The following is a 57,671-nucleotide window of genomic DNA, read 5'->3' on the forward strand; positions in this document are numbered from 1 at the left end:
TTTCCTTTTTCCCCGCCGACTCCCCGGCCGGCCCCGACCGCCACCCCCGTGGCGGCATGGCGCCGGCCTCTTCGCGGGGCCCGCCGGTCCGGAAACCGGACACGAGATGGCAACGATCGAACGGTTTGAGCTTCCTCTGAGGTATTCGCCCGTTTTTGGACCATAAGCTGCTGTGCGTTTGTCCGGAATACCGACTCAAAACAGCAAAAACACCGACACCACCCGATGAACCCCGAGCGAAAGGACCGATACGTTGAGTGAGCCCGATTCCTCGACGGCGTCTCACCAGAACTACCGCCGATCGCTCGGCACCATCAGCCTGACCGCGGTCGGGCTGGGGTCGATCATCGGATCCGGGTGGTTGTTCGGTGCCGAGCGGGCCGCCAAGCTCGCCGGGCCGGCCTCGATCCTCGCCTGGGTGATCGGTGCCGCGGTGGCGCTGACCATCGCCCTCACCTACAGCGAGCTGGGCTCGATGTTCCCCAAGGCCGGCGGCATGGTCCGGTACGGCCAGTACTCGCACGGCTCGCTGGCCGGCTACCTGGCGGCCTGGGCCAACTGGATCGCCATCGTCTCGGTCATCCCCGGTGAGGCCACCGCCTCCGTGCAGTACATGAGCTCCTGGCACTTCGGCTGGGCCAAGGGGCTCTTCAACGGTCAGGAGCTCACCCTCAGCGGTGTGGCGCTCGCCAGCGTGCTGCTGCTCGTCTACTTCGCCCTCAACTGGTTCGCGATCACGCTGTTCGCCAAGACCAACACGGCGATCACCGTCTTCAAGGTCGTCGTGCCGACGCTCACCGCCGGTGCGCTGCTGCTCGCGCACTTCGACACCGCGCACTTCACCGACCACGGCGGCTTCGCGCCGAACGGCTGGAGCGCGGTCTTCACCGCCGTCGCGGTCTCCGGCATCGTCTGGGCCTTCAACGGCTTCCAGTCGCCGCTGAACCTGGCCGGCGAGGCCAAGAACCCCGGCAAGTCGCTGCCCAAGGCCGTCATCGGCTCGATCCTGATCGCCCTGGTGATCTACGTCGCGCTGCAGATCGCCTTCCTCGGCGCCATCCCGGCCGCCGACCTCTCGGGCGGCTGGAGCAGCCTCTCCTACACCTCGCCGCTGGCCGACCTGGCCATCGCCTGGGGCATCAACTGGCTGGCGATCCTGCTCTACGCGGACGCCTTCGTCTCGCCCTCCGGCACCGGCATGATCTACGCCGCCACCACCTCGCGCATGATCCACGGCGTGCAGGAGAACGGCCACCTGCCGAAGCTCTTCGGCAAGGTCGACGCCAAGACCGGCATCCCGCGCCCGGCGCTGGTGCTCAACCTGGTCGTCGCCTTCCTGTTCCTCGCGGTCTTCCGCGGCTGGGGCTCGCTGGCCGAGATCGTCTCGGTGGCCACCGTGATCTCGTACATCACCGGCCCGGTCGCCGTGATGGCCCTGCGCCGCCTCGCCCCGGACCTGCCGCGCCCGGTGCGGCTGCGCGCCATGCCGGTCATCGCCCCGGTCGCGATGGTCTTCGGCTCGCTGGTGCTGTACTGGGCCCGCTGGCCGCTCACCGGCAAGGTCATCCTGCTGATGGCCGCCGGCCTGCCGATCTGGGCCTGGTACGAGCTGCGCAAGCCGTTCGCCGAGCTGAAGCCGCACCTCCTGGCCGGCGCCTGGATGGTCGCCTACCTGTTCGTGATGGCCGGAGTCTCCTGGGCCGGCAGCACCGACTTCGGCGGGCAGGGCTACCTGCCCGCGGGCTGGGACCTGCTGATCGTGGCCGCGATCGGGCTGGCGTTCTACTACTGGGGCGTCGCCAGCGCCTGGGCCAACCCCTCGCTGGCCACCGTCCGCCAGGAGATGGCGGACGACCAGGCCGCCCAGGACGCCCAGGCTCCCGTCGAGGCGGGCGAGCCCTCGCGGGTCTGAGCCACCGCAGCGCGTGACGTGCCGAAGGGCCGGTCGGATGTTCCGACCGGCCCTTCGGCGTCTTCGGAGCCGTACGACGGGGGAGCTGTGCGCCTTCCGGGACCGCACGGCTGCCTTCGTCGTCCTCAGCGTCGTCCTCGTGTCGACCTCGTGTCGTCCTCGTGTCGACCTCGGTGTCGTCCTCGGTGTCGTCCGAGGGGGCTCGCGCCCCGGTCAGCCGCGGCGGGCCCGGCGGATCGCGGAGGTGACGACCGGCGGCAGGAGGTCCCGGGCGGCGCGCTTGGCGACGTTGACGGGGCGGCGTGCCTCGGCGGCCCGGGCTCGTCTGGCGGCCAGGTCGACGGCGGCCTCGTCGTGGGCCGACCGGAGCGCCCGGCGGGCCTCGACCGCGGACTGGTCGGCCTCGCGCCGGGCGGCCTCGGCGGCCAGTCGCTCCCGGTGGCGGGAGCCGCGGAAGCGGTCGATGCCCTCCGAGTCACCGGTCATGCGCAGCACCTGGCGGCCGTTGACGGTCTCGGCGCTCAGCTGACAGCCGACCGCGAGGTCGACCCGCTCCAGCAGCTCGCGCTGGAACGGCTCCACGTCCCCCCAGGTGCCGTAGAACTTGCACTCGGTGAGCAGGATCGGCTTCAGCCCGTGGTTGAACACGGCCTCCCAGGTCGCGGCCGCCACGCCCGGGGTGTGCTGGGAACGGTAGTCGTCCAGCACGACGACGCCCTGCTCCTGCAGCGCGACCCGGGCGACCTGGAGGTCCCCCACGACGTGCTCGTACAGGTGGGAGGCGTCGATGTGGATGAAGCGGAACGCGCCGACGGGAATGTGGCCGCGGGACAGGACGGAGGTCGGCGCCTGGATGATCTCCGGCAGCTCGTCGTGGAAGGCGAGGTAGTTGCGCTCGAAGGCCTCGCGGGTCAGCGTCTTCCGGTAGGACAGGTCCATCTCGGCCGCGTTCTCCTCGTCGGGCGCGTCCGAGTCGAAGAGGTCGCAGACGGTGAACGTCTCGCCGGGCTGGAGGTGCTCGCCGATCACGATCGCGCTGCGGCCGAGGTAGGCCCCCATCTCCAGCAGATCGCCGGTGACACCGGCCTTCTCCTGACGCCCCAGGAACCAGTCGAAGGAATGCCGGTCGTGGTCCCAGAACCACCCCGGGACGTCATCCAGGCTCGCCGGCTCGGCGGCCTGCTGCGACTCGCCCGGGAACGCGGCGTCGGTCATGGAAGCTCCTTCGGGGCACGGGTGGACCTGTGGATCTCTAACCGGACCTCAGCGGAAGCAGGAGTTCCGGGCCGGTCGCAGAATGCGCCGACCCGACCGTACGCGCAGGCACGTCGAAGCGTCGTCAGCTTTAAACCCCCGCCGCTGAGTTCACTGCAATGTACCTGCGTGCCGACCACCGTGTGGAGGTCTTGGCGAGGGGAGTTTCCGGAACCGTCACGGAACCGCCGGAGGGTGAACACGGCGCATCCCGAGCGTGGATCCAGTATGTCCCGTTCGGGGCCCGCGGGGCACCGTCCCAGCGGATGATCTTCGTTCCGATTACCGCGCCTAGCGTTGGGGCCGGGCGGCCCTCGACAGGAGGGCCCGTACGGCGAGGAGCGTCGACGGCATGACGGAAGCACGGCGGAGCGAGCAGGACGGGGCGCTCGCCCGGGAGCTGGTCGCGATGATGGCCGAGGACGGGGCGAACGCCCGGTCGGCGAACAGCGCGGACCTGGCCGAGCAGGCGGCCTGGCGGCGGCTCACCGCCCGGCACGGCGACCGGCTCGCGGAGCTCATGGCGGAGCACGCTGGCCGACCGACCGGACCGTCGGCCCCGAGGCGGCGCGGGCGGCCTGGCTCGTCGCCCAGCACGCGGACCGGCAACTCGACGTCCAGCGGCGGGCGGTGGCGCTGATGGGCGAGGCCGTGGCGTGCGGCGAGGCGAGCCCGCGCGACCTCGCCTTCCTCCAGGACCGACTGGCCGTCAACGAGGGCCGTGAGCAGCGTTTCGGCACCCAGATCGGTGCGGTGACGGACGGTCGGCCGGTGCCGTGGCCGTGCGAGGAGCCTGAGCGGCTGGACGAGCGGCGCGCCGAGGTGGGCATCGAGCCGTTCGACGAGTACACCGCACGGTTCGCCCCACGCTGACCGGCAAGTCTGCCGGTCCGGATTGGCTCTTGCGCGCTGCCGCCCGGCCGTTTTGACTGGCCTCCGACGAGCACTGTCGGTCAATCGGCTGATCCCATGAGAGGACAACTCGGTGCAGGAGTACGCGGAGTACGGCGACCAGTACATCGACGGCTCTTGGCGGCCCTCCGGGGACCCCGGTTCGATCGCCGTGCTGAACCCCGCGACCGAGCAGGTGCTCGCCACCGTGCCGGCCGGTGGGACGGCCGACGTCGACGCGGCGGTGGCAGCGGCCCGCCGGGCCGCCCGGAGCTGGGCCGCGACCACCCGCGAGGAGCGGCTGGACCTGCTGACCCGGCTGCGGGACGGGCTCGCCGCCGCACAGAACGAGATCACCGGGACGGTGGTCGCCGAGCTGGGCGCCCCGGTCGGCTTCACCGCCGCCGTGCACGCCGGGCTGCCGCTGACCGTGGCGACCTCCTACCTGACCCTGCTCGCCGAACACCCCTTCGAGGAGCGGATCGGCAACTCGGTGGTGCACGCCGAGCCAGCCGGGGTGGTCGCGGCGATCACGCCGTGGAACTACCCGCTGCACCAGATCGTCGCCAAGGTCGTCCCCGCGCTGGCGGCCGGCTGCCCGGTGGTCCTCAAGCCCGCCGAGCAAACCCCGCTGGTGGCCCGGCTGTTCGCCCGGCTGGTGCACGAGGCGGGCTTCCCGGCCGGCGTGTTCAACCTGGTCACCGGCACCGGGGAGGCGGCGGGCGCGGCGCTCGTCGCCCACCCGGAGGTGGACGTGGTCTCCTTCACCGGCTCCACCGCCGTCGGCCGGCAGGTCGCCGCGACGGCCGGCCGGGACCTCAAGCGGGTCGCCCTGGAGCTGGGGGGCAAGTCGGCCAACGTGGTGCTGCCGGGCTCCAACATCACCCGCGCGGTCAAGGCCAACGTCGCCGGGGTCTTCGCCAACTCGGGCCAGACCTGCAGCGCCTGGACCCGCCTGCTGGTCCACGAGGACCAGTACGAGGAGGCCGTCGCCCGGGCCGCCAAGGCCGCCGCCCAGTACGTGCCCGGCGACCCGACCGACCCGCAGACCCGGATCGGTCCGGTGGTCAGCGCCGAGCAGCTGGCCCGGGTGCGCGGCTACATCGACGGCGCGCTGGCCGAGGGCGCCCGGCTGGTCGTCGGCGGCTCGGAGCCGGTCGCCGAACTGCCCACCGGCTTCTACGTCCGCCCGACCGTGCTCGCCGACGTGAAGCCGGACATGGCGGTCGCCCAGGAGGAGGTCTTCGGCCCGGTCCTGGTGATCCTCGCCTACCGCGACGAGGACCACGCCGTCGAGCTCGCCAACGGCACCCCGTACGGCCTGGCCGGCGGCGTCTGGGCCCGCGACACCGACACCGCCGCCGCCTTCGCCCGCCGCCTCGACACCGGCCAGGTCGACCTCAACGGCGGGCGCTTCAACCCCCTCGCCCCCTTCGGCGGCTACAAGAACTCCGGGCTCGGGCGCGAACTGGGGCGCCACGGGCTGGAGGAGTTCCTGCAGTACAAGTCGCTGCAGTACTAGCCGCCGCACCGGGGCGGACGTGGCCCGGGGCCGTCGGCGGAGGTGCCGGCGGCCCCGGACGTCCGGGTGCTCGGGGTGGTCCGGGTGCTCGGGGTGGTCCGGGTGCTCGGGGCTTTTCTGGCGTTGCCGGTGGTCCCGTTGGTTCAGGTGTTCCCGGCGTTCCCCGGCGTTCCCGGGCGTTCCCGGGCGTTCCCGGGCGTTTCAGGCGTTCCCGGCGAGTGCGGCAGCCCGGGGTGCCGGTCAGACCAGGTCGACGCCCGGGTAGAGCGGGTACGGGGCGAGGAGGTCGGCGGCGCGCTTGGCGGTGGCGTCGCGCAGGGCCGGGTCGAGGCTGTAGCCGGCCTTGGACGGGGTGCCGTTGGCGGCGGTGGTGGGGGTGGTGGCGCGCAGGACGGTGTCGATCAGCTCGGCGATCTCGTCCATCTCGGCGACGCCGAGGCCGCGGGTGGTGAGGGCCGGGGTGCCGATCCGGATGCCGGAGGTGTACCACGCGCCGTTCGGGTCCTGCGGGACGGAGTTGCGGTTGGTGACGATGCCCGAGTCGAGCAGCGCCGCCTCGGCCTGGCGGCCGGTCAGGCCGTAGCCGGAGACGTCGGCGAGCACGAGGTGGTTGTCGGTGCCGCCGGTGACCAGCGTGCCGCCGCGGCGCAGCAGGCCCTCGGCGAGCGCCCGGGCGTTGTCGACGACGGCGTGGGCGTAGGCCTGGAACTCGGGGCGGCGGGCCTCGGCGAAGGCGACGGCCTTGGCGGCCATGACGTGCGAGAGCGGGCCGCCGAGCACCAGCGGGCAGCCGCGGTCGACGTGTTCGGCCAGTTCGGCGGTGCAGAGCACCATGCCGCCGCGCGGGCCGCGCAGGGACTTGTGGGTGGTCGTGGTGACGATGTGGGCGTGCCGGACGGGGTCGTGGTCGCCGGTCAGCACCTTGCCCGCGACCAGGCCGGCGAAGTGCGCCATGTCGACCATCAGGGTGGCACCGACCTCGTCCGCGATCTCGCGCATGGTGCGGAAGTCCACCAGCCGCGGGTACGCGGAGTAGCCCGCCACGATGATCAGCGGGCGGAACTCGCGGGCGGTCTCGCGCAGCGCGTCGTAGTCGATCAGGCCGGTGACCGGGTCGGTGCCGTAGCTGCGCTGCTCGAACATCTTCCCCGAGATGTTGGGGCGGAAGCCGTGGGTGAGGTGGCCGCCGGTGTCCAGGGACATGCCGAGCATGCGCTGGTTGCCGAGCTCGTGGCGCAGCTTCGCCCAGTCCTCCTCGGTGAGGTCGTTGACGTTGCGGACCTCGGACCGCTCCAGGGCCGGGCTCTCGACCCGCTGGGAGAGGACGGCCCAGAAGGCGGTGAGGTTGGCGTCGATGCCGGAGTGCGGCTGGACGTAGGCGTGGTCGGCGCCGAACAGCTCGCGGGCGTGCTCGGCGGCGATGGCCTCGACGGTGTCGACGTTGCGGCAGCCCGCGTAGAAGCGGCGGCCGACGGTGCCCTCGGCGTACTTGTCGCTGAGCCAGTTGCCCATGGCGAGGAGGACGGCCGGGGAGGCGTAGTTCTCGCTGGCGATCAGCTTGAGCGAGGCGCGCTGGTCGGCGAGTTCCCGGCCGATGGCGGCGGCGATCCGCGGTTCGACGCCGGCGACCACGTCGAGGGCGCTGCGGAACGCGGTGTCGGCGGCGGGGGTCGCGGCGGTGTGGGGCTGCTGGGCCAAGGCGGTCTCCTGGTGGGGATTGCGGATGGCCCAGGCGCTCGGCAACTTCACGTGAGGTTTCACGAGGCCGCTTCCCGATGGTTGATTCCATCCCTACGCGCCAGTCGCAGCCCACCGGAATCGTAGCAACATCGGAGGGACTGTGGCGGAGGTCTCAGAATGCGGAACGGCCGGTCCGGTTTCATCGGATATGTCCGTTCCTCTGCAACGCCACTGTTTCGGCGAAATGAAGCCGCCACAATTCCCGAAACAGTCCCGCAGGAATTCCCCGGAGAGCCGTCGGAAGCGATTTGCGGAACGTCGGACGCATCCGATCGAATGGCGCTCGAACGGCCCCGGGAAACCACCGGATGCCGTACCGGAAATGCACACCAGCACACCCCCACCCACGGGGCGGCGGAGAATTCGGGGGTCATGCCTCATGGCAGCGGTCGACACAGTCCCAGTCCGCGCGGCCGGGCCCGCGGCCCCCGCGCCCCCGGGCCTGCTCCGCCGGCTCCTGCGGGACCGGGTCGGTGCCGCCGCGCTGGCCGTCGTCCTGCTGTTCCTGCTGCTCGCCGCGGCGGCCCCGCTGATCGCCGCGCTGTACGGGCGGAATCCGGTCGAGCACTACGGCCAGAACACTCCGGGCCTGCTCAGTGACGGTGGCCTGCCGATGCTGCCGAACGGCGGGATCTCCGGCGACTTCTGGTTCGGCCTGGAGCCCGGACTCGGCCGGGACGTCCTCACCCAGCTGCTGTACGGCATCCGCACCTCGCTGCTGATCGCTCTCGCCGCCGCCACCGTGACCACCGCCCTGGGCGTCCTGGCCGGTGTCGCGGTCGGCTATCTCGGCGGAATCGCGGACCGGCTGTTCGGATTCCTCGCCCATGTGCTGCTGGCCTTTCCGACACTGCTCCTGCTGCTCGCGCTCAGCCCGGTCATCGAGTCCCGACTGGTCGATCCGGGCACCGCGGAACCGGAGTGGATGCAGTTCCTGGTGCTGGTCCTGGTTTTCTCCGCGTTCGGCTGGATTCCGCTCGCGCTTTCCCTGCGGGCCGCCGTGCGCTCGCTCCGGGAAAGGGATTTCGTGCAGTCCGCCCGGGCCCAGGGCGCGAGCCGCTTCCACGTCGTCGTCCGCGAACTGCTGCCGAACGTCCGGTCGCAGCTCCTGGTGCACGCCACCATGGCAGTGCCGACGTACGTCGCCTCCGAGGCCGCGCTGTCCTTCCTCGGCGTCGGCATCACCGAGCCCGTCCCGGACTGGGGGCGGATGATCTCGCGCGGCTCCGAGGTCTTCCGGGCCGACCCGACGTACCTGGCCTTCCCCGGGGTGGCACTGCTGCTCTTCGTGATCGCCTTCAACCTGCTCGGCGACGCCGTCCGGGACGCGCTGGACCCGCGCTCCGGCACCCGCTGAGCGATCCGCGGCCCCTGCTCCGCCTTTCCTTTCCTTTCCGCTCCCTTCCGTTCTGTTCTGTTCCGTTACGCCCTTCCGTCCGTTCCCGTTCGTCACCCGAACCCTCCCGGCGCGATCCGCCGGGGCGAGGAGAGATTCGCCATGCGCTGGACCCGACCGTCCCTCGCCGTCATCGCCACCGCCCTGCTGGCAACCTCCTGCTCGGCCGGCGCGGGCAGCACCGGCTCCGCCGGCACCGGGGCCTCCGCCAAGGAGACCTCCCCGCTGACCGCCGCGCTCGGCACCGAGCAGGAGAGCGCCGGCCCCGCCCCCGCCGTCCCGGGCGCCCGTGCAGGCGGCACGGTCAACGTGTACAACAGCGTCGAGTTCCGCCACCTCGACCCGCAAAAGGTCTACGCCGGGGCCACCTACAACGCCTCGCTGCTCTGGGGACGGCAACTGACGCAGTATCAGGTCGTCGACGGCAAGGCCAAGTTGGTCGGCGACCTGGCCACCGACACCGGCACCCCGACCGACGGCGGGCGCACCTGGACCTACCGGCTCAAGCAGGGCGTGGCCTGGGAGGACGGCAAGCCGATCACCGCCCAGGACGTCAGGTACGGCATCGAGCGCACCTTCGGCAAGGGCTACGAGGTCGGCCCGCCCTACTGGCCGCAGTGGCTCACCGGCGCGGCCGACTACGAGGCGGCGCGGGCCGCGTACAAGGGCCCGCAGGACGGCGACCTGGCCGCGATCGAGACGCCGGACGAGCGCACCGTCGTCTTCCACTTCCCGCAGCCGCAGGCCGACGTGCCGTACATGGCCGCGCAGTCCTCCTCCTCACCGGTGCGCCGGGACAAGGACACCGGGACGGACTACGACCGGCAGCCGTTCGCCACCGGCCCGTACCGGATCGTCGAGCACGTCCAGAACACCCGCATGGTGCTGGAGCGCAATCCGGCCTGGAAGCCCGAGACCGACCCGATCCGCAACCAGTACCCGGAGCGGTTCGTCTTCACGTACGGCAAGGAGGCGCTCAACCTCAACCAGGAGATCCTCTCCGGACGGGACGGCGGCGCCGACGCCACCACGGCCGCCGACACCCTCTCCCCCGAGCTGTACCAGACGACCGACACCGACCCGAAGGCCCGCGAGCTGGTCGTCTCCGGCCGGCAGGGCGCCTTCGTCACCCAGCTGGTGATCAACAACGAGCGGGTGCCGGACGTCGAGGTCCGCAAGGCACTGCACCTGGCCTACCCGCGCCAGCAGGCCCGCCAGGTCCAGGGCGGCGCCCGCACCGGCGAACTCGCCACCACGCTCAGCTCGCCCGCGCTGATCGACTGGCAGAAGTACGACCTGTACCCGGCCAAGCCCGAGGGCGACCCGGAGGCGGCCAGGGCCGAGCTCGCCAAGGCCAAGCAGGCCCCGGGCAGCCTGACCTACGCGTACAGGAACACGCCGAACGGGCAGCGCGTCGCGCAGGTGCTGGTCGACGGCTTCGCCAAGGCGGGGATCACCGTCGTGCCCAAGCCGATCGACCCCAAGGCCTTCCTGGACGAGGTGCACCGCGCCGACTCCCCGTACGACCTGTTCGAGGAGACCTCGTCGGTCGACTGGCCCACGCCGTCCACGCTGGTCCCGTTCTCCTTCGACGGGCGCGCCGGCGGCGACATCAACTCCGCGCGCTACCGCAATCCGACGGTGGACGCGGAGATCGACCGGATCAACCGGATCGGCGAGCCGCGCGCCAAGGCCAAGGAGCTGTACGCGCTGGAGCAGACGGTGATGAAGGACGTGCCGGTGCTGCCGTTCGCCTACCCGACCGTCAGCCAGCTGCACGGCAGCAACGTCGGCGGGGCGTTCATCCACCCGATCTACGGGACGGTGTCGCTGGCCTGGCTGTACCTGAAGTCCTGAAGCTCTAAAGTCCGAAGGCCTCAAGTCCTGAGGTCTTGAGGCCTTCGGGCCTTGAGGTCCCGCCGTCTCCTTCCCCTGCCACCCCTCCCCCGGATCGGCCATGCTCTCCTTCGTCCTGCGGCGGACCGCCCAGGCCCTCGCCGTCCTGGTCGCGGTCTCCGCCGCCGCCTTCGCCCTCTTCTACGCCGCGCCCGCCGACCCGGCCCGCGCCGCCTGCGGTCCGCGCTGCGACAGCGGGCAGGTCGCAGCGGTGCGCCGGAGCATGGGCCTGGACCAGCCGCTCGTCGCCCAGTACACCGACTACCTGGCCGGGATCGTCGCCGGCCGGGACATCGACGACGTGGACGGCTCGACCATCCACTGCGCCGCACCCTGCCTCGGCTACTCCTACCGGCTGCACCAGCCGGTCAGCGAGGCCCTGGCCGACCACCTGCCGGTCACCTTCTCGCTGACCGCCGGGGCCCTGGCCGTCCTGCTGGTGCTCGGCCTCGGCACCGGATTCGTCTCCGCGCTGCGGCACGGACGGCGGACCGACCGGCTGCTCTCCGGCTTCACCCTGGTCGGCGCCAGCGTGCAGATCTACTTCCTCGGGTACATCGCGCAGTGGCTCCTGGTCTACTCCACCGGCCTGCTGCCGCTGCCCTCCTACACCCCGCCGGGCGAGGACCCGGCGGCCTGGGCGGGCGGGATGCTGCTCCCCTGGATCGTCCTCGGCTTCGTCAACTCGGCCGTCTTCGCACGGCTTTCGCGCTCGCAGCTGCTGGAGACGATGAACGAGGAGTACGTCCGCACGGCCCGCGGCAAGGGGCTCGGGCGGCTGCGCGCCCACCTCAAGTACACCTCGCGCGGCGCCGCCGGGCCGCTGGTGCAGCTGCTCGGCCTGGAGGCCGGGGCGCTGCTCGGCGGGGCGGTGATCACCGAGACGGTGTTCGGGCTGAACGGGGTCGGGCGGTTCGCCGCGCAGGCCGTCGCCGGGCAGGACCTGCCCGCCGTCGTCGGCGCGGTGCTGCTGGCCGCCTGCTTCGTGGTGCTGTTCGTCGCGCTGGCCGACCTCGCGGTGGCCTGGCTCGACCCGCGTGTCCGGCTGAGCTGAGGGGAACGGTTCGATGAAGTCCACTGCCACGAGGGCCGCCGGCACGAGGGTCGCCGGCACGAGGTCCGTCGGCACGGCCACTGCCACTGCCGCCGACACGGGTGTCGGCGCCGACGGTGCCGTGCCGGGTCTCGACCGGAGCACGGCCGAGCCGGTGCTGAGCGTCCGCGACCTGACCGTCAGCTTCGCCGACCCACGCGGCGGCCCGCCGGTGACCGCCGTCCAAGGGCTGTCCTTCGACCTCGCCCCGGGTGAAGTCCTGGGCCTGGTCGGCGAATCGGGCTCGGGCAAGTCGACGGTCGGCCTCGCCGTCCTCGGCCTGCACGACCCGCGCACCACCACCGTCTCCGGTTCGATCCGGCTGGGCGGACAGGAGCTGGTCGGTGCCGGGGAGGCGACGCTGCGCGCGGTGCGGGGCGGCCGGGCCGCCCTGGTCTTCCAGGACGCGCTCACCTCGCTCAGCCCCTTCCACGGTGTCGGCGCCCAACTCGCCGAGGCGTACCGCCTGCACCACCCCGGGGCGGGCCGCGCCGAAGCCCGTCGGCGGGCGGTGGAGATGCTCGACCGGGTCGGCATCCCGGCGGCCCGGGTGCGCGACCACCCGCACCGGTTCTCGGGCGGGATGCGGCAACGCGTGATGATCGCGATGGCGCTGATGAACGACCCGCAGCTGCTGATCGCCGACGAGCCGACCACCGCCCTGGACGCCCGCGTCCAGCGGCAGGTCCTCGACCTGCTGGGCGAGTTGCAGCGCGAGCACGGCACCGCGGTGCTGCTGGTCAGCCACGACCTGGGCGTGGTGGCCGGCACGACGGACCGCACGCTGGTGCTGCGCGGCGGCGTCCGGGTCGAGTCCGCGCCGACCGCCGACCTGCTGGCCGCACCGCGCGAGCCGTACACCCGGGCGCTGGTGGGAGCGGCGCTCCGCCTCGACTCCGTACCCGGCACGGCTCTGCCGACAGTCGACGACCCGTCACCTCGGCGGTCGTTCCGGCCGAGGGTCGTCGAGCGGCCCGCGCGGTGGCTGGTCGAGGTGGACGACCTCACCGTGCACTTCCCCGGGCGGCGGCGCCTCCCCGGCCTGCGGGCCGAGCCGGTCCGGGCGGTCGAGGGCGTGGGCCTGCGGATCGCGCCCGGCGAGACGGTCGGCCTGGTCGGCGAGTCGGGCTCCGGCAAGTCCACCACCTCGCGGGTCCTGGCCGGCCTGCAACGACCCACCGGCGGACGGGTCTCGTACGACGGCCGGGACGTCACCCGCCCGGACCGGGAGCTGCGGCGCCGCCTCGGCCGCGAGATCCAGCTGGTCTTCCAGGACCCGTACGCCTCGCTCAATCCGCGCCGCACCGTCGCCCAGACCCTCGACACCCCGCTGCGCCTGCACACCCCGCTGACCGCGCCCGAACGGCGGGAGCGCTCCGCCGAACTGCTGGAGCAGGTCGGACTGGAGGCCGCGCACCTGGACCGCTACCCGCACGAGTTCTCCGGCGGGCAGCGCCAGCGGATCGGCATCGCCCGGGCCCTGGCGCCCCGGCCGCGGCTGATCATCGCGGACGAGCCGGTCTCGGCGCTCGACGTGTCGGTGCAGGCGCAGGTGCTCAACCTGTTGATGGAGCTGCGCGAACGCCTCGGCGTGGCCTTCCTGTTCGTCTCCCACGACCTGGCCGTGGTCCGGCACTTCTGCGACCGGGTGGCGGTGATGCACGGGGGCCGGCTGGTGGAGTCCACCGACCGGGACCGGCTGTTCGCCGCGCCGCACACCGACTACACCCGGGAGCTGCTGGCGTCGGCGCACTGAGGGCGCGGGGGTGGAGGCGGCGGGGACACGGGAGCAGCGGGGACACGGGGGGAGGCGGCGGCAAAAGGGTTGGCACGATCGACGGCGGGTGGATCATGATCCAGCCCTGTCAGGTCCGACCGGAGAGCAAGGTGCGACGAACATGGTGAACACGACGAATGCGGCGGACACGGCGAGCGGCAACGGGGCGCCCGTGGACGAGGAGCTCGTCGCGGCGGCGCTGGAGGTGGCGCGGCGGTACGCGCGGGGTGACAACCACACCGTGGCGGCGGCCGGGCGCAATGCCGACGGGCGGATCGTCACCGCCCTGAACGCCTACCACTTCACCGGCGGGCCGTGCGCCGAGCTGGTGCTCATCGGCGCGGCGGCCGGGCAGGGGGCGTACGAGCTCACCACCGTCGTGGCGGTCGGCGACCGGGAGCGCGGGGTGATCCCGCCGTGCGGGCGCTGCCGCCAGGTGCTGTTGGACTACTTCCCGGAGGTGCGGATCGTCGTCGGGCAGGGGGCCGACCTGCGTACCGTGCCGGTGGCGGACCTGCTGCCGGAGACGTACGTCTGGGCCGACCACCAGGTCGACTGAGGGCTGCGGGGCGCGGGGCGGCACGGCCCTGCGTTCGCCCTTCGTTCGGCTGCGCGAGCGCGACCCGAGGCGTTAGCGTGCAGGCGATGTGACGTAGGAGACCCAGGAACCGCCAGCCGAGGGGACACATTGTCGGACGACCTTCTCATCGCAAAGATCAACCACGGCTTCGACCACCTCGACGCCGACGGCGACGGCCTCATCACCGAACGGGACCACGTCCTGATGGGCCACTCGGTGGCCCGCTCGCTCGGGCACCAGGAGGGCTCGGAGGCGGAAGCCGTCATCGTCCGCGCCTACCTGACGATCTGGCACGACCTGCACCTCGCCCGGCTGCCCGCCGGCACCGAGGCGATCACCCGGCAGCAGTTCGTCGTCTCGACCGGCTCGCTCGTCGACGACCCCGAGGCCGCCCGGGACATCCTCGGGGCACTCGCCGAGGCCTTCCTCGCCGTCGCCGACGCCGACCGCAGCGGAACGGTGGACGCCGGCGAGTTCTTCGTCTTCCAGCGCGGCCACTTCGCCGGCCTGTGCCGCGACGACGCCGACGAGGCCTTCCGCCACCTCGACACCGACGGCGACGGCGTGCTGTCCGCGACCGAGTTCACCAACGCGATCATCGAGTACTGGACCAGCCGCGACCCCGACGCACCCGGCAACTGGTGGACGGGGAAGCCCCCGCACGCCTTCTGAGCCGGGCCTCGGCCCCGCGCCTCCGACCTGCACGAACCCGGGGCCGCCCCCGCGAGCCGGAAGCTCGGGGGCGGCCCCGCGACCGTCACCCCGACGGCGGCTCGTCACCTCACCGACGCCCGGACACGCCCTTCGCCGGAGGCGTCGACGACGGACCGCGCCGCGGCCGCCGGCTGACGCTCACCACCAGGCAGACGCCCACGACCACGATCGCCCCGCCCGCCAGGGTGGGGCCGGTCAGCGGCTCGGCCAGGATCAGCCAGCCCAGCAGCACGGCGACCACCGGGTTCACGTACGCGTAGGTGGCGACCAGTGTCAGCGGCGCCGAGCGCAGCAGCCAGGCGTACGCGGTGAAGGCGAGCAGCGAGCCGAACAGCACCAGGTAGGCGAGGGCCAGCCAGGAGCGGCCGGAGACGGCTGCCGGGTCCAGCCCGTGCTGCTCGCCGCGGACCAGGCCGATCACCAGATCGCAGAGGCCGCCGGCCAGCATCTGGTAGGCGCTCGCGGCCAGCACGTTGCCCGGCATCGGGACCTTCTTGCTCGCGAACGAGCCGGACGCCCAGAGCAGCGTGGCGCAGATGATCAGGATCACGCCGAGCGGCTCGACGGACCCGCCGATCGCCGGGGCCGAGAGCACCCCGAGGCCGACCAGCCCGAGCAGCACACCGACGAGTTCGGCCGGCTTCGGACGCTCGCCGCCGAAGGACGTCAGCACCACCATCCACAGCGGGACGGCGGCCACCAGCAGGGCCGCCAGGCCGGACGGGACGGAGGTCTCGCCCAGGACCACCAGTCCGTTCCCGCCGGTCAGCAGCAGCACGCCGACCAGGGCGGAGGAGGCCAGCTGGCGCCCGCTCACCTTCAGCCCGGCCGGGCCCTGACGCACCAGCAGGTAGCCGGTCAGCAGGAGCCCTGCCACGAGGAAGCGGGCGGCGGCGGAGAGGAAGGAGGGCATCGTCTCCACCGCGATCCGGATCGCCAGGTAGGTCGAGCCCCAGACGACGTAGACCACGGCGAGCGCGAGCCAGACCGCGCCGCCCAGGCGGGCGGCCGGGCGGGCGTCCTTGAGCAGGGAGGGGACGGCGTCGCCCAGCGGGGAGGGGACGGCGTCGTCGACCGGGGTGGCGGCGGCGTCGCCCAGCGGGGAGGGAACGGCGTCGTCGACCGGGGTGGGGATGGCGTCGGACGGCGGGTCGGGGGTGGTGGCCGGTTGTGAGGAAGCGGGCGGTGTCATGTGTGTCCCCCTTGAATGGTGCTGGCCGAACATCCGATATGACAGCGCATCGACGGCCCGGTGCGCCAGTCGGTATCACGAATCGGACCGGAGCACGTACCGTGGGCGCTCCCCAGCCAGGAGGTCGAACCCGTGTCCGCATCCGACGAGGACCTGCCCTTCTTCGTCTACGGAACCCTGCGCAGCGGCGGCCGCAACCACGCGGTGCACCTGGCCGGACGCTGTGCGGACATCCGCCCGGCGGTGCTGGAGGGCGCCGCGCTGCACGCGGGCCCCGGCTTCCCGTACGCGCTGCTCGATGCGAGGCCCGGGCGCCGGATCCTGGGCGAGCTGATCACCGTACGCCCGGGCGCGTACGCCGGAGCGCTGGCGGACCTGGACGTGCTGGAGGAGTGCCGGGCGGACGGAACCGGGCTGTACGTGCGGCGGCGGCTGGCGGTGCGGACGGCGGCGGGCGGGTCGAGGGAGGCCTGGGTCTACCTCGCCGGGCCGGCCGTGGCGGCGCGGCTCCGGGAGCGGCCGGCGCTGATCGCGTCGGGGGACTGGGCGGACAGGTGATACGTGACAGGTGACAGCTTTCAGATTTCAGATTTCAGCGAACAGAGTTTGAAATCTGTCAGCTGTTCTCCGTTGCCCGCCGGCAGTCGGCTGACCCCCCGGACCCGCCCGGATACCGCCAGGTAGGCTGCCCCGACCAGCAGGATCGCTGGACCCCGGACCGAACGACGAGGAGCCACCCGGTGCCCGAGCTGCCACCCCCGATCACCGTCGTCGGGATCGGGGCCGACGGCTGGCCCGGCCTCGCCGCCACCTCCCGGGCCGCGCTGCGGGACGCCGAGGTGGTCGTCGGCGGCCCCCGCCAACTGGACCTCCTCCCCGCAGACGAGGTCACCGCCGAGCGCGTCCCCTGGCCGTCCCCGCTGCGCCCCGCCGTCCCCGCCCTGTTCGCCGCCCACGCCGACCGCCGCGTCGTCGTCCTGGCCAGCGGCGACCCGATGTTCTACGGCATCGGCCGCACCCTCGCCGAGACCCTCGGCGCCGAGCGGCTGCGCGTCCTGCCGCACCCCTCCTCCGTCTCCCACGCCTGCGCCCGGCTCGGCTGGCCGCTGGAGGCGACCGAGGTGGTCAGCCTGGTCGGCCGCCCGCTGGACACCCTCGCGCTCACCCTCCACCCCGGCCGCCGCCTGCTGGTGCTCAGCGCCGACGCCGCCACCCCGGCCGCCGTCGCCGCGCTGCTCACCGCGCGCGGCTACGGAACCGCCCGGCTGCGGGTCCTCGAACAGCTCGGCTCCCCCGCCGAACGGCACCTGGACGGCCCGGCCGACGGCTGGCCGCACCCGCCCGGCGACACACTGAACCTCATCGCCGTCGACCTCGGCGACGGCCCCCGCAGCTCCCTCGTCCCCGGCCTGCCCGACGCCGCGTACGAGAGCGACGGACAGCTCACCAAGCGCCACGTCCGCGCCGCCACCCTCGCCACGCTCGCCCCCTCCCCCGGCGAGCTGCTCTGGGACGTCGGCGGCGGCTCGGGCTCGATCGCCATCGAGTGGCTGCGCGCCCACCGCGACTGCCAGGCCGTCAGCGTCGAGCGCGACCCGGTGCGCGCCGAGCGGATCACCCGCAACGCCGCCGCGCTCGGCGTGCCCCGACTGCGCGTGGTGACCGGCCGCGCCCCCGCCGCGCTCGCCGAACTCCCCACCCCCGACGCCGTGTTCATCGGCGGCGGCCTCACCGCGCCCGGCCTGCTGGACGGTTGCTGGGCCGCACTGCGGCCGGGCGGCCGGCTGGTCGCCAACACCGTGACCCTGGAGTCCGAGGCGCTGCTCACCGAGTGGTACCGGCGGCACGGCGGCGAGCTCGTCAAGCTGGCCGTCGCCCACGCCGTCCCGGTGGGCGGCTTCACCGGCTGGCGCCAGGCCATGCCGGTCACCCAGTGGTCCGCCGTCAAACCCGAAACCGGCACGCCCAACACCCGCCAGGAGGACGCCTCGTGACCGTCTACTTCATCGGAGCCGGCCCGGGTGCCGCCGACCTGATCACCTTGCGCGCCCAGCGGCTCCTGGCCCGCGCCGAGGTCTGCCTGTACGCCGGCAGCCTCGTCCCGGAGGAGCTCCTGGCCGAGTGCCCGCCCGGCGCCCGCCTGGTCGACACCGCCAACCTGACCCTGGACACGATCATCGACGAGATGACCAGCGCGTCCGACCAGGGCAAGGACGTGGCCCGGCTGCACTCCGGCGACCCGTCCGTCTTCTCCGCGGTCGCCGAGCAGATGCGCCGCCTGGACGCGGTGGGCATCCCGTACGAGGTCGTCCCCGGCGTGCCCGCCTTCGCCGCCGCCGCGGCCGCGCTGAAGCGGGAGTTGACCGTGCCGACCGTCGGCCAGACCGTCATCCTCACCCGGATCGCCAAGCGCGCCACGCCCATGCCCGAGGGCGAGGACCTCGCCACCCTCGGCCGCAGCGGCGCCCTGCTGGTGCTGCACCTGGCCGCCGGGTACGTGGACGACGTGGTCGAGCAGCTGCTCCCGCACTACGGCGCCGACTGCCCGGCCGCCGTCGTCGCGATGGCCAGCCGCCCGGACGAGCTGGTGCTGCGCGGCACCGTCGGCGACATCGCCGGGCAGGTCAAGGCGGCGGGCGTGGTCCGCACCGCCGTCATCCTCGTCGGCCGGACGCTGGCCGCCGAACAGTTCCGCGACAGCCACCTCTACTCGGCGGACCGCGAGCGGCCGCACGAGCCCTGCGGGTCGTGATGCGCCACCTGCTCGTCCTCGGCGGGACGACGGAGGGCCGGGAGCTGGCCGCCGCCCTCGACGGCCGACCGGCCCTGCGGGTCACCAGCTCGCTGGCCGGCCGGGTCGCCAACCCCCGACTGCCCGCCGGGGAGGTGCGGATCGGCGGGTTCGGCGGCCCGGAGGGTCTGGCCGACTGGCTGCGCGCCGAGCGGGTGGACGCCGTCGTCGACGCCACCCACCCGTTCGCGGCCGGCATGTCGCAGAACGCGGCCCTCGCGGCGGCCGCCACCGGCGTACCGCTGCTGGTGCTCCGCCGCCCCGGCTTCACCCCCGTGGAGGGGGACCGCTGGCTCCCCGTCCCCTCGCTCGCCGCGGCGGCCGACCTGCTGCCACGGCGCGGTGAGCGGGTCCTGCTGACCACCGGACGGCAGGGCATCGCCGCCTTCGCCCACGTCGACGGGGTGCACTTCATCGCCCGCTCGGTCGACCCGCCCGAGCCGCCGCTGCCGCCCTCCTTCGAAGTCCTGCTGGACCGCGGCCCGTTCACGGTCCAGGGCGAGGAGGCGCTGTTGCGCGCGCACCGCATCGACGTCCTGGTCACCAAGGACAGCGGCGGCGCCGCGACCGCGCCCAAGCTGACCGCCGCCCGCGGGCTCCGGCTGCCCGTCGTCATCGTGGAGCGCCCCCCGGTGCCGGACGGCGTGCCGGTCGTTCCGGACGTGGCGGGCGCGGTGCACTGGCTGGAGCAGCTCGGCTGAGTCCGGTCCGTGGAAAAGCCGGGCGGCGGCGCCGTCCGCCCGGCAGGATGGCCCGATGAGCGACGATCAGCGCACCCGGACCCCGCAGACCGCCGACGAACGCGCCACCCTGGCAGGCTTCCTGGACTACCAGCGGGACACCCTCGCGATGAAGTGCGCCGGTCTGACGACCGAGCAGCTCCGCGCCCGGGTGCTGGAACCCTCCGGACTCTCCCTGCTCGGCCTGGTCCGGCACCTCGCCGAGGTGGAGCGCAGCTGGTTCCGCAACGTCCTCGCCGACGAGGAAGCGCCCGGCTTCTGGAAGCACCCCGACGGCTCCTTCGCCGAGTTCGACGTCGATACCGCCGACCCGGACGAGGCCTTCGCGACCTGGCGCGGCGAATGCGACCACGCCCGGGAACTCGTCGCCGCCGCCGAGTCGTTGGACGTCCTGGGCCATTACGGCGAGGAGGTCTTCTCGCTGCGCTGGATCGTCACCCACATGATCGAGGAGTACGCCCGCCACAACGGCCACGCCGACCTCCTGCGCGAACACCTCGACGGCACCACCGGCGAGTAGCGCCGGACGGGTCGGCCGAGAGGGAGCACCGGTGCGGACCCGCCAGAAAGAACGCGGCACCCCCGGACCGTCGGACCCGTGGAACGAGATCGTCCCCGGGCTCTGGATGGGCGGGCACTACTTCACCCCGCCCGGCGGCGAGCTGGAACCCGCCGTCGTCCGGCACGAGTTCGACCTGGTGGTCAGCCTGTTCACGCTGCCCGGCCACGGCCCGGCGCCGGGGGTGGAGCACGTCGTCCGGGAGGTGCCGGACGATCCGCTCTCCGCCGGCCAGCTGCTGGCGGTGCAGGAGGCGGCGGAGCTCACGACGGCGGCCGTCCGCCAGGGCCGCCGGACGCTGGTGCGCTGCCACTCGGGCTACAACCGCTCGGGCCTGGTGGTGGCGCAGGCACTGGTCGGGCTCGGCCGGGACACCGGTGAGGCGGTCCGGCTGGTGCGGGAGCGGCGTTCGCCCTGGGCACTGAACAACCCGGTGTTCACGGAGTACCTGAACACCGGGTTGGACGTGGCGATCCTGCTGACCGGGCTCAACGCGTGAGGCCGGCCGGCAGGATGGCGGTGATGACGTCGATGACTGTGCGTCAGATGTCGCGGAAGGTCTCGATCCGGGCGCCGATCGAGTTGAGGCGCTCGGCCAGGTCCTCGTAACCGCGGTTGATGACGTACACGTTGCGCAGGACGGAGGTGCCCTGGGCGGCGAGCATCGCGAGGAGGATGACCACGGCCGGGCGCAGCGCGGGCGGGCACATCATCTCGGCGGCGCGCCAGCGGGTGGGGCCCTGGACCAGCACGCGGTGCGGGTCGAGGAGCTTGACGTCCGCGCCGAGGCGGGTCAGCTCGGTGAGGTAGATCGCGCGGTTGTCGTAGACCCAGTCGTGGATCATCGTGGTGCCGTGGGCGGCCGCGGCGATGGCGGCGAAGAACGGCACGTTGTCGATGTTGATGCCGGGGAACGGCATCGGGTGGATGGTGTCGATCGGCGCGGTCAGCTTGGAGGGGCGCACCGTGAGGTCGACCAGACGGGTGTGGCCGTTGTGGGCCCGGTACTCGGGGGTGCGGTCGTAGTCGAGGCCCATGCCTTCGAGCACCGCGAGCTCGATCTCCAGGAACTCGATCGGCACCCGGCGGATCGTCAGTTCGGAGGAGGTGACGACGGCGGCGGCGAGCAGGCTCATCGCCTCCACCGGGTCCTCGGCCGGGGTGTAGTCGACGTCGCGGGTGATCTGCGGGACGCCGTGCACGGTGAGGGTGGTGGTGCCGATGCCCTCGATCCTGACGCCCAGCTCCTCCAGGAAGAAGCAGAGGTCCTGGACCATGTAGTTGGGCGAGGCGTTGCGGATGACGCTCACGCCGCCGTGGCGCGCGGCGGCCAGCAGGGCGTTCTCGGTGACGGTGTCCCCGCGCTCGGTCAGCACGATCGGGCGGTCCATCGGCACGCCCGGCTGGACCGAGGCGTGGTAGGCGCCGCCGGTGGTGGCGACCTCCAGGCCGAAGCGGCGCAGCGCGGTCAGGTGCGGCTGGACGGTGCGGGTGCCGAGGTCGCAGCCGCCCGCGTACGGGATCTCGAAGTGCTCGGCGCGGTGCATCAGCGGGCCGAGGAACATCAGCACGCTGCGGGTGCGGCGGGCGGCCTCGACGTCCATCGCGGCGAGGTCCAGCTCGGCGGGCGGGGTGAGTTCGAGGTCGCGGCCGTCGTTGATCCAGCGGCTCTTGACGCCGATGCTGGTGAGCACTTCGAGGATGCGGTAGACCTCCTCGATCCGGGCGACGCTGCGGATCGTGGTGCGACCGGTGGTCAGCAGCGAGGCACAGAGGATCGCGACGCAGGCGTTCTTGCTGCTGCGGACGTCGATCGCGCCGGAGAGCCGGGTGCCGCCGGCGACCCGCAGGTGCATCGGGCCGGAGTAGCCGAGGGAGACGATCTCGCTGTCGAGGGCTTCGCCGATGCGAGCGATCATCTCAAGGCTGACGTTCTGCTTGCCCTGTTCGATGCGGTTGACCGCGCTCTGGCTGGTGCCGAGTGCCTCTCCGAGCTGCGCCTGGGACCAGCCACGGTGCTGACGCGCGGTGCGGATGAGGGTGCCGATACGGGTGAGGTAGTCGCCTGTCACTCGCCAGACCATATCTCATGGTTGAGATGGCAACGGAACCCGAGGACGGCGTGGCGCTCCTTTTGTCCGTTTCTCTCCCTGTATGGCCGTCAGATCTTCACATCACCACGCGGCGTTGTCACGCTCCCATGACAGTCGTGACGATGTCACGGGCCCAGCGGCTCCGCCCGGCCGACGACGGTTCCGGCGCGGTCGATGCAGATGACGTCCACCGCGACGGGCGAGCCCAGCAGCACGCCGAGCGCCGTCGCCCGCGCCGCCTCGGCGACCAGGTCCCCGAGCGGGACCCCGGCCGCACGGCACAGCTGCACCGCCTCCAGACCGGTGTTGGCGGCCGCCACCGCCGCGGCCAGCGCCTCGTCCGCCCCACCGCGCCGCGCCAGTTCGGCCAGGTACCCCTTGTCCACCTGGGAGCGCGCCGAGTGCAGGTCGAGGTGGCCGGCCGCGAGCTTGGACAACTTGGCGAAGCCGCCCGCGATGGTCAGCCGGGGCACCGGGTGGCGCTTCAGGTACTTGAGCACGGCACCGGCGAAATCGCCCATGTCGAGCAGCGCGTCCTCGGGCAGCCCGTGCACCGCGACCGCGACCTTCTCCGAGGTCGAGCCGGTGCAGCCGGCCACGTGCGTGCGCCCCGCCGCCCGGGCCACGTCCACGCCGCGGCGGATGGAGTCGATCCAGGCCGAACAGGAGTAGGGGACGACGATCCCGGTGGTCCCGAGGATCGACAGGCCCCCGAGGATGCCGAGCCGCGGGTTCCAGGTCGAGCGGGCGATCTCCTCGCCGTGGTCGACGGAGATCTCGACCACCACGTCCCCGGTGCCGCCGAACTCGGCGGCCACCTCGGCGACGGCGTCCCGGATCATCTGCCGGGGCACCGGGTTGATCGCCGGCTCGCCGACGGGCAGCGGCAGGCCCGCCTTGGTGACCGTCCCCACCCCGGGACCGGCCCGGAACACCACCCCGGCGCCGGGCTCCCCGGCCCGGACGGTCGACCGGATCAGCGCGCCGTGCGTGACGTCGGGATCGTCACCGGCGTCCTTGACCACCCCGGCCGTGGCGTGGGGCCGCCCGTCCGTCCCCAGCTCCTCGGCGGCGAGGGCGAAGGAGGGCTGCTGGCCCTTGGGCAGGGTGACGGCCACGGGGTCGGGGAACTCGCCGGTGAGCAGCGCGGTGTACGCGGCCTTGGTGGCGGCGGTGGCGCAGGCACCCGTCGTCCAGCCGTGCCGCAGGCCGCTGCTCTTCAGCTGGCCGGCCCGGCCGCCCGCCCCGGCCCCCGCCTGGGCTCCGCCATCGGCTCCCGCTGCGGCCACCTGCGCCTCGCTTCCGACGGCGCCCCGCGCCGTCCCGTCTTCCCGGGCGGCCACCTCGGCCGCCGCCGCCGATTTTCCCCCACTCGCCCGGGCGGGGCCCGACCGGGGTGACCGGCGGTGACCGACGGCGGGCCGTAGCAGGCGGCGGGCGGTGACCGACGGCGGGCCGTAGCAGGCGGCGGGCGGTGCCCGGCGGCGGGCCGTAGCGGGCGGAGCGCAAGTGGCGGCCGGAGCGCGAGCGGCGGCACGGGCCGCCGGGGAGCCGTGTGCGACTTGCGGAGGAGTCCTTCCGATCCGTTCCCGAAGAGTTCTCTGCACGGGTCTCGTCCCGCGGCCTACCAGTGAGTAATCTGGCCGTCCGTTAGATACGGGTTCATGACACGTCGGTCCGGTGCACGGGTTGTCCGCCCTACCGGGCCATCACTATGTGGGGGTTTTCTGTGGCAGGGATGAGTCGGCGTACGTTCCTCACCGGTACGTCGGTGGCCGCAGCGTGGTCGGCCTTGTCGCTCGGCGGCGCACAGTTCGCCTCGGCCGCGGTACGCGACCAGGCGCTGGCGGCCACGGCCGCGCGGGCGGTCAGAGTCACCGGGACCACCCTGGAGCAGGTGGCCACGCCGGTCGGGACCGGCGGCTACAAGCGGCTGACGGCCGGTCCGGGCTGGCCGCTGGTGGTGCGCGGCGACCTGGCGGCGGCGGGCTCCGGCCGGGACGACCGCCGCACCGGCCTCGCCAGCTTCGTCCAGTTCAGCGACCTGCACCTGGTGGACACCGAGTCCCCGGTGCGCTTCGAGTACCTGGCCCGGTTCAACGGCAGCGCCTACCGGCCGCAGGAGGCCCTGAACGCCCGCGGTGTGTCGGCCCTCGTCGAGCGGGTCAACTCGCTCGCCGGCGGCCCCTACACCGGGATGCCGTTCAGCATGGTGATGGCCACCGGCGACAACACCGACAACCACGAACTGGCCGAGCTCGACTGGTACCTCAAGGTCATGGGTGGTGGCCGACTGGCCCAGAACACCGGCGACCCGAACCGCTACGAGGGCGTGCAGAACTCCGGCAACGCGGCCTACTGGAACCCCGAACTCGCCTACAGCGACGGCTACAAGGCCAAGGGCTTCCCGCAGGTGCCGGGCTTCCTCTCCGCCGCCGGGCGCCCCTTCGATGCGCCGGGCCTGCGTACGCCCTGGTACACGACGGTCGGCAACCACGACGACAGCATCGAGGGCACCCTGCCGGACCTCGGACTGCTCAACGACCTCTACACCGGCCAGTACAAGCTGGAGGGCTGCGACGACGCCACGGCCGCCCAGCTGATGGACTCGCTGCGCCGCGACCCGGCGGGTGCCGTGCTGCTGCTCGCCAAGCTGATCGCCAACGGCGAGGCGGTGCGCCGGATCACCCCCGACGAGCGCCGGAAGCCGTTCACGCTCAAGGAGTTCGCCAAGGCCCACCTGGACCCGGCCGCCACCGGCGCGGGCCCGTACGGGCACGGCTTCACCTCGGACATGGTGGGCAGCGGCAAGCTCTACTACACCTTCCGCATCTCGGAGAAGGTGGTCGGCATCAGCCTGGACACCACCAACCAGGCCGGGTTCGCCGACGGTTCGCTGGGCACCGCGCAACTGCGGTGGCTGGAGCAGCAGTTGAAGGCGCACAGCGGGCACTGGTACGACACCAACGGGAACCGGGTGACGGGTGGCAGCACGGACGACCTGATCCTGGTCTTCAGCCACCACACCAGCACCAGCATGGGCAACCTGCTGCCGGACCCGCGGAACATCTTCGAGAAGCGGCACGACGGCAACGAGCTGGTGGCGCTGCTGCAGCGCTACCCGAACGTGGTCGGGTGGGTGAACGGGCACACCCACATGAACAAGATCACGCCGCACGGCCACGCGGTGCCGGAGCGGGCGTTCTGGGAGATCAACACCGCCTCGCACATCGACTACCCGCAGCACGGCCGGATCATCGAGGTCGTGGACAACGGGGACGCCACGATCTCGCTGTTCACCACGCTGATCGAGTCCTCCGCGCCGTACGGCACGGACTTCGGCAGCACCTCGGACGCCAACCTCGCGGCGCTCTACCGCGAGCTGTCGTACAACGACCCGAACGGGCGGGTGACGTCGCTGCTGGGCTCGGGCGAGGACCACAACACGGAGCTGCTGCTCGCCAAGCCGACCCGCTGACGGCCGACGGCTGACGGCTGACGGCTGACGGCTGACGGCTGACGGCTGACAACGCGCGGCTGACGGCTGACGGAAAACAGATGACAGCTGACAGATGATGAAATCTGTCAGCTGTCATCCGTCAGTCGATCGCCGTCACTCCGCCGCGGGGCCCTCGGCCTCCGGGTACCGCCGGGGCGTCCAGACGACCTCCACGCCGCCGCCGCGCTCGACCGCCCGGGTCTGCGAGGAGCCGATCAGCAGGATCGTCCGCATGTCGACCAGCGCCGGGTCCAGCTCGCCGAGCCGGACGATCCGCACCCGCTCGGTCGGCCCGCCGACGTCGCGGGCCATCACCACCGGCGTCTCCGGCGCCCGGTACTCCAGCAGCAGGTCCCGGGCGAGGCCGACCTGGGTCGTACGGGACTGCGAGCCCGGGTTGTACAGCGCGAGCACCAGGTCCGCCTCGGCGGCGGCGCGCAGCCGCTTGGCCACCACGTCCCAGGGCTTGAGCCGGTCCGAGAGCGACACCGTCGCATAGTCGTGCCCGAGCGGGGCGCCGGCCCGGGAGGCGGCCGCGTGGGCGGCGGTCATCCCCGGCAGGACCCGCACCGGTACGTCCCGGTAGGCCTCCTCGCAGGCGACCTCCAGCACGGCGGTGGCCATCGCGAACACGCCCGGGTCGCCCGAGGAGACCACCGCGACCCGGTGCCCGCGCCGCGCGAGGTCCAGCGCGTACTCGGCGCGCTCCGACTCCACCTTGTTGTCCGAGCCGTGCCGGAGCTGCCCCGGGCGCTCCGGCACCCGGGCCAGGTAGGTGGTGTAGCCGACCAGGTCGGTGGCCTCGGCCAGCGCGCCGCGCGCCTCGGGGGTGAGCCAGAGCGGTCCGGCCGGCCCGGTGCCGACGACGGTCACGCTGCCGGTGCCCTCCGACAGCCGGACCTCGGGCTCCAGCGGCGCGACCTTGCTCGGCAGCACCGCGACCGAGAAGTACGGCACCGTCTCCTCGTCGACCTCCGCGAGCGGCGCGATGCGCTCCCCCGCCATGAAGGCCCGCTCGACGTACTGGGCGTCCGCCAGCCGCCCCGCCCGCTCCAGGGCCCGGCGGACGGTCGGGAAGGTGCGCCCCAGCTTCATGATCACGGCGGAGTCGGCCGACGCGATCCGCGCCGTCAGCTCCTCCTCGGGCAGCGTGCCCGGGATGACGGTGAGCGTCTCCTCGGCCTCGGTCAGCGGCTGTCCGAGCCGGGCCGCCGCGGCGCTGACCGAGGTCACGCCGGGCACGACCTCGGTCGGGTAGCGGTGCGCGAGCCGCTTGTGCATGTGCTGGTAGGAGCCGTAGAAGAGCGGGTCGCCCTCGGCGAGGACGACAACGTCGCGGCCGGCGTCCAGGTGGGCGGCCAGCCGGGCGGCGGCCTCCTCGTAGAAGTCGTCGAGCGCTCCCCGGTAGCCGCCGGGGTGGTCGGTGGTCTCGACGGTGAGCGGGTAGACCAGCTTCTCCTCGATCTGGCCACCCGTCAGATAGCGCTCGGCGATCGAGCGCGCGATGGACCGGCCGTGGCGGGCACTGTGGTACGCCACCACGTCGGCCTTGCCGATGAGTTCGGCGGCGCGGACGGTCACCAGCGACGGGTCGCCCGGGCCGAGCCCGACACCGTACAGCCGTCCGACCGAGGCGTTCTGATGCTCCGTCACTCTTCCTCGCTCGCAATCGCGTTGACGGCGGCGGCGGCGATCGCGCTGCCACCGCGCCGGCCGCGCACCACCATGTGCTCCAGGCCGGAGGGGTGCTCGGCCAGGGCCTGCTTGGACTCGGCGGCACCGATGAAGCCGACCGGGACGCCGATCACCGCGGCCGGGCGCGGCGCGCCCGCCTCGATCATCTCCAGCAGCCGGAACAGCGAGGTCGGCGCGTTGCCGACGGCGACCACCGCACCCTCCAGCCGGGGCAGCCACAGCTCCATGGCCGCGGCGCTGCGGGTGTTGCCCATCTTCCGGGCGAGCTCGGGCACCGACGGGTCGGTGAGGGTGCAGATCACCTCATTGTCGGCGGGCAGCCGCTTGCGGGTCACCCCGCTCGCGACCATGTTGACGTCGCAGAGGATCGGCGCACCGGCGTGCAGCGCGGCGCGCGCGGAGGCGACCACGCCGGGCGAGTACACCAGGTCCTCGACCAGGTCGACCATCCCGCAGGCGTGGATCATCCGCACCGCGACCTGGGAGACGTCCGCCGGGAGGGCGGCCAGATCGGCCTCCGCGCGGATGGTGGCAAAGGACTGGCGGTAGATGGACGCGCCGTCCTTCTCGTACTCGATCACTTCGTGGTCCTCCTGGCCTCGGCGACCGCCTCGGCCATCTCCTCGTTCGTCACCTCGGCGGCCGTGGGGGCAGCCGCCGGTCCGTTCACCGTCACCCGGTAGCCGTGCCCCGTGGCGAGCACGTCCACCCACCGCCCGGCCGGGTGGCCGCAGCGCCGTTCACAGCCCGACCAGTGGACGGGCAGCGCGTCGTGGCCCCCGTCACCGGCCGCGGACCGGGGGTCGGTGTCCAGCGCCCGGGCCGCGTCCGAGCGGACGTCGGCGAGCGACTTGGCGCACCCCGGCAGCCCGGTGCAGGCGGTGGCCCGCTCCCAGGGCGAGCCCGGTTCGGTACGGAAACCGGCCCCGGCGAGCGCGGGCAGCAGGTCGGCGGAGGCGCCGGGCACGACCGCACCGCGCCAGGGCGTCAGCCGCAGCTCACCGGCCGAAGCCGTCGCGGCGGCGACCAGCGCCCGCCACTGAGCGGCGCTCGCCCGGCCGAAGCGCAGGCCCACCGAGAGCCCGCCGGGAAGCGCGCCCACGGCGGGCGCCGCACCGGCGAAGGCGGGCAGCGGCACCGAGCCGGCGGGCAGCAACTCGGGGACCTCGCGCAGGTGCCAGGCCTTGCGGCCGCTCGTCCGCAGCGCGTCCAGGAAGGAGCGGGCCGCGTCCAGCACGGCCGTCACCTCCTGCCCGGCCTCGACCGGGTGCCCGTGGCCCGCGCGCCCGAGGCGCAGCAGGGCGGGCCGGTCGCGGTCCGCGGCGGCGGCCCCCGAGCCTGCGATCAATGTCACATCGGCGTCGAGCGCGGCGACGTCGCCCCGCCCGTCGTCCAGCGCGAACAGGAACTTGCCGGAGAGCCCGGCCGCCCAGTCGCTCGCGCACAGCCGCGCGTCCAGTTCCCGTACCCAGGCCCGGACATCGGCCGAGTCCGTGCCGTCCAGCCCCGCCAGCGGCGAGGCGACGATGTTGCGGACCCGCTCGTGGGTGTCCGAGGGCAGCAGACCGACGGCGCGCAGCCGCTCCGCGAGGTCCGCCGCGCACTGCGGTGCCAGGCCGCGCAGCTGGACGTTGCCGCGCGAGGTGGTCTCCAACTCCCCGTCGCCCAGGGCCTCGGCGGCCTCGGCCAGGGCGAGCGCCTGACGGTCCGTCAGCAGGCCTCCGGGCAGGCGGATCCGGGCCAGGGCGCCGTCGTCGGCCTGGTGCAGACGCAGCGCTCCGGGGCAGGCGTCCCCGCGCCCCCGGTCGGGCACCTCCCGGTCGGGCACGGCGGCGCCCGGCGCGGTGGCGTCGGGTGTCGGTGGCATGGCGGCGAGCATACAGATGATCCGATCGCTTGCCTCCGTCCGCTGCATCACACTCCGGCGCACCCGCCGCGTACGCCGGGCGGCCGGTCCGCACGACGGACAGCCGTGCGCCGGGCGGTCCAGAGCCCGCGACCGAAAGCTCACTCTCCCCCAGGTCAGCCGTACCCCGTACGATGCTGGGCGGACGGTCCGGCGGACCGTCCGCACACGCCAGCGACGGCGCAGGGGAGGAAACCGGTGCAAGCCCGGTGCGGTCCCGCCACTGTGACCGCGGTTCACCGGGAAACCGGTCGGCCGCGGGAGCCAGGAACTCCTGCCGTCCTCCACCGGCCCGGGGCGCGGACCCCGAGGAAGGCAGAAATGCACCAGCGCTGTCGCATGCCCGCACACGCGTCCACGGCCGTCCCCACGGCCACTCCGGCTCACTTCACGGCCGTCCCGGCCCATTTCACGGCCGTCCCGGCCACCGACGAGGCCGGGAGGGCCTTCGCATGATCCTGCTGCTGTCGACGTCCGACACCGACCTGCTCAGCGCCCGTGCCGCCGAGGGGCCGGTGCGTTACCGGCTCGGCAACCCGGCCCGGCTGACCCCCGAGGACCTGCCCGCGCTGCTGGAGGGCACCGACCTCGTCGTGGTCCGCCTGCTCGGCGGACGCCGCGCCTGGCAGGAGGGCCTGGACGCACTGCTGGCCGGCCCCCGCCCGGTCGTGGTGCTGACCGGTGAGCAGGCCCCCGACGCCCAGCTGATGGAGCTGTCCACCGTCCCGGCCGGCATCGCCGCCGAGGCGCACGCCTACCTCGCCCACGGCGGCGCGGCCAACCTGGCCGACCTGGCCTCGTTCCTCTCCGACACCGTGCTGCTGACCGGCCACGGCTTCGCCCCGCCCGCCCCCGCCCCGGCCTGGGGCCCGCTGGAGCGCGAAGCCCGTACCGGCGAGGGCCCGACGGTCGCGGTGCTCTACTACCGCGCCCACCACATGAGCGGCAACACCGCCTTCGTCGAGACGCTCTGCCGGGCGATCGAGGACCAGGGCGCCCGCGCCCGGGCCTACTACTGCGCCTCGCTGCGCGGCGCCGAGCCCGAGCTGCTGGCCGCGCTCGGCGAGGCCGACGCGATCGTCACCACCGTGCTCGCCGCCGGCGGCACCCGCCCGGCCGACGCACAGGCCGGCGGCGACGAGGAGGCCTGGGACGCCGGCGCGCTCGCCGCCCTGGACCGCCCGATCCTGCAGGCGCTCTGCCTGACCTGGTCGCGCGCCCAGTGGGAGGCCAGCGACGACGGCCTGTCCCCGCTGGACACCGCCACCCAGATCGCGGTGCCGGAGTTCGACGGCCGCCTGATCAGCGTCCCGTTCTCCTTCAAGGAGCTGGACGAGGACGGCCTGACGGTCTACGCCGCCGACCCGGAGCGCGCCGCCCGCGTCGCCGGCACCGCCGTCAGCCACGCCCGGCTGCGGTACGTCCCGGCCGCCGAGCGCCGCCTCGCGCTGGTGCTGTCCGCGTACCCGACCAAGCACGCCCGGGTCGGCAACGCCGTCGGCCTGGACACCCCGGCCAGCGCCGTCCGCCTGCTGGAGCGGCTGCGCGAGGAGGGCATGGACCTCGGGCACGACCTGCCCGGCTTCGACGGCACCGAGGACGAGGGGCACGAGGGCGACGCGATCATCCACGCCCTGATCGCGGCTGGCGGCTACGACCAGGACTGGCTCACCGAGGACCAGCTGGCCCGCAACCCGGTGCGCATCCCCGCCGCCGACTACCGCCGCTGGTACGCCACCCTCCCGCAGGCCCTGCGCGAGCAGGTCGAGGAGCACTGGGGCCCGGCCCCCGGCGAGCTGTACGTCGACCGCTCGCAGAACCCGGACGGCGACATCGTGCTGGCCGCGATCCGCTCCGGGAACCTGCTGGTCCTGATCCAGCCGCCGCGCGGCTTCGGCGAGAACCCGGTCGCCATCTACCACGACCCCGACCTGCCGCCGAGCCACCACTACCTGGCCGCCTACCGCTGGATCGAGGCCGCGCAGGAGGACGGCGGCTTCGGCGCCCACGCCGTGATCCACCTCGGCAAGCACGGCAACCTGGAGTGGCTGCCCGGCAAGACCGCCGCGCTGTCCGCCGAGTGCGGCCCGGACGCCGTCCTCGGCAACCTCCCGCTGGTCTACCCCTTCCTGGTCAACGACCCGGGCGAGGGCACCCAGGCCAAGCGCCGCGCCCACGCCACCCTGGTCGACCACCTCGTCCCGCCGATGGCCCGCGCCGACTCCTACGGCGACATCGCGCGCCTGGAGCAGCTGCTGGACGAGCACTCCAACATCGCCGCGATGGACCCGGCCAAGCTGCCCGCCATCCGCGCCCAGATCTGGACCCTCATCCAGGCGGCCAAGCTCGACCACGACCTCGGCCTGGACGAGCGCCCCGAGGACGACGGCTTCGACGACTTCCTGCTGCACGTCGACGGCTGGCTCTGCGAGGTCAAGGACGCCCAGATCCGCGACGGCCTGCACGTCCTCGGCCAGGCGCCGTCCGGCACCGACCGCGTCAACATCGTGCTCGCCATCCTGCGCGCCCGGCAGATCTGGGGCGGCGTCAGCGCCCTGCCCGGCCTGCGCGAGGCGCTCGGCCTGGACGAGGCGGCGCTGACCCTCGGCGCCACCGACGCGGCCGAGGCCAGGGCCCGCGCCCTGGTCGAGGCCATGGAGGCGCAGGACTGGGCGCCCGAGGCGGTCGAGAAGGTCACCGCCGAGCTGCCGGAGACCGTCCGGGAGGCCGTCCACGAGGTGCTGACCTTCGCCGCCACCCAGGTGGTGCCGCGCCTGGCCGCCACCACCGACGAGCTGGACGCCGTGCTGCACGCGCTGCAGGGCGGCTTCGTCCCGGCCGGCCCGTCCGGCTCGCCGCTGCGCGGCCTGGTCAACGTGCTGCCGACGGGCCGCAACTTCTACTCCGTCGACCCCAAGGCCGTCCCCAGCAAGCTCGCCTGGGAGACCGGCCAGGCGCTCGCCTCCTCGCTGGTCGAGCGGTACACCGCCGACAACGACGGCGCGTACCCGCCCTCGGTCGGGCTCTCGCTGTGGGGCACCAGCGCGATGCGCACCGCCGGCGACGACATCGCCGAGGCCTTCGCCCTGCTCGGCGTCCGCCCGGTCTGGGACGACGCCTCCCGCCGGGTCACCGGCCTGGAGCCGATCCCGCTGGAGGAGCTGGGCCGCCCGCGCATCGACGTGACGCTGCGCATCTCCGGGTTCTTCCGCGACGCCTTCCCGCACGTGGTCGCCCTGCTGGACGACGCGGTGCGCCTGGCCGCCGCCCAGGAGGAGGCCGACTCGGACAACTTCGTCCGGGCCCACGTCCAGGCCGACCTGGCGGTGCACGGCGACGAGCGAAAGGCCACCGTCCGCGTCTTCGGCTCCCGCCCGGGCACGTACGGGGCCGGCCTGCTCCAGCTGATCGACAGCCGCGACTGGCGCACCGACGCCGACCTCGCCGAGGTGTACACGGTGTGGGGCGGCTACGCGTACGGGCGCGGGCTGGACGGGCGGCCGGCCCGCGAGGAGATGGAGACCGCGTACAAGCGGATCACCGTCGCCGCGAAGAACACCGACACCCGCGAGCACGACATCGCCGACTCGGACGACTACTTCCAGTACCACGGCGGCATGGTGGCCACCGTCCGCGCGCTCACCGGCAAGGCGCCGACCGCGTACATCGGCGACTCCACCCGCCCGGAGACGGTCCGCACCCGGACGCTGACCGAGGAGGCCGCCCGCGTCTTCCGCGCCCGCGTGGTCAACCCGCGCTGGATCGAGGCGATGCGCCGGCACGGCTACAAGGGCGCCTTCGAGATGGCCGCGACGGTCGACTACCTGTTCGGCTACGACGCCACCACGGGCGTGGTCGCGGACTGGATGTACGAGAAGCTGACCCAGGAGTACGTGCTCGACCCGGTCAACCGGGAGTTCCTCGCGGGCGCCAACCCGTGGGCGCTGCACGGGATCAGCGAGCGCCTGCTGGAGGCGGCGAGCCGCGGGCTGTGGGAGCAGCCGGACCCGGAGCTGATCGCGCAGCTGCAGGCCGCGTTCCTGGAGACCGAGGGGGACCTGGAGGGCGACGAGGGCTGAGGCCTCCCGGGCGGTCTCCCGGACGGTCCCCGGCCTCCCGGTCTCGCGGACGGTCCCCGGCCTCCCGGGCGGTCCCTCGGCCGTCCGGGAGGCGGGGCGGCAGCTCGCTGACGGTGTTCCCGTCGTCCATTCGGGTGAGGGGAACACTGGTGGCGCACGCCGTCCGAGCGGACAATACGGGGCATGCCGCGCCGCACCGGTCCCACCAGCCCAGACCTGAGCACGACCCCCGCCGACGAAGCCCGGGAAGCGGAGGAACACGAGCCGCCCGCGCCACACCGCTACCGGGCGCGGCTCGGGGCGCTCGCGGCCGGGGCGGTACCGGTGCTCGCGTTCCCGGCGCCGGGGCAGGCCTGGCTGGCGTGGATCGCGCTCGTCCCCGGGCTGCTCCTGATGCAGCGGGCGCCCGGGGGCCGGGAGGCGGCGGTGCGCGGCTGGTGGTTCGGAGCGGGGTTCATCCTGACCGCGATGTACTGGCTGGTGCCGTCCATCGGGCCCGGACTCCCGGTGCTCGCGGTGCTGTTCGGGGCGCTGCAGGGCGCCGTCGGGTACACCGTGCACCGGCTGCTGCACCCGCCGCTGACCGCCCGTCGGGCCCTGCTCGCGCTGGTGGTCGTCCCGGCGGTCTGGGTGTCCGCCGAGTACGGGCGGTCCTGGCCGGCGCTGGGCGGGCCGTGGGCCCTGCTCGGCGCCACCCAGTGGCAGCACCCGGCGATCCTCGGGCTGGCCTCGGCGGGCGGGATCTGGCTGGTCAGCGCGGCGGTGGCGGCGGTGAACACCGGGGTACTGATCGCGCTCACCGCGGTGCACTGGCGACCGCGGGCCGTCGCGGCCTCGGCGGCGGTACTGGTGGTGGCCTCCGGTCCGCTGCTGTTCGCGCTGCGCGAGGCGCCCGCCGGGGCCGGGGCCGTCACGGTCGCGCTCGTCCAGCCCGGCGTCGTGGAGGACCCGCAGGCCCGCTTCGACGCGAGCGCGCGGGCCACCGCCGCACTGGTCGGACAGCCGGTGGACCTGGTGGTGTGGGGCGAGAGCAGCACCACGGCCGACCTGGACCACGACCCGGCCGCGCTGGACACGCTGCGCGGCCTCGCCGCGACCACCGGCGCCCGGGTCATCGCCGGGGAGGACGCGCGCAAGGCGGACGGGCGGATCTCCAAGGACGCGGTGCTGGTCTCCCCGGCCGGCGTGGTGGACCGCTACCGCAAGATCCGGCTGGTGCCGTTCGGCGAGTACATCCCGCTGCGGCCGGTGCTCGGCTGGGTCGCCGGGGTCAGCCGCGCGGCGGGCGAGAACCGGGCGCCCGGCACCGCGTTCCACCTGCTGCCGGCCACCGACCGGACGGGCGCTCCGCTGCCGGTCGGGGCGCTGATCTGCTTCGAGTCGACCTTCCCCGACATGGCCCGCACCGCCGCGCGGGACGGCGCCCGGGTGCTCGTCTACCAGTCCTCGACCTCGACCTTCCAGCAGACCTGGGCGCCCGAGCAGCACGTCTCGCTGGCGGCGATCCGGGCGGCGGAAACCGGGCGGCCGGCCGTCCAGGCCTCGCTGACCGGGGTCTCGGCGGCCTTCGACGCGCAGGGCCGGGAACTGGCCCGGCTCGGCACCGACGGCACCGGCGCGCTGACCGTCCGGCTGCCGCTCACCGAGCCCGCCACGATGACCTGGTACGACCGCGTCGGCGACGTGGTGCCGGCCGGGGCGCTGCTGATCACGGCGGGGGCGGCGGTGACGACGGTGGCGGCGCGACGGCGCCCGCGCACGGAGCCGCGCCCGGCTCAGCCCTCCGTCGGGGGCCGGTAGACGCCGAAGGCAGCGCCCTGCGGGTCGCGCAGCACGGCGATCCGCCGGCCGCCCGGCATGGAGTAGGCGGGCATCAGCACGTCCCCGCCGAGGGCCACCGCCCGGTCGACGGTGTTGTCCACGTCGGCGACCGAGAAGTACGGCAGCCAGTGCGGCGGCACCTCCGGCGGGAAGGCGTCGCCCATCACCAGCATGCCGCCGAAGTCCTCACCGGCCAGGCCCCACTGGGTGTAGTGCTCGGAGGGGGCGACGGACCAGCCGAAGACCGCCGGGTAGAAGGCGACCGCGCCGTCCCGGTCCCGGGTGAGGAGCTCCACCCAGCCGAGCGAGCCGGGCTCGTTGAACACCCCGGCGCCCTTGAAGGAGCGGGCCTGCCAGAGCAGGAAGACCGCGTGGGAGCGGTCGGCGGCCACCGCGAAGCGGCCGCGGTCGAGGACGTCGGCGGGCGCCTTGAGGAGGGTGCCGCCGGCGCTCTCGACCCTGGCCGCGGTGGCGTCGGCGTCGGCCACGGCGAAGCAGACCGACCAGGCCGTCGGCTGCTGCGGCGCGTAGCGCGGGGTGATCGCGGCGACCGGGGTGTCCTTGAGGAGCATCTGGACGTAGTCGCCGTCCTCGGGCCGTTCGCCGTCGTCCTCCCGCCAGCCGAACAGCTCGCGGTAGAAGGCCCGGGCGGCGGTGGGGTCGGAGGTGCCCAGCTCGACCCAGCAGGGGCCGTCGGTGGTCACGGAGGTCTGCTTCATGGCGTCGGTTCTCCAGCTCGTTCTCGGCCCCCGGCCCTCCCCGCCCAGGATGCGGGGCAGGAGGGCCGGGGGCGGGCGCTGGTGGGCCGAACGGGGCGGGGCGGGAGACGGGACGACAGGAGACGGGAAACAGAAAACAGATGACAGCTGACAGATTTCGAAATCTGTCAGCTGTCATCTGTTATCTGTCAGCTGTCAGTCGTCAGCCCCGCGGAGCCCGCGCCACCGGGATCCAGAGCTCCGAGTCGGCGTCGTCCGACCCGGGGACGAAACGGGTCCGCAGGATCTCCGGGCCCCGCCGGGCCTCGTACGGGTTGGACGGGAACCACTGGGCGGCCACGTCCCCCCACATCTCCTGCAGCGCCTGCGGGAACGGCCCGGAGTTGGTGAACACGGCCCAGGTGCCGGCCGGCACCTCCAGGACGTCCATGTCCTCCGGGACCTCGGCGCCCTCACGCGCCACCACCGCGTGCCAGTAGTCGAGTTCGGAACCCTCCTCGCGGTTCGGGGAGAAGTCGTCGCTCACCGACACGATGCCGACCGGGTCCTTGCCGCTCAGGGCTGTGATCCGCTCGACGGTCTCCTTGCCGAGCCCCTTGATGAACTCGGCGATGTGCGGGTTGACCCCCAGCCAGACCAGGGGCACCCGGGCCTTCCTGCCGACGATCCGGAAGTCCGGCTTCTCGACGATCCGGTATTCCATGCTGCTGCTTCCTTCCACGACGAGTCGGAAGGACATCCGGGGCTGGGAGGTGAGCACCGCACCGTCGCGCCGGGCCTCCCCCGGCCCGACCCCGTGCATCGCCCGGAACGCCCGGGCGAACGCCTCCCCCGAGGTGTATCCGTACCGGACCGCGATGTCGAGCAACGTCCGCTCGCCGCCGAGGACTTCGGCCCCCGCGACGGTCAGTCGCCGACGCCGCACGTACTCCGACAGCGGCATCCCGGCGAGCATCGAGAACAGCCGCCGGAAGTGGTACTCCGACGTCATCGCGATCCTCGCCAGCTCGGCCGCGTCGACCTCGCCGTCCAGGTGCCGTTCGATGTGCTCCATCGCCCGGTTCAGGTGCTCCAGCACTCCGACCCCGTCCTTCCTTGTGATCACCACCGTAGGAAGGACCCACCCTGCCGCACCCGACGATCGGTGCCCGCTCCGGTCGGGTACCGATCGCCGGGTCGGCGACGGGAGCCGCAGGTCAGACCAGGCCCTGGGCCAGCATCGCGTCCGCGACCAGTTCGAAGCCCGCGATGTTGGCGCCCACCACGTAGTCCCCGGGCCGGCCGTAGCGCTCGGCGGTGGTGAAGCAGGAGTCGTGGATGTGCTTCATGATCCCGGCCAGCCGCTCCTCGGTGTGCCGGAAGGTCCAGGAGTCGCGCGACGCGTTCTGCTGCATCTCCAGCGCGCTGGTCGCGACGCCGCCCGCGTTCGCCGCCTTGCCCGGGCCGAACGCCACCCCGGCCTCCTGGAACACCCGGACCGCCTCCGGGGTGGTGGGCATGTTGGCGCCCTCGGCGACGGCGAGCACACCGTTGCGGACCAGGGCGAGCGCGTCGGCCTCGGTCAGTTCGTTCTGGGTGGCGCAGGGCAGCGCGACCTCACAGGGCACGCTCCACACCCCCGGCCCCTCGACGAACCGCACGTGGCTGCCGCGCAGTTCGGCGTACTCGGAGACCCGGCCGCGCCGGACCTCCTTGACCTCCTTGAGCAGGCCGAGGTCGATGCCCTTGTCGTCCACCACGTAGCCGGAGGAGTCGGAGGCCGTCAGCACCGTGGCGCCGAGCTGCTGCGCCTTCTCGATCGCGTAGAGCGCGACGTTGCCCGAGCCGGAGACGACCACCCGGCGCCCGTCCAGGCTCTCGCCGCGGCTGTGCAGCATCTCGGCGGTGAACAGCACGCAGCCGTAGCCGGTGGCCTCGGTCCTGACCTGCGCACCGCCCCAGCCGAGCCCCTTGCCGGTGAGCACGCCGGCCTCGTAGCGGTTGGTGATCCGCTTGTACTGGCCGAAGAGGTAGCCGATCTCGCGGCCGCCGACGCCGATGTCCCCGGCGGGCACGTCGGTGTGCTCGCCGAGGTGGCGGTGGAGCTCGGTCATGAAGGACTGACAGAACCTCATGATCTCGGCGTCCGAACGGCCCTTGGGGTCGAAGTCGGAGCCGCCCTTGCCGCCGCCGATCGACAGCCCGGTGAGCGCGTTCTTGAAGATCTGCTCGAAGCCGAGGAACTTGACGATGCCGAGGTTCACCGAGGGGTGGAAGCGCAGCCCGCCCTTGTACGGGCCGAGGGCGCTGCTGAACTCCACCCGGAAGCCGCGGTTGACGTGGATGTCGCCGGAGTCGTCCGTCCACGGCACCCGGAACATCAACTGCCGCTCGGGCTCGCAGATCCGCTCGATGATCCGGGCGTCGAGGAGTTCGGGGCGGTGGGCGAGCACCGGGGCCAGGGTCTCCAGCACCTCGTGGACGGCCTGGTGGAACTCCGTCTCCCCCTTGTTGCGGCGGACCACGTCCGCGTAGAGGGCCTCGACCGCGCGCTGCTCGGCGTCGAAGCGGAGCCGGGTCGCGGTGTCGGTGGTGATGGCGGTGGCGGCGGTGGTACCGGTGGCGGTGGTGCCGGTGGTGGAGTCGGGGCGGCTCATGGGCATCTGATCAGGACCTTCCGTTGTCGTCGGTGGTCGTGCGCGGGTGCGTTCCCGTGCCCAGGAAACGGGAGGAAGTCTCGCAGTGTCGACACCCCGGGCCGCCTCCCTTCCACATGTTGGAACACCGGGCGGCGGCCGCGCGGGAACACGCGAGGCGGGCGGGGTGTTGTGCGCCTCCGCAGTCGTGCCCCGCACCTTCCGCCAGTTGTTCAAATTGGAACAACCGAGTACGGTCGACATCCGATCCATCCCGGATCCCGACCGAACCCGGTCCGCCCCCGATCGACGAAGGCCCGCCCATGCCTCAACCCGGCCCCGCCACGGTGCGCTCGCGCGTGCGCATCCCGCTGACCTTCCCCGACGGCTACCGCGCCGAGGCCGAGGTCTTCACCTTCCACGGCCTCGCCGACGGCGCCGAGCACCTGGCGCTCGCCCTCGGCACGGTCCCCGAGGGCGGGACGCCGCTGGTCCGGCTGCACTCCGAGTGCCTGACCGGCGACGTCTTCGGCTCCGAGCGCTGCGACTGCGGGCCGCAGCTGCGCGAGTCGGTGGAGCGGATCAGCGAGGCCGGCGGGTACCTGCTCTACCTGCGCCAGGAGGGCCGGGGCATCGGGCTGTACAACAAGCTCGACGCGTACGCCCTGCAGGACTCCGGGTTGGACACGTACGACGCCAACACCGCGCTCGGCCTGCCCGAGGACGGCCGGGACTACACCGCCGCCGCTCAGATGCTCGCCGCGCTCGACGCCACCGGCATCGACCTGCTGAGCAACAACCCGGACAAGGCTGCGCAGTTGGCCGGCCTCGGCATCTCCGTGCGGCACCGGGTGCCGACGGGCGTGCACCTCTCGGCCAGCAACGTGCGGTACCTGACGGCGAAGGTGGAGCGGACGGGGCACTCGATCGAGCTCTCCCGGCTGGTCGGCTGAGCTGGCCCGCGGTCGCACCCGCCGGACCCCGTCAGGCCCGTCGGCCCCCGCCGGACCCCGTCAGGCCCGCCGGACCCCGTCAGGCCCGCCGGACCCCGTCAGGCCCGCCGGACCCCGTCCGGCCGTCAGGCCCCGTCCGGCCGTCAGGCCCGTCGCAGGGTCAGGCGTCCCGGAACCCGATGACCCGTTTGACCGCCCCGCGCAGCCGCCGGTCCAGCGCCGTCAGCGGCAGCCGCTCGCGGTAGTACGCCGGGGACGCCGCAGGCCGCGCGCCGAAGCTCTGCTTGAATTGGGCCAGCGAGGACTCGGGCCTGGCATCACCCATGTCGTAGAGGCGGCTCCCGGCCGCGCACGCGTCCTCGATCGCCAGCCGGTGCAACAGGTGGTTGGCGTGCACCGGGTGCGCCAGGCTCCGGTCCATGGCCCCGCGCCAGTACTTGGTGTGGGTGCCGTGCCGCAGCACGACGATCGCGGCGGCCGGCTGCCCGCCGCACCTGGCCAGCCAGATCGCGCAGGAGGAGCCGAACCGCTCCGCGACCGCCTCCAGGAGCCGCGGCGGTTCCTCCCGCCGCCGGCGCCACCGGGCCAGGGCGAGCGGCTCGTTCTGCTGCTCGGCCCAGCGGACGACCGACTCCTCGTAGAGGCGCCGGAACTGCGGCACCAGCCGCCCGCTCCGGTCCACCTCCACCTCGACGTCCTCGCGTTCGGCCCGCCGTACGCCACGGCGCACCTGCTGGTGGAAGCGGTGGGACCAGACCTCCTCCCACCCGCCGTCGAGGTCGAGCAGGTAGGTCGTGCGGTCGACCGCCGAGAAGGCCCCCGGCACGACCTCGTTCCAGACCGCTGCGGAGCCGGGGCCGAACCGCACCGCCACCCGCAGGGCGGGCCGGTCCGCGAGGTCGGCGAGGACGAGCCGGGCCTCCCGCGCGTCCGGTGCGCCGTCCGGCACGACGGCGCCGCCGACACCCCACCCGGGCCAGGACTCCTCGGTCAGCAGTCGCATCGGCCAGCGCCGGTGCCGGACCAGCGGCACGAGGAGCCGCCGGCCGTCGACGAACCGGTACAGCCGGCTCGCGTCCTCCCACGGCCAGGCCTCGCACAGGCAGTCCAGCCAGGTCGGCGTCTGCGTCACCAGCGCTTCGGCGTCGCGCGCGATCAGCTCCCACCACACCTCGCGCGGCGCCGGACTGGTCACCTCGACACCGGCGGGAAGCGTCCTGGGCATGGCGCGCCGACTCCTCTCCGGCCGATCCGGCGGGGCCCGGTTCCCGTCCGGCCGATAGGGCGGGACCCCGGTTCCCAGGCTAGGTTCGCCCGCGGGCACCCGCCCGTCCGGCGGGGGGCGTCGCCGTGGCCGGGCAGCGAGCGGGGGTCGGGTCATAAAATGGGCACGCCGGCCCGTACCGGCTGCGGGCCGCGTCCGGACCGGGGTGGGCCGACGACGGGAGCTGCTGGTGGTGAGCAACGGAGCCGGCCCGTCCGCCGCCGTCCTCCGGTCGGTGCGGACCCGGGGCAGGGCTCTCCTCGGCTCCGCCAAGGGCTACGACCCGCTGCTGCGCAACGCGCACGTGCTGACCCTCAGTTCGCTCCTGACCTCCTTCTTCGGCGCCCTCTACTGGGCGCTGTCCGCCCACTGGTACAGCCCGGCCACCGTCGGCCGGAACGTCGCCGCCGTCTCCGCGATGATGTTCCTCGGCGGGATCGGCCAACTGAACCTCGCCAACGCCATGGTGCGTTTCGTGCCCTCCGCCGGGAAGCGCACCGGGCGGCTGGTGGGACTGGCCTACCTCACGGCCGCGGCGGTCACCCTGGTGTTCGCCGCCGGGCTGGTGCTGCTGATCCCCGTGGTCTCACCGGGGCTCGGTTTCCTGCACACCTGGGGCCTGGGCCTGGCCTTCGTCGTGGCCACCGCCGGCTACGCCATCTTCAACCTGCAGGACGGCGTCCTCACCGGCCTCCGACGGCCGGACTGGGTGGCGCTGGAGAACGGGCTCTTCTCGGTCGAGAAGATCGGGCTGCTGGGCCTGTTCGCCGTCGTCGGCGCGCAGAACGGGATCCTGCTCTCCTGGATGGTCGGGCTCGCGTTCGCCCTCCTGGTGACGAACACCTTCGTCTTCGGCCGCGCCGTACCCCGGCACGAACGCACCCCGCCCAAGGCCCGCGCGGACACCTCGGCCCCGACCTTCGGCTACATCGCCGCGGACTACCTGGGCGCGATGTGCTGGCTGGCGGCGGTGAACCTGCCCCCCGTGATGGTGCTCAACCGCCTCGGTGCCGCCGACAGCGCGTACTTCTCGCTGGCCTGGATGGTGCCGTTCGCGCTCTACTGCTTCAGCTCCAACATGGGCTACTCGCTGGTGGTGGAGTCCGCCCGGGACATCACCCGGCTCGACGACTACCGACGGGTGCTGCGGCACTCCGGCCGGGTGCTGGTGGCGGCGGTCGTGGTGCTGATCGCGGTCGCCCCGTGGGCGCTGCGCGTGTTCGGCCGCGAGTACGCCAGCCACGGCACGGTCGCCCTGTGGCTGCTCGCCCTGTCCGCACTGCCGAACCTGCTCAACACCACCGTCGTGGCGCTCTCCCGGGCCCGGCGCCGGATGGGCGTGGTGGTGGGCGTGCTGGCGGCGCTCGCGGTCGTCGTGCTGGCACTGACCGCGCTGCTGCTGCCGGTGCTGGGCATCACCGGCGCGGGCGCGGCGTGGCTGATCGGCCAGACCCTGGTGGCGGCCGTGCTGCTCTGGCGCCGCTCCTGGTGGCTGCCCACCCCGCCGCGGTGACGGGCCGGGGAGCGGCCACACCACACCCCGGACCCCGAGCCCGACCCCGACCCCGACCCCGTACCGGGCCCCGTACGAGGCCCCGGCCCCGACTCCGTCCCCGTTCCGTGCCGCTCAGCGGCCGGCGCGCAGCACGGTGCGCTGGATGCCGAGGCACACCAGGGGAAGGGCGATCAGGACGGCCGCCCAGAAGGCGCTGTGGCCCCAGAGCCCGGCGATGCCGCGGTAGACCGGGCCGGCCACCGGGATGCGCAGCGCCTCCATCGGGCCGAGCGGCGGCGGCAGGGCGCCGAGCACCACCGTGCCGAGCAGCCAGAGTGCGAACAGCCGGCGCGCGGTACGCGGCCCGGCCAGCGTGCCGGCGACCGACACGGCGGCCAGCAGCAGGGTGAAACCGGCCTGGTAGTCGGCGCCGACCTGGCCGGTGTCCCAGGACGCCGGGGTCGGGTGGTGCCCGGTCGCGGCCAGCCGTACCTCGACAGTGGCCCACAGCAGGACGACCAGGACGAAGGTACTGCCGAGCACGAAGCGGGCGCGCTCCCGCGCACCGGCGCTGCCCGGGCTCCAGTCCCGCGCGGCGGGCGCAGCGGCGGTCCGGCGTGCCCCGGCCCGGCTCCCGCTCCCGCCTGTCGCGGTCCGGCCGGTCGCCGTTCGGCCGGTCGCGGTCCGGCCGGTCCCGCCGGCAGCCCCGCCGCCGCCCCTCGTACCGGCCCCGGCCCCGCCGCCGGCCGAGGCCCGCGCCAGGCGCCGCCACTGCTCGGCCGTCCGCCGCCGGGCCTCGGACGCCGCGATCGACAGCCGGGCGGCGCGCTCGGTCAGCACCACGGCCAGGACGACCCCGACGGCCGCCGCCACCCCGGCCCAACTGCCCATGCCGCCCTCGAACATCACCACCCGGTCGACGACGGCGGGCGGCGGCTTGAGCACCGTCATCGGTGGCCCGAGCCGCAGGTACCCGATCGCCGCGGCCCCCGCCGCGGCCAGGGCCAGCGTCCCGCGGCCGACCCGGGCGGGGAACACCGCCAGGACGAGCGCGGCCGCCAGGGCCGCACCCAGCTGCGGCGCCACCGACCGGGCCGCCAGTTCGCCGGCCGTGCGCAGCCGGTGGCCGAACGGGCCGTTCGGCAGGATCGCGAGGCCGTTGCCGGCGTCGACGCTGGTCCGGGCGAGCGCGCCGGCCCAGAGCAGCAGCGCCAGGGCCGTGCACACCAGCAGGGCCGCGGCCGCCTGGCGCGGCACGGCGATCCGGGCGTTGCCCCACCAGACCCGGGCCCGGGGGACGAGGTGGGCCCACAGCCGCCGCGCGACCGGTTCCCGGCCGTCCGGCACCCGCCCGGGCGCCTCCTGCGTGCCCCCGGCCGCCCTGGCCCGCAGCGCCTCGGCGGCGACCAGGACCGCGCAGCCGGCCACCGTCCCGGGGTCGGCGCGCACCGCGCGGCGGCGCAGCGCGGACCAGCGGCGCCGCACCCCGTCCGCCGTCCCGCGGCCGGTCGGGGTCCTGGCCCAAGCGGCGAGCACGACGTCCACCACGACCGCGGCCACCACGGCGAGGACGGCCGACACCCGCGCGGGCAGCGGCAGCCGGTGCAGCGCGGTGGGCAGCGGGGACAGCCGGCCCAGCAGCCGGGCGTGCTCCTCGGGCTGGACGGTCAGCCAGACCGCCAGCCGGTAGGCCTCGGCCCGTTCCTCGGCGCTCAGGCCGTCCCCGGTGCGCCGGCCGCCGCCGAGCTCCCGGGCGGCCCGGTCGGTGTCCGCGACGACCTGCGGCACCCGGGCGAGCGCGATCAGCCGCCCGCAGTGCTCGCCGTGGCACTCCGGGTGGTCGCAGTCGTAGCGGGCGGCGACGGTCGAGACCGAGCCGGCGAGCAGGTCGTCGACGAAGGCGACGGTGTCCGGCCCGGCGGCGATCCGGGTGAGGCCGGCCGCGTCGACCGGGCGCTCGCGGTAGACCGGGGTGGCCGAGGGCGCGAACGCGGCGCCGAAGGCGAGGACGGCGAGTGCGGCCGCGTCGGCCCGCCGGGCACCCCTGGCGCTGTCGACCGCCCGCAGGTACTGCAGGTCGAACAGGGTGTCCCTGACCTCGTCGCGCAGCCAGTCCAGCAGGTGCTGCGCCCCGCCGTCGACGAGCCACTCCGCCGCCTCCGCGGAACGGTTCAGCATGCTCCAGGCCAGCACAGACGGGGCGTGGTACGGCTCCCCCAGGAAGGTGACCGGCCGGTGGGTGTGGCCGCCCGCACCTCCCGCGGAGGCGCCCTGCGGGCGCACGACCGCGGGGCTGGCCCCCTCCAGCCAGCCGGTGACCTGCTGGGCCTTCCAGCGGTGGGCCGGGTTCCTGGTCAGCAGGCCCTGGAGCAGCATCAGCCGGCGCGGGTCGGTGACGCCCGAGAGGTCCGCCTCCTCCCCGAAGACCAGGTCGTACTGCAGCACCTCGTCGCTGACCAGCAGACCGTCCGCGTCCAGGTAGTGCGGGCGGCCGGAGAACAGCTCGTACAGCACGTTGCCCAGGCCCCACCACGGCCCGGCCGGGTGGTTGGCCCCGGCGAGCTGCTCGGGGGCCATGTAGGCGATGGTCACCTGCATCTCGGGTGAGAAGCTGCGGCTGGCGGTGAGGCGGGCGACGCCCCCGAAGTCCGCGATCACGAACTCCCCGGGGCCGCCGCCGGGGCGCACCAGGATGTTGGAGGGCTTGAAGTCCACCGGGTTGCGCTCGATCCGCCGCTGCCAGAAGTCGAGCATGGCGACGAGTTCGCGGATGATGCGGTCGGTCTCCCGCGGATCGGTGTGCCGGCCCTTGTCGTGCAGGGCGGCGATGTGGTCGGCGAGGGTGACCGGCAGGTACTCCATGGCCACCCAGGCGCACTCCACGCCGGCGTGCTCGACCTGCCCGAAGTCGATGATCCCGGGAACGTGCCGCCGGTAGGCCGGGGTGCGCAGGTGCCGCAGCAGTTCGACGTCCATGGCCTGGCCCGCCCGGGCCACCTTGACCGCGGCGTCCCCGCCGCCGTCCGTGCGCCGGACGTGCCAGACGGTGCCCTCGGTGCCGGAGCCGGCGACCTCGTACGGCTCGTAGCGGTTCAGCAGGGCCGCGGGGAAGGCGCCACCGAAGTGACCGCCGCGGGCGGGCGCCGGCCGCCGCAGGACGGTCCGCGGGTCGGCGTCGCGGGGCGGGACCACCCTGGTCGGCGCCTCCGGGTGGGTACCGCGGGGCGGGACCACCCTGGTCGGCGCCTCCGGGTGGGTACCGCGGGGCGGAACGACCCTGGTCGGCGCCTCCGGGTGGGCGCGGAACCGCTTGAGCCGCGAGGGCGGGCCGGCTGCCGGGTCGTCCTCGGGGCGCCCCCAGGGCCTCCGGTCCACCCGTGTGCGCGGTCCCGATCCCGTCGGCGCACCGTCGGCCATCCTGCAGCTCCCCTTCCAGCCGACATCTTGACGCGTCATCATCTCGCAGTCACCGGCCGGAGGTTGCCGACTTCGACCGGTTCCCGACCGGCCCGTGGCCAAGCTGTTACTTGCCCGGCGACCACGGGCCCCTCCACGCCCGGCGCGGTCGGGGGCCGCGCCGGGCGGTGGCGGTCGGGCACGCAGCGCGGCCGCACGGCCACGGATCCGGGCTGTCGTTCCGGGCCGGGCCGGTGCACCCTGGACGGAACGGGGGGTTCGAGGAGGAGACGCCCGATGCCCGTGCCGGTCCCCGCGGACGCCGCGCCGACGGTCGCCGACGCGGGTCCGGCCCCGTACGCGCGGACGGTCGGCGTGACGGCGGCCCGGGGCGGGCACGGCCCGTCCACGGCACGCGACTCCCGCTGCACCACGCGCCGCCGCGCGCCCCGCGAGCGGCTGGAGGAGCAGGCGGGACGCCGGATGCCTAGAGTGGGGAGGCACAGCGGCTGCACGGCTCCGCGGGCGCTGTCCCCTCCTTCGGGAGCTCACGGGAGTCCACGAATGAACGATGCGCAGACCGCAGCGGCCGACGGTGCGCGAGCACCGGTGGACCTGCACCTCGCCGTGCCGGAACTGACCGACCGCCTGCTCGGACGCGCCGCCGGTGGACAGTGGCTGGACGCCTTCCTGCTGAGCGCCGGGCTGGTCCAGGTGGTCGAGGACGTGCTGCAGGGCACGGCGTGGCGGCCCCGCCGGCTGGTGGAGCACCTGGCGAAGGGCGGTCCGCCCGCAGTGGTCGGGGCGGCCCGGGCCGGGCTGCGGACCGCGACCGGGCTGTGGCTGGCCGTGCCGCCGGCCCACCGGTTGCACGCGTGGTGCCGGCGGATGGCTGCGCTGCGTGACCGTCTCGCGCTGCGGGCGCTCCGGGACGCCCCGGTGGCGGACGACCCGGGAACGGCAGGCCCGGCGAGCCCGGCGATGCACCCGGACACGAACGATCCGGACGCCGACCGGGACGCCGCCCTGTGCGCCGAACTGCGGGCCGCCGTGGACGAGTTGGCCCGGCTGCCGGGAGCCCGGCGGCTGTTCTCCGACGCGGTGCAGCGCCCACCGGCCTGCTTCCGCAGCTTCGACCAGCACCCGCAGGACTGCGTCGCGCTGGCCCGGCTGGTCCACGCCCGCCACCCGAACCGTCACCGCCCGGTGCTGGTCCTGGGCGTGCGCACCTCCGGCAGCTACCTCGCCCCGCTGCTCGCGGCCCAGCTGCGCCGGCTCGGCCACCGGGCGGTGACGGTCGGCACCACCCGGCCCGGTGCGGCGCTGCTGCCGGGGCGGCCGGCGGCGGTGCGCGACCTCCGGCGCCGGGGCGCCCTGGTGCTGCTGGTCGACGACCCGCCGGTGACCGGCGGGTCCCTGGCGAATCTCGCCGCGCTGGCCGTCCACGACGGTTTCGACCCGGCGGCGATCGTGCCGGTCCTCGCCACCCTCGACGACGCGGGCGCCCTGCCGCCCGCCCTGCGCGGCCTGCCGTGCGTGACCCTGCCGGGCCGCGACTGGCACGTCCGGACGCTGCTCTCACCCCGGGCGCTGGCCTCGCTGCTGGCCTCCCTGCTGCCCGCCCTGCTGCCGCCCGGACGACGGCTGCTGGACCTGTCGGTCGGCCCGCAGGGGCCGCTCTCCCGCCGCGCGCACCTGGCGGTCACCTGCGCGGCCCGTACGGCCGGCCCGGACGGCGCGGTGGAGAGCCTGCCACTGCTCGCCGAGTGGACCGGCGTCGGCTACTTCGGGGCGTACGCACCGACCGTCGCCGGGGTGCTCAGCGGGCTGGTCCCGCGGCAACTCGGCTTCGCCGACGGGGTGCTGCTCCGGGCCCTGCCTCCGACCCGGCCGACGGAGGACCCGGCGCAGGAACCGCCGGACGGCCCGCCGACCGGCCGGAGCGTCCCGCCCGCCGAGGTCGCCCGGTACGTGGCCGCCCGCCGGCGCCTGCTGGCCGTCCCCGCCGACCGGAGCCTGCGGCTGGCCGGCCGCGACCCCGTCTGGGAGGCCGCCGCCCGCCAGCTCGCACCCGCCTTCGGGCGCCTGCACACCGTGCTGCGCCCGACCCTGCTCGACCCGCTGACCCGCACCCTGCTGGCCTCCGACCGCCCCTGCGTGACCGACGGCCTGACCGCGCGTCACCGCTGGACCGCCGACGGCGCGGGCGGCTGGTACAAGACCGGGTACGCCGACGGCGCCTTCGGCCACCTCAACCTGGCCAGCTACGACGCCGCCTACGACCTGGCCGGCGCGGCCGAGCGGCCCGACGGGCCGGACCGCCCGCGGGCGGACGGGGACGCCGAACTGCTCGCCGCGTACCGGCGGGCCACCGGCGAGGAGGTCTCCGCCGCCCGGTGGTGCCTGCTGAGGCTCGTCCAGGCCCGGCACGCCGCCGTCCAGGACGGGCTGACCCCCTCCGAACGCACCCGCGCCGACGCCCGGCGGGCCCAGGCCCGGGCGGTGCAGCGCTTCCTCGCCGACGTCTACCTCGCGGACCTGGACGAGGAGCCCCGGGGCCCGTGCTGCGTCCTCGACGTGGACGGCGTCCTGGAGTACGACGTCCTCGGCTTCCCGGTCTCCTCCCCCGCCGGCGCGCTGGCCCTGCGCGCCCTGCGCGCCCACGGCTACCGCACGGTGATCGCCACCGGACGCTCCGCCCCCGAGGTCGCCGACCGCTGCGCCGCCTACCGGCTGGCCGGCGGGGTCGCCGAGTACGGGGCCGTCCTGGTCGACGCGGCGACCGGCGGCGCCGAGGTCCTGCTCGACGACGGGCGCCGCCTCGCCGGCGACGGCGGGCTGCCCGAACGCCTGGGCTCGCTGGACCCGCCCGCCGTCACCGATCCGCTCGCCCGCTGGTGCGTGCGGGCCTCGGTCCGCGCGCCGCAGGACGGCCGACGGCACGCCCTGCCACCGGAGGCCGTCGCCGCCCTCCTCGACGAGGCGCCGATCGGCGAACTCTTCACGACCGTCCCGGGCCGGGCCCAGACCGACTTCGTCCCGCGCGGCACCGGCAAGCTCGCCGGAGCCCGCGCCCTGCTGACCCGCCTCGGGGCCGACGGACCGCCCGCGCTGGCCGTCGGCGACGGCATCGCCGACGTGGAACTGCTCGGCTGGGCCTCGCTCGCCGCCGCCCCCGCGAACGCGGAACCGCCGGTCCGGGCGGCCGGCGTCCCGGTGACCCGCCACGCCTTCCAGGCCGGGCTCACCGACGCCGTGGGCCGGCTGATCGGCCACCGCCCCGGCGGCTGCCCGCGCTGCCGGGCCCCGCGGCCGCCCGCCGACGCCCGCGCGCTGCTGGCCGTCCTGGCCGTCCCGGAAGCCGGCCGGACGGGCGCGCCGCTGCGACTGGCCCGGCTCGCCGCCCAGGCCGCGCGCACCGCGGCGACCTCACCGACCCACCGGGGCCCGGGCAGATGAGCCGCCACCACGTCCTGCTCCCCCGGTACTCCCCCCGGCTGCCGCACGGCCGGCCGGACCGGGACGGCGGCGCCTCGCGGCTGCCGTTCTCCCCCCGGGCGCTGCTGCCGCTGCGCCGCCCACCGCTGGTCTACGGCGCCGCCGACCGGCTGAAGGCCCGCCGGATCGCCCGCCGGCTGGGACTGGACGACCCCGGCGCCCTGCGGCCGGTGGCCCCCGGGCTGACCGACGTCCTGGTCCTCTCGCTGCAGACCCCGGGCCAGGAGCGGCTGGCGGTCAAGCACGCCCGCAACGACCCCGCCGTCACCTCCCTCGACCACGAGTGGCGGGTGCTGCAGGCCCTGGCCGCCGACGACCGGCTCGGCGCCTGGCGCGCCCTCGTCCCCGCCCCCGTCCGCCGTCGGCTGACCGGACCGCTGCCGCTGATCACCGAGAGCTGGCTGCCCGGGACCACCGCCGACCGGCTGCTCCGGGACGGCCTCGGCACGGACACCGCGGTCGCCGAGCACGCGCTCACGGCCATCGCCGGACTGCACCGGGCCACCGGGCGCACCGAGGCCGCCACCGGCCGGCTGGCGGACTGGGTCGACGAGCCGCTGGCCACGATCCGGGCCGGCATCCCCTGGTGCCGCAGCGGGACCGGAGCCGCCGGGCTGGCCGGCGTACGGGCCCGGCTGCGCGCCGGACTGGCCGGTGCCGAGACCACCGTGGCCTGGACCCACGGCGACTTCCACGCCGGCAACGTCCTGCTCGACGAACGCTCCGGCCGGGTCACCGGCGTGATCGACTGGGGCGGCGCCCGGCCCGACGGCCCCTGCGCCATCGACGCGTACACCTTCGTCATCGCCCTGACCTGCCGCCGCGAGGGCCGCCAGCTCGGCACCGCCGTCCGGGAGATGGTGCGCCGCGGCGCCCTGCCCGGCCCGGACCTCGCCCTGATCGACGGCACCCGCACCGACCTGGTGGACCTGCGCCGGGACGGCCCGGCCGGGCCACCGGACGGCGCCGTGCTACCGCTGCTGACCTGGCTCTGGCACATCGTGTCCAACGTGACCAAGTCCCCGCGCTACGCACGCAGCCACTGGTGGGTGACCCGCAACGTGACCCCGCTCCTGGAGGAGGCAGCCACATGGCCGGCGACCCGGCCGTGACGCCGTTGTCGGCGCCGAGGCCGCAACCGCCCACCGGGACGACGCGCGACCGCCCCCGGCGGTCCCTGCGCCTGCCCGCGCTGACGGCACGCCTGCTGCTGCCGGTGTCCCTGCTGCTCTGGCTGCTGGCGCTGCGGCACGTCGACCTGGACCGGATGGGCGACCTCGGCCTGTTGCAGGTGCTCCCCGTCCTGTACTGGGTCGCGGCGGGCCTGCTGACCGCGGGCTTCGTGCTCGCCCTGCGGGACCGCAGCCTCCGCCAGTGGTGGCTGGCCGCCTACGTCCTCGCCCTGATCGCGGTCGTCCACGCCACGCCGACCCTGCTCTACGCCAACCTGCGGTACTCCTGGGCCTGGAAGCACGTGGCGGTGATCGACGCGATGCTCCGCCACGGCGGGGCGGTCCCGCACGCCGCCCTGCTCGACCCCTACAACCAGTGGCCCGGCTTCTTCGTCCTCAACGGCCTGCTGCTGAGGGTCACCGGACTGCACTCCGCGCTCGGGTACGCGAGCTGGGGGCCGCCCCTGTTCAACGCGCTGCTGCTCGCCCCGCTGCTGCTGCTCTACCGGGCGATCAGCTCGGACCGGACGGTGGTGTGGGGGGCGGTCTGGATCTACTTCTCCTGCTCCTGGGTCGGCCAGGACTACTTCTCCCCGCAGGCGTTCGCCCTGGTGCTGTACGTCACCGTGATCGCCGTCGTGGTGCGCCGGCTGCCCGACCGGAGCGTCCCCCGCGCACCCGGCCGGTCGCCGCCGGGCGGGGCTCCGCCGGGTGAGGCTCCGCCGGGAGGGGCGCACCGCTCCGCCGCGCCCCGGGCGGCGAACGGCGCGGCGGGCACCGGCACGGCGGGCGTCGGCGCGGCGGGCACCGGCACGGCGGGGGCCGTGACGGCGGGGGCCGTGACGGCGGGGGCCGTGACGGCGAGCGGGGCGCGGGCCGGCGGCGCACGGGCCCCGGCGTGGGGGCTGCGGCTCCCGATGGTCCTGGTGCTGGAGGCCGCGATCGTCTGCTCGCACCAGCTCACCCCGCTGATGCTGATCAGCTCGCTGGCCGCGCTGGCGCTGCCGCGCCGCAACCGCCGGGTGGTCCTGCCCCCGCTGCTGGCCGCGGTCGTGATGACGGCGGTGTGGGACGCCACGGTGGCACGCCCGTACCTGGCCGCCAACTTCGGTCAGTTCGTCAAGGCGCTCGCCACGCCGGACTCCAACGTCACCTCCGGGTTCGCCAACCTCGGGACCGCCTCCGCGGACCAGGTGATGGTCGACTGGATCGACCGCGGGCTGACGGCGGCGGTCGTCCTGCTGGCGGTGATCGCGCTCGTCCGCCGTCCCTGGGTCCGGCGCACCCCGCTGCCGTACCTCCTGCTGGCCCCGGTGCCACTGCTGGCGGCCAACAGCTACGGCGGCGAGATGCTCTTCCGCACCTACCTGTTCATGCTGCCCGCGGCGGCGTTCCTGGTGGCCGCCCTCGTGCTGCGGCCGACACCGCGGCCACGGCTGCGCTCGGCCTGCGCGCTGGTCCTGCTGCTGGCCGTGCTGGGCGGGCTCTTCTTCGGCTACGACAGCAAGGAGCGGATGAACCGCTACACCACCGCGGAGGTCACCGCGACCCAGCAGCTGTTCGCGGCGGCGCCACCGTACTCGGTGGTGGTGTCCGTCACCGGGAGCGTGCCCGGGATCTACGACCACTACGAGGACCACCCCCAGGTGCGGCTGGCCGAGACGAGCGAGCCGACCCGGAAGCTGTTGACGCAGGACCCGCTCGGCGGGCTGGAGGCGGCGGTCGGGTTCACCCACCCGGGCGTGCCCGCGTACCTGATCCTGAGCCGGGCCCAGGCCGCCGAGACCTCGGTGACCGGCGTGCTGCCGGCCGACACGGTGGACAAGCTCTCCGAGGTGGTCGCCCGCACCCCCGGCTTCGAGCTCGTCTACAGCAACGACGACGCCGTGGTCTACCGCTTCGTCCCCAACCCGCTGCCCGGCCAGGTGCCCGAGGCCGCCCCGCCGGCCGCCCTGGCGCCGTCGCAGCCCTTCCTCCGGCAGGGAGGCGGCCCGTGAACAACGATCCGTCCGTGAACGGCGGCCCGTCGGTGCGCGGCGAGGCCTCCGTGGACTCCACGGGTTCCACCGGTTCCACGGGTTCCACGGACTCCGTGGACTCCGTGGACTCCGCGAAGGACGACCCCTCGGTGGACGACCCCTCGGTGGACGACGGCCCGTTCCCGGACGGCGCTCCGGCCGGGGACGGCGGCCCGTCCGCGAACGACGTCCGGCTCGGCTGGGCGCTGGCCGTCTCCGGCTGGCTGACCCTCGCCGTCTATGTGCTGGCCGACGCGAACCCCGTCCGGGTGGCCGTGTCCGGCGTGTTCCTGCTCTGCTGCCCGGGCCTGGCGGCGGTGCGCTCGGCCCGGCCGCGGCTGGCCGCCGCGGGCGCGCCGATGGGGCGGCTGGAGTCCTGGGTGATGGTGGTGGCCCTCAGCCTGGCCATCGACACCCTGATCATCGTGGCCTTCTACCTGACCGGCGGCTTCATCAGCGGCTGGGCGCTGGCCGCCGTGGCCGGTGCCACCACCCTGCTGGCCCTGCCGCAGTGCTTCCCCCGCCGACGGCCTCCGGGCGGCCCACCACGGGCCGGGCGGCGGGACGGTGGCCGGACGGGCGGACGCCACCGGGGCGGCAGCCGGGACGGCCACCAGGACGACCACCAGGACGGCCGCGGGAACGAGCACCGGGCGCACGACCGCGACCGCGGGCGCGGTGAGCGGCGCCGACGGCGGGCCGCGGCGGCCGGGGCCGGAACGGCGGGGCTGCTGCTGGTCGCCGCCTGCGCGGGCGGCGGCGCCTCCTCCTCGCCGTCCGCCGCCGGGGACTCCGGCGGGGCCGCGGGCGGGACGAGTGCCCCCGGCCGGGCCCCGGCCGACCCGGCGGCCCCCGGCTCCTGGCACCTGGCCTTCCAGGACGGGTTCGACGGCGACCGGCTCAACCGCTCGAACTGGACCACCTGCTACGACTGGAACCAGGACGGCTGCACCAACGCCGGCAACCACGAGCTGGAGTGGTACCGCCCGCAGCAGGTGACGGTGGGCGGCGGCGACCTGACCCTGACCGCGAAGCGGTCGGCCACCGAGGGCAGCGACGGCACGACCTACCCGTGGACCTCCGGCATGGTCTCCACCGGCCGGGACTCCTGGAACGCGCAGCCGCGCCACACCTTCACCTACGGGTACTTCGCCGCCGCGGTGCGCATCCCGCCCGAGGCCGGCATGTTCCCCGCGTTCTGGCTCCTGCCCGAGTCCCGCACCACACCGCCGGAGCTCGACGTCGCCGAGTTCATCTCCACCACCCAGTACGTCCAGATGACCGTGCATTACACCGGCCCGAACGGCGAGGACAAGGACCAGTGGGAGCGCTACGGCCCGCAGGACTTCCCGGCCGGCTACCACGTGTTCGCGGTCGACTGGGAGAGCGACTCCCTCACCTGGTACGTCGACGGCGTGCAGCGCTACCAGGTGACGGACCCGGAGAAGATCCCGCACACGGCGATGGAGGTGCTGCTCAATCTGGCGGTCGGGTACCCGAGTTCACCGCCGCAGAGCGTCGACACGGCCCGCATGACGGTGGACTGGGTACGGGTCTGGCAGCACTGACCCCGGCAGTCCCCTACTAAGGACCCGGTTCGCGGCGCGGCTCAGGGCGCGGTTCGCGGGACGGTCTGCGGCGCGGTTCAGGGCGCGGCCGGTGACGACCCCGGCGGCCCGCCGACCGGGCTGCCGAGGCCGGACCGCAGCCTCCGGTAGGCGCGCCAACCCTTGGTGCGCAGGCGTTCGGGGAACGGGGAGACGGGTGCGCCGGTGCCCTCGACCCACTGGCCGAACAGCTGTCGCGGGGTGTCCCGGCGCACCATCAGCCGGGCGATCCGCAGCGGCTCGTCGGCCGTGGAGCTGAAGGCGTCGGCGACGGCGCAGGCGCTGGTCCAGCCGGCTTCCTGGACGCAGCGGCGCACGGCCGGGCTGGAGTAGCCGTGCGGGTAGGCGAAGGAGTCGACGGAGTGGCCCAGCAGGTCCTCCAACCGGCCCTTGCAGCCGCTCACCTCGTCGTTCAGCCGTCGCCGGGAGAGGGTGTCGAGCTGGGGGTGGGTGCGGGAGTGTCCGCCGATCTCGACGCCGAGCGCGTCGAGGTTGAGGAGCTGGCGCCAGCTGAGCATCTCGGCGGGCGGCAGCAGACTGCCCTCGGCGGGGTGGCCCGGGGTGTGCAGGGCACCGGTCGTGACGAAGACGGTGGCGGGCAGGTCGCGTTCGGCGAGGAGGGGGGCGACGGTCCAGTAGAAGTCGGCGAAGCCGTCGTCGAAGGTGAGCACCGCGCAGTGGTCGGGCATGGGCGGACCGCCCCGCAGGGCGGTGACCAGTCGGTGGAGCGGGACCACCAGCCGGCCGGCGTCGGCGAGCCGGTCGAGCTGTTCGCCGAACACCCGTGGTGTGACGGCGAACGGGGCGATCCACTCGGGCGGGTCGTCGGAGACCGAGTGGTAGAGGAGCACCGGAACGACCGGTGTCACCGCACACCTCCCGGCCGGCCCCGTGCGGCGGAGGCGGCGGACGTGGCGGACGCGGCCGAGGCGGCGGGCACGACGGAGGCGCCGTCCGGCTCGGCGGACGACTCGGCGGACGGCTCGGCGGACGGCTCCCGCGCGGCCCGGGGCGCGACGAACGCCCGCGCGCGGCCGAGCGCGTACCCGGCCACGGTGAGCGCCACTCCGGCGGCCAGCGCCCCCGCTCGCCGCGGCCCGCCGCCACCGGGGCGCAGACAGCCGCCGAACGCCCGCGGGACGGTCGAGCGCAGGTAGCGCCGTTCGCTGGAGAGCGCGGCGTCGGCCCCGCGGTGGCGCGCCACGGCGGCCTTGGACCAGCCCTCGGCGAAGCAGCGGGAGCGGAAGTAGGAGAAGCCGGCCCGGCCGGGCGGCACGTGGTGGTGGACGACGGCGGCCGGCTCGTGGAGCAGCAGCGCCCCGGGGTGGCGCTCGGCGACGCGGAGGCAGAACTCGGTCTCCTCGCAGCCGAGCGGCCGGGTGCCGACGCGGCCGAGGTCGGTGCGGAAGCCTCCGACGGCGAGCACCTCGGCGCGGCGGAAGGACATGTTCGCGCCGATGAAGTTCCGTACGGCGCTGCGGTGGACGGGCAGCCCGCGGTACGAGCAGCCGACCACCCAGTCGAACTCGGGCGGGAACCAGTCCGGCCGGCTGCCGTCCTCCCAGCGGGCGACCACCAGTCCGCCGACGCCGTACACCTCCGGGTCCCGGTAGGGCGCGAGGAGGCGGACCGTCCAGTCGGGCTCGGCGGCCGCGTCGTCGTCGAGGAAGGCGACCACCTCGTGACGGGCGGCACCCACGCCGGTGTTGCGGGCGCCGGACAGGCCCTGCCGCTCCCGGTTGGCGAGGACGCGCACGCCGTCGAACGCCGCCTCGGCCCGGCGGCCGAGGGCCGGGCAGTGGTCGACGACCAGCAGGATCTCCTCGGGCGGTTGCCGCTGGGCGTGCAGGGAGCCGATCGCCTCGCACAGGTCGTCCCAGCGGTCGAGCGTGTAGGCGCAGACGATGACGGAAAGGCCCGGGGTGTTCACGGCCGCCTCCGTTCGGTTGTCGGGTCCGCGGTCGGCGGGAGCCCGGTCGTCAGGACCGTGGTCGTCGGGACCGCGGCCGTCGAGCGCCCGGCCGTCGAGCGCTCGGTTGTGCGAACTCCGTCCGCCGGAGCCGCGGTTGTCGGGGTCTCAGCCGCCGTGGTGTCGCCGGCCGGGAGCCACCGCGGCAGGGTGCACAGCAGCGGGACGGCGAGGACGGTGGCGGCGATCAGCCAGGCCAGGCCGACCCCGACGAGGCCGAACGGCGGCAGCAGCCAGACCGTCAGGCCGAGGACGAGGACGCAGTAGACCCCCTGCAGGGCGACGATCGGGACCAGCCGTCGGCGGGCCCTGGCGGCGTCGACCGCGATGCTGAGCACCAGGTGCGGCAGGGCGGACAGGGCCAGCAGGCGCAGCAGGGCGGTGCCGTGCTCGGCGTACTCGGCCCCGAACAGGGACAGCACCCACGGCGCGGCCACCACCGTGACCAGCACCCCGGCCGTCACCAGGACACCGGCGTGCCGCAGCACGCGGCGACCGTGCTCACCGAGCCGGCCGGGTGCCCCGGCAGTCTCGACGATGAGCGAACTGCCCAGGTTGAGGGCGACGAGGTAGAAGGTGTACGCGATCACCCAGGCGAGCGAGTAGTAGGCGATCTGATCCGGCCCGAGGGTGTCCAGCACGACCAGCGGGACGACGGTCGCGGCGGTCAGCCGTAGCAGGGCGCCCAGGTAGTCCGCGGTCGCGTAGCGGGCCAGCCGCGGGGCCGCCGTCGCGCCCTCCCGACCGGCTGCGCCGTCGGCGGCGCGGGCGGAGGCGCGGGCGGAGGCGCGGTCGGAGGCGCGGTCGGAGGCGCGGGCGGAGGCGCGGTCGGAGGCGCGGTCGGAGGCGCGGGCGGGCAGGATCCGGCGGAAGAGCAGGACGTTGGCGGTGAGCAGGGCGGCCAGCAGCGCACCGGCCCAGGACACCAGGATCCCGGCCCGCAGCGCCCAGCCCGCCAGGACGGCCAGCAGAACGATCTTGACCACGGCGAACAGGGCGTTCTCGCCGAGCACCCAGCCCGGGCGGCGCAGCCCGGTCAGCGCGCCGTCCTGGAGGGCGAAGAGCGTGTAGCCCGCGGTCATGGCCAGGAACGCGACGGCGACGGGCGGGCTGCGCAGGAAGTCGAGGTCCGGTGCGATCGCCGGGACGAGGACGAGGAAGAGGCCGCCGACCAGCAGGGCGGCGGCCGTGGCGATCAGGTAGCAGCGGATCAGCAGGCTCCGCGCGCCCCGGCCGACCGCGGGCAGGAACCGGATCAGGACGTCGGCGAGGTCGAGCTGGCCGATCTCGGAGATCAGCACCACCGCCGTGAGCACCGCGTAGCTGAGGCCGACGAACTCCGAGCCGTACCAGCGGGTGGCGAGCATCCAGAAGACCGCGCCGAAGGCCGCGGTGAGGAGCGAACTGGCCGTCAGCACGTGCCCGTTGCGCAGCAGCGGTTCACCCGCCGTCAGGGCGCGCACCCGGGCCCGCAGCAGGCCGACGTACGAGCACTCGCAGGGCAGCGGCAGCGGGCAGGAGCAGGCGGCCCGGCCCCCGGTGGGAACGGTGGCGGGCACGGCGCGCGCGGACACGGCGGGTTCACCCCGCCGTCCCGACCGAGGCCCGGTGTCGGCGCAGGCTGCGCGCGTAGCCGAGCGGTCCGTAGACCAGGCCCTGGAGTTCGAGCCGGGCCAGGCGCCTGCCGGGCCGGCGGTCCACCGCGCCCGGGTCCGGCCGGGTGCGTGCGCGGCGGACCGCGTACCGGAGGCCGCTGGGAAGGCGGCGCAACAGGGCGGGCAGCATGGCGGGTTCGTGGTGCAGGGCGGCCGCGAG

At 74.4% G+C, this 57,671-nt stretch carries 40 protein-coding genes, 1 pseudogene and 2 riboswitches (1 of these 43 running past the window's edge); of the genes and pseudogenes, 24 read left to right on the forward strand and 17 right to left on the reverse strand.

The genetic code is table 11. The features are described 5' to 3' along the window. The first annotated feature begins 253 nt into the window (after positions 1 to 253). Entirely contained in the window at positions 254 to 1,912 is a 1,659-nt protein-coding gene (locus tag ACIRST_RS31675; protein WP_350524217.1) for an APC family permease, read from the forward strand. Between the two features lie 213 nt (positions 1,913 to 2,125). Here the strand turns inward: ACIRST_RS31675 and ACIRST_RS31680 are convergent, their stop codons facing one another. Further along, positions 2,126 to 3,127 carry a class I SAM-dependent methyltransferase gene (locus ACIRST_RS31680; RefSeq protein WP_350524216.1) on the reverse strand — a complete coding sequence of 334 codons (1,002 nt, stop codon included), beginning with the start codon at positions 3,125 to 3,127 and terminating at the stop codon, positions 2,126 to 2,128. A gap of 391 nt (positions 3,128 to 3,518) precedes the next feature. Here ACIRST_RS31680 and ACIRST_RS31685 point away from each other — a divergent pair. Next, positions 3,519 to 4,039, forward strand: a pseudogene (locus ACIRST_RS31685) (DUF6624 domain-containing protein). Positions 4,040 to 4,151: 112 nt separating this feature from the next. Further along, positions 4,152 to 5,579, forward strand: coding sequence for an aldehyde dehydrogenase family protein (locus tag ACIRST_RS31690; protein ID WP_402806408.1), 1,428 nt, complete (start codon positions 4,152 to 4,154; stop codon positions 5,577 to 5,579). Between the two features lie 240 nt (positions 5,580 to 5,819). Here ACIRST_RS31690 and ACIRST_RS31695 read toward each other — a convergent pair whose 3' ends face one another. Continuing rightward, on the reverse strand, positions 5,820 to 7,277 hold the full coding sequence (locus tag ACIRST_RS31695) for a glycine hydroxymethyltransferase (RefSeq protein WP_350524214.1): 1,458 nt from the start codon (positions 7,275 to 7,277) through the stop codon (positions 5,820 to 5,822). A 21-nt stretch (positions 7,278 to 7,298) separates the two neighbouring features. After that, a riboswitch (ZMP/ZTP riboswitch) is annotated at positions 7,299 to 7,395 on the reverse strand. A 303-nt stretch (positions 7,396 to 7,698) separates the two neighbouring features. Between ACIRST_RS31695 and ACIRST_RS31700 the strand changes: the two genes are divergently transcribed. From ACIRST_RS31700 to ACIRST_RS31725, 6 genes are all read left to right on the forward strand, one after another. Next, entirely contained in the window at positions 7,699 to 8,676 is a 978-nt protein-coding gene (locus ACIRST_RS31700) for an ABC transporter permease (protein ID WP_402806411.1), read from the forward strand. A gap of 141 nt (positions 8,677 to 8,817) precedes the next feature. Next, positions 8,818 to 10,572: an ABC transporter substrate-binding protein gene (locus ACIRST_RS31705; protein ID WP_402806414.1), complete on the forward strand. Its 1,755-nt coding sequence runs from the start codon at positions 8,818 to 8,820 to the stop codon at positions 10,570 to 10,572. Between the two features lie 100 nt (positions 10,573 to 10,672). Continuing rightward, positions 10,673 to 11,665, forward strand: coding sequence for an ABC transporter permease (locus tag ACIRST_RS31710; protein ID WP_402806417.1), 993 nt, complete (start codon positions 10,673 to 10,675; stop codon positions 11,663 to 11,665). A 13-nt stretch (positions 11,666 to 11,678) separates the two neighbouring features. Continuing rightward, complete coding sequence (locus ACIRST_RS31715; protein WP_350524210.1) at positions 11,679 to 13,460, forward strand: ABC transporter ATP-binding protein; 1,782 nt, start codon at positions 11,679 to 11,681, stop codon at positions 13,458 to 13,460. Between the two features lie 142 nt (positions 13,461 to 13,602). Further along, positions 13,603 to 14,040: a cytidine deaminase gene (locus ACIRST_RS31720; protein ID WP_350524209.1), complete on the forward strand. Its 438-nt coding sequence runs from the start codon at positions 13,603 to 13,605 to the stop codon at positions 14,038 to 14,040. Positions 14,041 to 14,169: 129 nt separating this feature from the next. Further along, positions 14,170 to 14,733, forward strand: a complete 564-nt coding sequence (locus ACIRST_RS31725) for an EF-hand domain-containing protein (RefSeq protein ID WP_350524208.1) — start codon at positions 14,170 to 14,172, stop codon at positions 14,731 to 14,733. Between the two features lie 109 nt (positions 14,734 to 14,842). On the opposite strand, the gene ACIRST_RS31730 is transcribed toward ACIRST_RS31725, so the two are convergent. After that, positions 14,843 to 15,967 carry an EamA family transporter gene (locus tag ACIRST_RS31730; RefSeq protein WP_350524207.1) on the reverse strand — a complete coding sequence of 375 codons (1,125 nt, stop codon included), beginning with the start codon at positions 15,965 to 15,967 and terminating at the stop codon, positions 14,843 to 14,845. Positions 15,968 to 16,099: 132 nt separating this feature from the next. On the opposite strand from ACIRST_RS31730, the gene ACIRST_RS31735 reads away from it, so the two are divergent. The 6 genes from ACIRST_RS31735 to ACIRST_RS31760 all read left to right on the forward strand — a co-directional run bounded on the left by ACIRST_RS31735 (position 16,100) and on the right by ACIRST_RS31760 (position 20,556). Beyond that, positions 16,100 to 16,525 carry a gamma-glutamylcyclotransferase family protein gene (locus ACIRST_RS31735; RefSeq protein ID WP_402806423.1) on the forward strand — a complete coding sequence of 142 codons (426 nt, stop codon included), beginning with the start codon at positions 16,100 to 16,102 and terminating at the stop codon, positions 16,523 to 16,525. Between the two features lie 182 nt (positions 16,526 to 16,707). Then, positions 16,708 to 17,961, forward strand: coding sequence for a precorrin-6y C5,15-methyltransferase (decarboxylating) subunit CbiE (gene cbiE / locus ACIRST_RS31740; protein WP_402806425.1), 1,254 nt, complete (start codon positions 16,708 to 16,710; stop codon positions 17,959 to 17,961). Further along, a complete protein-coding gene (gene cobM / locus ACIRST_RS31745) occupies positions 17,958 to 18,719 on the forward strand; it encodes a precorrin-4 C(11)-methyltransferase (RefSeq protein WP_350524204.1) in 762 nt (253 codons plus the stop codon). Before cbiE ends, cobM begins: the two co-directional genes overlap by 4 nt. Continuing rightward, the gene (locus ACIRST_RS31750) at positions 18,719 to 19,459 is read left to right on the forward strand and encodes a cobalt-precorrin-6A reductase (RefSeq protein ID WP_402806536.1); all 741 of its coding nucleotides are present in this window, start codon (positions 18,719 to 18,721) and stop codon (positions 19,457 to 19,459) included. Before cobM ends, ACIRST_RS31750 begins: the two co-directional genes overlap by 1 nt. 55 nt (positions 19,460 to 19,514) lie before the next feature. Then, the gene (locus tag ACIRST_RS31755; RefSeq protein ID WP_402806428.1) at positions 19,515 to 20,018 is read left to right on the forward strand and encodes a DinB family protein; all 504 of its coding nucleotides are present in this window, start codon (positions 19,515 to 19,517) and stop codon (positions 20,016 to 20,018) included. A 31-nt stretch (positions 20,019 to 20,049) separates the two neighbouring features. Continuing rightward, on the forward strand, positions 20,050 to 20,556 hold the full coding sequence (locus ACIRST_RS31760; RefSeq protein WP_402806431.1) for a protein phosphatase: 507 nt from the start codon (positions 20,050 to 20,052) through the stop codon (positions 20,554 to 20,556). Between the two features lie 43 nt (positions 20,557 to 20,599). On the opposite strand, the gene ACIRST_RS31765 is transcribed toward ACIRST_RS31760, so the two are convergent. Together ACIRST_RS31765 and ACIRST_RS31770 are read right to left on the reverse strand one after the other, a co-directional pair. Beyond that, a complete protein-coding gene (locus tag ACIRST_RS31765; protein ID WP_402806434.1) occupies positions 20,600 to 22,129 on the reverse strand; it encodes a UDP-N-acetylglucosamine 1-carboxyvinyltransferase in 1,530 nt (509 codons plus the stop codon). A 146-nt stretch (positions 22,130 to 22,275) separates the two neighbouring features. Beyond that, positions 22,276 to 23,439, reverse strand: coding sequence for a cobalt-precorrin-5B (C(1))-methyltransferase (locus ACIRST_RS31770; RefSeq protein ID WP_402806437.1), 1,164 nt, complete (start codon positions 23,437 to 23,439; stop codon positions 22,276 to 22,278). 449 nt (positions 23,440 to 23,888) lie between these two features. On the opposite strand from ACIRST_RS31770, the gene ACIRST_RS31775 reads away from it, so the two are divergent. Beyond that, on the forward strand, positions 23,889 to 25,628 hold the full coding sequence (locus tag ACIRST_RS31775) for a TIGR03767 family metallophosphoesterase (RefSeq protein WP_350524198.1): 1,740 nt from the start codon (positions 23,889 to 23,891) through the stop codon (positions 25,626 to 25,628). Between the two features lie 135 nt (positions 25,629 to 25,763). Here ACIRST_RS31775 and ACIRST_RS31780 read toward each other — a convergent pair whose 3' ends face one another. The 3 genes from ACIRST_RS31780 to ACIRST_RS31790 are packed head-to-tail and all read right to left on the reverse strand — an operon-like array spanning position 25,764 to position 29,211. Then, a complete protein-coding gene (locus ACIRST_RS31780) occupies positions 25,764 to 27,302 on the reverse strand; it encodes a precorrin-2 C(20)-methyltransferase (protein ID WP_402806441.1) in 1,539 nt (512 codons plus the stop codon). Next, the gene (locus ACIRST_RS31785; RefSeq protein ID WP_350524196.1) at positions 27,299 to 27,925 is read right to left on the reverse strand and encodes a precorrin-8X methylmutase; all 627 of its coding nucleotides are present in this window, start codon (positions 27,923 to 27,925) and stop codon (positions 27,299 to 27,301) included. The genes ACIRST_RS31780 and ACIRST_RS31785 overlap by 4 nt, the downstream gene beginning before the upstream one ends. After that, entirely contained in the window at positions 27,922 to 29,211 is a 1,290-nt protein-coding gene (locus tag ACIRST_RS31790) for a hypothetical protein (RefSeq protein WP_402806444.1), read from the reverse strand. Before ACIRST_RS31790 ends, ACIRST_RS31785 begins: the two co-directional genes overlap by 4 nt. 227 nt (positions 29,212 to 29,438) lie before the next feature. Next, positions 29,439 to 29,524: riboswitch (cobalamin riboswitch) on the forward strand. A gap of 178 nt (positions 29,525 to 29,702) precedes the next feature. On the opposite strand from ACIRST_RS31790, the gene cobN reads away from it, so the two are divergent. Together cobN and lnt are read left to right on the forward strand one after the other, a co-directional pair. Beyond that, a complete protein-coding gene (gene cobN / locus ACIRST_RS31795) occupies positions 29,703 to 33,329 on the forward strand; it encodes a cobaltochelatase subunit CobN (RefSeq protein WP_402806447.1) in 3,627 nt (1,208 codons plus the stop codon). Between the two features lie 183 nt (positions 33,330 to 33,512). Continuing rightward, complete coding sequence (gene lnt / locus ACIRST_RS31800) at positions 33,513 to 35,129, forward strand: apolipoprotein N-acyltransferase (protein ID WP_402806450.1); 1,617 nt, start codon at positions 33,513 to 33,515, stop codon at positions 35,127 to 35,129. On the opposite strand, the gene ACIRST_RS31805 is transcribed toward lnt, so the two are convergent. From ACIRST_RS31805 to gdhA, 3 genes are all read right to left on the reverse strand, one after another. Further along, positions 35,105 to 35,869, reverse strand: a complete 765-nt coding sequence (locus tag ACIRST_RS31805; protein WP_350524192.1) for a VOC family protein — start codon at positions 35,867 to 35,869, stop codon at positions 35,105 to 35,107. The genes lnt and ACIRST_RS31805 overlap by 25 nt on opposite strands. Positions 35,870 to 36,071: 202 nt before the next feature. Continuing rightward, a complete protein-coding gene (locus ACIRST_RS31810) occupies positions 36,072 to 36,947 on the reverse strand; it encodes a GyrI-like domain-containing protein (RefSeq protein ID WP_402806453.1) in 876 nt (291 codons plus the stop codon). Between the two features lie 118 nt (positions 36,948 to 37,065). Continuing rightward, entirely contained in the window at positions 37,066 to 38,505 is a 1,440-nt protein-coding gene (gdhA, locus tag ACIRST_RS31815; protein WP_350526273.1) for an NADP-specific glutamate dehydrogenase, read from the reverse strand. Positions 38,506 to 38,807: 302 nt separating this feature from the next. Here gdhA and ribA point away from each other — a divergent pair, with 302 nt between their 5' ends. Next, on the forward strand, positions 38,808 to 39,437 hold the full coding sequence (ribA, locus tag ACIRST_RS31820) for a GTP cyclohydrolase II (protein WP_402806456.1): 630 nt from the start codon (positions 38,808 to 38,810) through the stop codon (positions 39,435 to 39,437). 160 nt (positions 39,438 to 39,597) lie between these two features. Here the strand turns inward: ribA and ACIRST_RS31825 are convergent, their stop codons facing one another. Beyond that, positions 39,598 to 40,662, reverse strand: a complete 1,065-nt coding sequence (locus ACIRST_RS31825; protein ID WP_402806458.1) for a GNAT family N-acetyltransferase — start codon at positions 40,660 to 40,662, stop codon at positions 39,598 to 39,600. 229 nt (positions 40,663 to 40,891) lie between these two features. On the opposite strand from ACIRST_RS31825, the gene ACIRST_RS31830 reads away from it, so the two are divergent. Further along, positions 40,892 to 42,214 (forward strand): hypothetical protein, encoded by a 1,323-nt coding sequence (locus ACIRST_RS31830; RefSeq protein WP_350526247.1) that lies wholly within the window; start codon positions 40,892 to 40,894, stop codon positions 42,212 to 42,214. A gap of 114 nt (positions 42,215 to 42,328) precedes the next feature. Here the strand turns inward: ACIRST_RS31830 and ACIRST_RS31835 are convergent, their stop codons facing one another. After that, positions 42,329 to 45,571 carry a hypothetical protein gene (locus tag ACIRST_RS31835; protein WP_402806461.1) on the reverse strand — a complete coding sequence of 1,081 codons (3,243 nt, stop codon included), beginning with the start codon at positions 45,569 to 45,571 and terminating at the stop codon, positions 42,329 to 42,331. A 585-nt stretch (positions 45,572 to 46,156) separates the two neighbouring features. Between ACIRST_RS31835 and ACIRST_RS31840 the strand changes: the two genes are divergently transcribed. From ACIRST_RS31840 to ACIRST_RS31855, 4 genes are read left to right on the forward strand one after another with little or no spacing between them, the layout of a single operon-like run. Then, the gene (locus tag ACIRST_RS31840; RefSeq protein ID WP_402806463.1) at positions 46,157 to 49,051 is read left to right on the forward strand and encodes an HAD family hydrolase; all 2,895 of its coding nucleotides are present in this window, start codon (positions 46,157 to 46,159) and stop codon (positions 49,049 to 49,051) included. Next, positions 49,048 to 50,202: a phosphotransferase family protein gene (locus tag ACIRST_RS31845; RefSeq protein ID WP_402806466.1), complete on the forward strand. Its 1,155-nt coding sequence runs from the start codon at positions 49,048 to 49,050 to the stop codon at positions 50,200 to 50,202. The genes ACIRST_RS31840 and ACIRST_RS31845 overlap by 4 nt, the downstream gene beginning before the upstream one ends. Then, positions 50,181 to 52,259, forward strand: a complete 2,079-nt coding sequence (locus ACIRST_RS31850; protein WP_402806469.1) for a glycosyltransferase — start codon at positions 50,181 to 50,183, stop codon at positions 52,257 to 52,259. Before ACIRST_RS31845 ends, ACIRST_RS31850 begins: the two co-directional genes overlap by 22 nt. Next, positions 52,256 to 53,848 carry a family 16 glycosylhydrolase gene (locus tag ACIRST_RS31855; RefSeq protein ID WP_402806471.1) on the forward strand — a complete coding sequence of 531 codons (1,593 nt, stop codon included), beginning with the start codon at positions 52,256 to 52,258 and terminating at the stop codon, positions 53,846 to 53,848. The genes ACIRST_RS31850 and ACIRST_RS31855 overlap by 4 nt, the downstream gene beginning before the upstream one ends. Positions 53,849 to 53,925: 77 nt before the next feature. Here ACIRST_RS31855 and ACIRST_RS31860 read toward each other — a convergent pair whose 3' ends face one another. The 4 genes in view from ACIRST_RS31860 to ACIRST_RS31875 are tightly spaced (at most 7 nt apart) and all read right to left on the reverse strand, a layout consistent with a single transcriptional unit that may run on beyond the window. Continuing rightward, the gene (locus ACIRST_RS31860; RefSeq protein WP_350526253.1) at positions 53,926 to 54,756 is read right to left on the reverse strand and encodes a polysaccharide deacetylase family protein; all 831 of its coding nucleotides are present in this window, start codon (positions 54,754 to 54,756) and stop codon (positions 53,926 to 53,928) included. Beyond that, positions 54,753 to 55,817: a glycosyltransferase family 2 protein gene (locus ACIRST_RS31865; protein ID WP_402806474.1), complete on the reverse strand. Its 1,065-nt coding sequence runs from the start codon at positions 55,815 to 55,817 to the stop codon at positions 54,753 to 54,755. The genes ACIRST_RS31860 and ACIRST_RS31865 overlap by 4 nt, the downstream gene beginning before the upstream one ends. Continuing rightward, complete coding sequence (locus tag ACIRST_RS31870) at positions 55,814 to 57,430, reverse strand: lipopolysaccharide biosynthesis protein (protein WP_402806477.1); 1,617 nt, start codon at positions 57,428 to 57,430, stop codon at positions 55,814 to 55,816. The genes ACIRST_RS31865 and ACIRST_RS31870 overlap by 4 nt, the downstream gene beginning before the upstream one ends. Before the next feature lie 7 nt (positions 57,431 to 57,437). Continuing rightward, a protein-coding gene (locus tag ACIRST_RS31875; protein ID WP_350526256.1) for a glycosyltransferase family 2 protein crosses the window boundary here: on the reverse strand, positions 57,438 to 57,671 show its final stretch. 1,083 nt of this gene lie beyond the right edge of the window; the window shows 234 of its 1,317 coding nt (coding positions 1,084-1,317); its start codon lies off the right edge, out of view; it ends in the stop codon at positions 57,438 to 57,440.

It is taken from the genome of Kitasatospora sp. NPDC101447, from assembly GCF_044767225.1.
Taxonomy (GTDB): domain Bacteria; phylum Actinomycetota; class Actinomycetes; order Streptomycetales; family Streptomycetaceae; genus Kitasatospora.

Bases quoted from the DNA above. Each gene is read 5' to 3' on its own strand.
- ACIRST_RS31680 (WP_350524216.1), bottom strand. From the start codon at position 3,127: ATGACCGACGCCGCGTTCCCGGGCGAGTCGCAGCAGGCCGCCGAGCCG.
- ACIRST_RS31700 (WP_402806411.1), top strand. From the start codon at position 7,699: ATGGCAGCGGTCGACACAGTCCCAGTCCGCGCGGCCGGGCCCGCGGCC.
- ACIRST_RS31705 (WP_402806414.1), top strand. From the start codon at position 8,818: ATGCGCTGGACCCGACCGTCCCTCGCCGTCATCGCCACCGCCCTGCTG.
- ACIRST_RS31710 (WP_402806417.1), top strand. From the start codon at position 10,673: ATGCTCTCCTTCGTCCTGCGGCGGACCGCCCAGGCCCTCGCCGTCCTG.
- ACIRST_RS31715 (WP_350524210.1), top strand. From the start codon at position 11,679: ATGAAGTCCACTGCCACGAGGGCCGCCGGCACGAGGGTCGCCGGCACG.
- ACIRST_RS31720 (WP_350524209.1), top strand. From the start codon at position 13,603: ATGGTGAACACGACGAATGCGGCGGACACGGCGAGCGGCAACGGGGCG.
- ACIRST_RS31730 (WP_350524207.1), bottom strand. From the start codon at position 15,967: ATGACACCGCCCGCTTCCTCACAACCGGCCACCACCCCCGACCCGCCG.
- ACIRST_RS31750 (WP_402806536.1), top strand. From the start codon at position 18,719: ATGCGCCACCTGCTCGTCCTCGGCGGGACGACGGAGGGCCGGGAGCTG.
- ACIRST_RS31755 (WP_402806428.1), top strand. From the start codon at position 19,515: ATGAGCGACGATCAGCGCACCCGGACCCCGCAGACCGCCGACGAACGC.
- ACIRST_RS31775 (WP_350524198.1), top strand. From the start codon at position 23,889: ATGAGTCGGCGTACGTTCCTCACCGGTACGTCGGTGGCCGCAGCGTGG.
- ACIRST_RS31790 (WP_402806444.1), bottom strand. From the start codon at position 29,211: ATGCCACCGACACCCGACGCCACCGCGCCGGGCGCCGCCGTGCCCGAC.
- cobN (WP_402806447.1), top strand. From the start codon at position 29,703: ATGATCCTGCTGCTGTCGACGTCCGACACCGACCTGCTCAGCGCCCGT.
- lnt (WP_402806450.1), top strand. From the start codon at position 33,513: ATGCCGCGCCGCACCGGTCCCACCAGCCCAGACCTGAGCACGACCCCC.
- ACIRST_RS31805 (WP_350524192.1), bottom strand. From the start codon at position 35,869: ATGAAGCAGACCTCCGTGACCACCGACGGCCCCTGCTGGGTCGAGCTG.
- gdhA (WP_350526273.1), bottom strand. From the start codon at position 38,505: ATGAGCCGCCCCGACTCCACCACCGGCACCACCGCCACCGGTACCACC.
- ribA (WP_402806456.1), top strand. From the start codon at position 38,808: ATGCCTCAACCCGGCCCCGCCACGGTGCGCTCGCGCGTGCGCATCCCG.
- ACIRST_RS31825 (WP_402806458.1), bottom strand. From the start codon at position 40,662: ATGCCCAGGACGCTTCCCGCCGGTGTCGAGGTGACCAGTCCGGCGCCG.
- ACIRST_RS31840 (WP_402806463.1), top strand. From the start codon at position 46,157: ATGAACGATGCGCAGACCGCAGCGGCCGACGGTGCGCGAGCACCGGTG.
- ACIRST_RS31845 (WP_402806466.1), top strand. From the start codon at position 49,048: ATGAGCCGCCACCACGTCCTGCTCCCCCGGTACTCCCCCCGGCTGCCG.
- ACIRST_RS31850 (WP_402806469.1), top strand. From the start codon at position 50,181: ATGGCCGGCGACCCGGCCGTGACGCCGTTGTCGGCGCCGAGGCCGCAA.